This is a genomic window from Lentzea sp. NPDC042327, from assembly GCF_040647275.1.
GTDB lineage: Bacteria > Actinomycetota > Actinomycetes > Mycobacteriales > Pseudonocardiaceae > Lentzea.
Map to the genome: position 1 here is coordinate 111954 of NZ_JBEZBX010000014.1, position 55979 is coordinate 167932.

Annotated in this window: 55 protein-coding genes and 1 tRNA gene (2 of these 56 cut by a window edge); 31 read left to right on the forward strand and 25 right to left on the reverse strand. The window is 70.3% G+C overall.

From position 1 onward, the window contains the following. From AB0A63_RS30560 to AB0A63_RS30570, 3 genes are all read right to left on the reverse strand, one after another. On the reverse strand, window positions 1-1929 hold the 5' portion of the coding sequence (locus tag AB0A63_RS30560; RefSeq protein WP_360397220.1) for a diguanylate cyclase. 42 nt of this gene lie to the left of the window's left edge; only the first 1929 of its 1971 coding nucleotides appear in the window; the start codon lies at window positions 1927-1929; its stop codon lies off the left edge, out of view. Between the two features lie 109 nt (window positions 1930-2038). Continuing rightward, window positions 2039-2842, reverse strand: a complete 804-nt coding sequence (locus AB0A63_RS30565; RefSeq protein WP_360397221.1) for an SAM-dependent methyltransferase — start codon at window positions 2840-2842, stop codon at window positions 2039-2041. Window positions 2843-2926: 84 nt separating this feature from the next. Then, entirely contained in the window at window positions 2927-3964 is a 1038-nt protein-coding gene (locus AB0A63_RS30570; RefSeq protein ID WP_360397222.1) for an MFS transporter, read from the reverse strand. 57 nt (window positions 3965-4021) lie between these two features. On the opposite strand from AB0A63_RS30570, the gene AB0A63_RS30575 reads away from it, so the two are divergent. Genes AB0A63_RS30575 through crcB form a run of 3 tightly spaced genes read left to right on the forward strand, consistent with a single transcriptional unit; the run spans window position 4022 to window position 5101 of the window. Then, window positions 4022-4462: a MarR family transcriptional regulator gene (locus AB0A63_RS30575; protein WP_360397223.1), complete on the forward strand. Its 441-nt coding sequence runs from the start codon at window positions 4022-4024 to the stop codon at window positions 4460-4462. Then, complete coding sequence (locus AB0A63_RS30580; RefSeq protein ID WP_360397224.1) at window positions 4446-4766, forward strand: CrcB family protein; 321 nt, start codon at window positions 4446-4448, stop codon at window positions 4764-4766. Before AB0A63_RS30575 ends, AB0A63_RS30580 begins: the two co-directional genes overlap by 17 nt. After that, on the forward strand, window positions 4763-5101 hold the full coding sequence (gene crcB, locus AB0A63_RS30585) for a fluoride efflux transporter CrcB (protein WP_360397225.1): 339 nt from the start codon (window positions 4763-4765) through the stop codon (window positions 5099-5101). The genes AB0A63_RS30580 and crcB overlap by 4 nt, the downstream gene beginning before the upstream one ends. A 76-nt stretch (window positions 5102-5177) precedes the next feature. On the opposite strand, the gene AB0A63_RS30590 is transcribed toward crcB, so the two are convergent. Further along, window positions 5178-7436: an AAA family ATPase gene (locus tag AB0A63_RS30590; protein WP_360397226.1), complete on the reverse strand. Its 2259-nt coding sequence runs from the start codon at window positions 7434-7436 to the stop codon at window positions 5178-5180. Between the two features lie 89 nt (window positions 7437-7525). After that, a complete protein-coding gene (locus tag AB0A63_RS30595; protein ID WP_360397227.1) occupies window positions 7526-7954 on the reverse strand; it encodes a MarR family transcriptional regulator in 429 nt (142 codons plus the stop codon). Between the two features lie 135 nt (window positions 7955-8089). Between AB0A63_RS30595 and AB0A63_RS30600 the strand changes: the two genes are divergently transcribed. The 3 genes from AB0A63_RS30600 (at window position 8090) to AB0A63_RS30610 (ending at window position 9619) form a co-directional block, all read left to right on the forward strand. Further along, entirely contained in the window at window positions 8090-8692 is a 603-nt protein-coding gene (locus AB0A63_RS30600) for a hypothetical protein (protein WP_360397228.1), read from the forward strand. A gap of 1 nt (window position 8693) precedes the next feature. Then, complete coding sequence (locus tag AB0A63_RS30605; protein WP_360397229.1) at window positions 8694-8912, forward strand: DUF6343 family protein; 219 nt, start codon at window positions 8694-8696, stop codon at window positions 8910-8912. 95 nt (window positions 8913-9007) lie between these two features. Beyond that, the gene (locus AB0A63_RS30610; protein ID WP_360397450.1) at window positions 9008-9619 is read left to right on the forward strand and encodes a TetR/AcrR family transcriptional regulator; all 612 of its coding nucleotides are present in this window, start codon (window positions 9008-9010) and stop codon (window positions 9617-9619) included. Here the strand turns inward: AB0A63_RS30610 and AB0A63_RS30615 are convergent. Genes AB0A63_RS30615 through AB0A63_RS30625 form a run of 3 tightly spaced genes read right to left on the reverse strand, consistent with a single transcriptional unit; the run spans window position 9607 to window position 12572 of the window. After that, window positions 9607-10947 carry an NAD(P)/FAD-dependent oxidoreductase gene (locus AB0A63_RS30615; protein WP_360397230.1) on the reverse strand — a complete coding sequence of 447 codons (1341 nt, stop codon included), beginning with the start codon at window positions 10945-10947 and terminating at the stop codon, window positions 9607-9609. The genes AB0A63_RS30610 and AB0A63_RS30615 overlap by 13 nt on opposite strands. 20 nt (window positions 10948-10967) lie before the next feature. After that, window positions 10968-11330, reverse strand: coding sequence for a VOC family protein (locus AB0A63_RS30620; RefSeq protein ID WP_360397231.1), 363 nt, complete (start codon window positions 11328-11330; stop codon window positions 10968-10970). A gap of 12 nt (window positions 11331-11342) precedes the next feature. Beyond that, window positions 11343-12572: a hypothetical protein gene (locus AB0A63_RS30625; RefSeq protein ID WP_360397232.1), complete on the reverse strand. Its 1230-nt coding sequence runs from the start codon at window positions 12570-12572 to the stop codon at window positions 11343-11345. Window positions 12573-12840: 268 nt separating this feature from the next. On the opposite strand from AB0A63_RS30625, the gene AB0A63_RS30630 reads away from it, so the two are divergent. Both AB0A63_RS30630 and AB0A63_RS30635 read left to right on the forward strand, forming a co-directional pair. Then, window positions 12841-12966, forward strand: coding sequence for a hypothetical protein (locus tag AB0A63_RS30630; protein WP_360397234.1), 126 nt, complete (start codon window positions 12841-12843; stop codon window positions 12964-12966). 157 nt (window positions 12967-13123) lie between these two features. Further along, window positions 13124-13627, forward strand: coding sequence for a DUF3145 domain-containing protein (locus AB0A63_RS30635; RefSeq protein WP_157529558.1), 504 nt, complete (start codon window positions 13124-13126; stop codon window positions 13625-13627). A gap of 28 nt (window positions 13628-13655) precedes the next feature. Here AB0A63_RS30635 and AB0A63_RS30640 read toward each other — a convergent pair whose 3' ends face one another. The 4 genes from AB0A63_RS30640 to lanKC form a co-directional block, all read right to left on the reverse strand. Continuing rightward, window positions 13656-15374: an ABC transporter ATP-binding protein gene (locus AB0A63_RS30640; protein ID WP_360397236.1), complete on the reverse strand. Its 1719-nt coding sequence runs from the start codon at window positions 15372-15374 to the stop codon at window positions 13656-13658. Beyond that, window positions 15374-16993, reverse strand: a complete 1620-nt coding sequence (locus AB0A63_RS30645; protein ID WP_360397238.1) for an ABC transporter ATP-binding protein — start codon at window positions 16991-16993, stop codon at window positions 15374-15376. The genes AB0A63_RS30640 and AB0A63_RS30645 overlap by 1 nt, the downstream gene beginning before the upstream one ends. 142 nt (window positions 16994-17135) lie before the next feature. Continuing rightward, window positions 17136-17300 carry a SapB/AmfS family lanthipeptide gene (locus AB0A63_RS30650; RefSeq protein ID WP_154697009.1) on the reverse strand — a complete coding sequence of 55 codons (165 nt, stop codon included), beginning with the start codon at window positions 17298-17300 and terminating at the stop codon, window positions 17136-17138. A gap of 39 nt (window positions 17301-17339) precedes the next feature. Beyond that, complete coding sequence (lanKC, locus tag AB0A63_RS30655) at window positions 17340-19907, reverse strand: class III lanthionine synthetase LanKC (protein ID WP_360397241.1); 2568 nt, start codon at window positions 19905-19907, stop codon at window positions 17340-17342. 601 nt (window positions 19908-20508) lie between these two features. Between lanKC and AB0A63_RS30660 the strand changes: the two genes are divergently transcribed. After that, window positions 20509-21075: a hypothetical protein gene (locus AB0A63_RS30660; protein ID WP_360397243.1), complete on the forward strand. Its 567-nt coding sequence runs from the start codon at window positions 20509-20511 to the stop codon at window positions 21073-21075. Window positions 21076-21268: 193 nt separating this feature from the next. Here AB0A63_RS30660 and AB0A63_RS30665 read toward each other — a convergent pair whose 3' ends face one another. The 5 genes from AB0A63_RS30665 to AB0A63_RS30685 form a co-directional block, all read right to left on the reverse strand. Further along, entirely contained in the window at window positions 21269-22504 is a 1236-nt protein-coding gene (locus AB0A63_RS30665) for a beta-ketoacyl-ACP synthase II (RefSeq protein WP_360397245.1), read from the reverse strand. Next, window positions 22501-22737 carry an acyl carrier protein gene (locus AB0A63_RS30670; protein WP_360397247.1) on the reverse strand — a complete coding sequence of 79 codons (237 nt, stop codon included), beginning with the start codon at window positions 22735-22737 and terminating at the stop codon, window positions 22501-22503. Before AB0A63_RS30670 ends, AB0A63_RS30665 begins: the two co-directional genes overlap by 4 nt. Window positions 22738-22771: 34 nt before the next feature. Further along, window positions 22772-23749: a beta-ketoacyl-ACP synthase III gene (locus tag AB0A63_RS30675; RefSeq protein WP_360397249.1), complete on the reverse strand. Its 978-nt coding sequence runs from the start codon at window positions 23747-23749 to the stop codon at window positions 22772-22774. Then, entirely contained in the window at window positions 23746-24675 is a 930-nt protein-coding gene (locus AB0A63_RS30680; protein WP_360397251.1) for an ACP S-malonyltransferase, read from the reverse strand. Before AB0A63_RS30680 ends, AB0A63_RS30675 begins: the two co-directional genes overlap by 4 nt. A gap of 194 nt (window positions 24676-24869) precedes the next feature. After that, window positions 24870-26084, reverse strand: coding sequence for a helix-turn-helix domain-containing protein (locus tag AB0A63_RS30685; RefSeq protein ID WP_360397253.1), 1215 nt, complete (start codon window positions 26082-26084; stop codon window positions 24870-24872). A gap of 126 nt (window positions 26085-26210) precedes the next feature. On the opposite strand from AB0A63_RS30685, the gene AB0A63_RS30690 reads away from it, so the two are divergent. The 3 genes from AB0A63_RS30690 to AB0A63_RS30700 all read left to right on the forward strand — a co-directional run bounded on the left by AB0A63_RS30690 (window position 26211) and on the right by AB0A63_RS30700 (window position 29961). Further along, window positions 26211-27773 (forward strand): alpha/beta hydrolase, encoded by a 1563-nt coding sequence (locus AB0A63_RS30690; RefSeq protein ID WP_360397255.1) that lies wholly within the window; start codon window positions 26211-26213, stop codon window positions 27771-27773. A 215-nt stretch (window positions 27774-27988) separates the two neighbouring features. Then, window positions 27989-28759 (forward strand): hypothetical protein, encoded by a 771-nt coding sequence (locus tag AB0A63_RS30695; protein ID WP_360397257.1) that lies wholly within the window; start codon window positions 27989-27991, stop codon window positions 28757-28759. Window positions 28760-28902: 143 nt separating this feature from the next. Next, window positions 28903-29961, forward strand: a complete 1059-nt coding sequence (locus AB0A63_RS30700; protein ID WP_360397259.1) for a glucose-1-phosphate thymidylyltransferase — start codon at window positions 28903-28905, stop codon at window positions 29959-29961. Window positions 29962-30156: 195 nt separating this feature from the next. On the opposite strand, the gene AB0A63_RS30705 is transcribed toward AB0A63_RS30700, so the two are convergent. Together AB0A63_RS30705 and AB0A63_RS30710 are read right to left on the reverse strand one after the other, a co-directional pair. Beyond that, window positions 30157-31194 (reverse strand): winged helix DNA-binding domain-containing protein, encoded by a 1038-nt coding sequence (locus AB0A63_RS30705; protein WP_360397261.1) that lies wholly within the window; start codon window positions 31192-31194, stop codon window positions 30157-30159. Then, on the reverse strand, window positions 31182-32291 hold the full coding sequence (locus AB0A63_RS30710; RefSeq protein ID WP_360397263.1) for a phytase: 1110 nt from the start codon (window positions 32289-32291) through the stop codon (window positions 31182-31184). The genes AB0A63_RS30705 and AB0A63_RS30710 overlap by 13 nt, the downstream gene beginning before the upstream one ends. A 67-nt stretch (window positions 32292-32358) precedes the next feature. Here AB0A63_RS30710 and pnuC point away from each other — a divergent pair, with 67 nt between their 5' ends. The 3 genes from pnuC (at window position 32359) to AB0A63_RS30725 (ending at window position 35391) form a co-directional block, all read left to right on the forward strand. After that, window positions 32359-32970 carry a nicotinamide riboside transporter PnuC gene (pnuC, locus tag AB0A63_RS30715; protein ID WP_360397452.1) on the forward strand — a complete coding sequence of 204 codons (612 nt, stop codon included), beginning with the start codon at window positions 32359-32361 and terminating at the stop codon, window positions 32968-32970. Continuing rightward, window positions 32967-34145: a M14 family zinc carboxypeptidase gene (locus AB0A63_RS30720; RefSeq protein WP_360397265.1), complete on the forward strand. Its 1179-nt coding sequence runs from the start codon at window positions 32967-32969 to the stop codon at window positions 34143-34145. The genes pnuC and AB0A63_RS30720 overlap by 4 nt, the downstream gene beginning before the upstream one ends. A gap of 127 nt (window positions 34146-34272) precedes the next feature. Then, entirely contained in the window at window positions 34273-35391 is a 1119-nt protein-coding gene (locus tag AB0A63_RS30725; protein ID WP_360397267.1) for a GNAT family N-acetyltransferase, read from the forward strand. 135 nt (window positions 35392-35526) lie between these two features. Here the strand turns inward: AB0A63_RS30725 and aceE are convergent, their stop codons facing one another. Continuing rightward, window positions 35527-38286, reverse strand: coding sequence for a pyruvate dehydrogenase (acetyl-transferring), homodimeric type (gene aceE, locus AB0A63_RS30730; protein ID WP_360397269.1), 2760 nt, complete (start codon window positions 38284-38286; stop codon window positions 35527-35529). Window positions 38287-38610: 324 nt separating this feature from the next. On the opposite strand from aceE, the gene AB0A63_RS30735 reads away from it, so the two are divergent. From AB0A63_RS30735 to AB0A63_RS30765, 7 genes are all read left to right on the forward strand, one after another. Further along, window positions 38611-39042, forward strand: a complete 432-nt coding sequence (locus tag AB0A63_RS30735) for a DUF3052 domain-containing protein (protein ID WP_360397271.1) — start codon at window positions 38611-38613, stop codon at window positions 39040-39042. An 89-nt stretch (window positions 39043-39131) separates the two neighbouring features. Beyond that, a complete protein-coding gene (locus AB0A63_RS30740; RefSeq protein WP_360397273.1) occupies window positions 39132-39596 on the forward strand; it encodes a peroxiredoxin in 465 nt (154 codons plus the stop codon). Window positions 39597-39633: 37 nt separating this feature from the next. Next, window positions 39634-39705: transfer RNA gene (locus AB0A63_RS30745), tRNA-Val, on the forward strand. A gap of 158 nt (window positions 39706-39863) precedes the next feature. Beyond that, window positions 39864-40235, forward strand: coding sequence for a hypothetical protein (locus AB0A63_RS30750; RefSeq protein ID WP_360397275.1), 372 nt, complete (start codon window positions 39864-39866; stop codon window positions 40233-40235). A gap of 28 nt (window positions 40236-40263) precedes the next feature. Next, a complete protein-coding gene (locus AB0A63_RS30755; RefSeq protein WP_360397277.1) occupies window positions 40264-41520 on the forward strand; it encodes a cytochrome P450 in 1257 nt (418 codons plus the stop codon). Between the two features lie 107 nt (window positions 41521-41627). After that, window positions 41628-41921: a hypothetical protein gene (locus tag AB0A63_RS30760; protein ID WP_360397279.1), complete on the forward strand. Its 294-nt coding sequence runs from the start codon at window positions 41628-41630 to the stop codon at window positions 41919-41921. Between the two features lie 9 nt (window positions 41922-41930). Next, on the forward strand, window positions 41931-42956 hold the full coding sequence (locus tag AB0A63_RS30765; RefSeq protein ID WP_360397281.1) for a saccharopine dehydrogenase NADP-binding domain-containing protein: 1026 nt from the start codon (window positions 41931-41933) through the stop codon (window positions 42954-42956). Window positions 42957-43131: 175 nt separating this feature from the next. On the opposite strand, the gene lipA is transcribed toward AB0A63_RS30765, so the two are convergent. The 3 genes from lipA to AB0A63_RS30780 form a co-directional block, all read right to left on the reverse strand. Continuing rightward, window positions 43132-44133 (reverse strand): lipoyl synthase, encoded by a 1002-nt coding sequence (gene lipA / locus AB0A63_RS30770; RefSeq protein WP_360397283.1) that lies wholly within the window; start codon window positions 44131-44133, stop codon window positions 43132-43134. Between the two features lie 235 nt (window positions 44134-44368). After that, window positions 44369-45259: an oxidoreductase gene (locus tag AB0A63_RS30775; RefSeq protein WP_360397285.1), complete on the reverse strand. Its 891-nt coding sequence runs from the start codon at window positions 45257-45259 to the stop codon at window positions 44369-44371. Then, complete coding sequence (locus tag AB0A63_RS30780) at window positions 45256-45564, reverse strand: hypothetical protein (RefSeq protein WP_360397287.1); 309 nt, start codon at window positions 45562-45564, stop codon at window positions 45256-45258. Before AB0A63_RS30780 ends, AB0A63_RS30775 begins: the two co-directional genes overlap by 4 nt. A gap of 89 nt (window positions 45565-45653) precedes the next feature. Here AB0A63_RS30780 and AB0A63_RS30785 point away from each other — a divergent pair, with 89 nt between their 5' ends. The 3 genes from AB0A63_RS30785 (at window position 45654) to AB0A63_RS30795 (ending at window position 47837) form a co-directional block, all read left to right on the forward strand. Beyond that, a complete protein-coding gene (locus AB0A63_RS30785; protein ID WP_360397289.1) occupies window positions 45654-46244 on the forward strand; it encodes a TetR/AcrR family transcriptional regulator in 591 nt (196 codons plus the stop codon). A 66-nt stretch (window positions 46245-46310) separates the two neighbouring features. Then, window positions 46311-46991, forward strand: a complete 681-nt coding sequence (locus AB0A63_RS30790; protein ID WP_360397291.1) for an SDR family oxidoreductase — start codon at window positions 46311-46313, stop codon at window positions 46989-46991. Between the two features lie 240 nt (window positions 46992-47231). Next, window positions 47232-47837 carry a response regulator transcription factor gene (locus AB0A63_RS30795; RefSeq protein WP_360397293.1) on the forward strand — a complete coding sequence of 202 codons (606 nt, stop codon included), beginning with the start codon at window positions 47232-47234 and terminating at the stop codon, window positions 47835-47837. A 249-nt stretch (window positions 47838-48086) separates the two neighbouring features. Here AB0A63_RS30795 and AB0A63_RS30800 read toward each other — a convergent pair whose 3' ends face one another. Further along, a complete protein-coding gene (locus tag AB0A63_RS30800; protein WP_360397295.1) occupies window positions 48087-49217 on the reverse strand; it encodes a histidine kinase in 1131 nt (376 codons plus the stop codon). A gap of 373 nt (window positions 49218-49590) precedes the next feature. Between AB0A63_RS30800 and AB0A63_RS30805 the strand changes: the two genes are divergently transcribed. Genes AB0A63_RS30805 through ilvN form a run of 3 tightly spaced genes read left to right on the forward strand, consistent with a single transcriptional unit; the run spans window position 49591 to window position 52399 of the window. Continuing rightward, window positions 49591-50406: an AfsR/SARP family transcriptional regulator gene (locus AB0A63_RS30805; protein WP_360397297.1), complete on the forward strand. Its 816-nt coding sequence runs from the start codon at window positions 49591-49593 to the stop codon at window positions 50404-50406. Continuing rightward, on the forward strand, window positions 50403-52133 hold the full coding sequence (locus AB0A63_RS30810) for an acetolactate synthase large subunit (RefSeq protein WP_360397454.1): 1731 nt from the start codon (window positions 50403-50405) through the stop codon (window positions 52131-52133). Before AB0A63_RS30805 ends, AB0A63_RS30810 begins: the two co-directional genes overlap by 4 nt. Then, on the forward strand, window positions 52133-52399 hold the full coding sequence (ilvN, locus tag AB0A63_RS30815) for an acetolactate synthase small subunit (protein WP_360397299.1): 267 nt from the start codon (window positions 52133-52135) through the stop codon (window positions 52397-52399). The genes AB0A63_RS30810 and ilvN overlap by 1 nt, the downstream gene beginning before the upstream one ends. A gap of 64 nt (window positions 52400-52463) precedes the next feature. On the opposite strand, the gene AB0A63_RS30820 is transcribed toward ilvN, so the two are convergent. Next, window positions 52464-52946 carry an SRPBCC domain-containing protein gene (locus tag AB0A63_RS30820; protein WP_360397301.1) on the reverse strand — a complete coding sequence of 161 codons (483 nt, stop codon included), beginning with the start codon at window positions 52944-52946 and terminating at the stop codon, window positions 52464-52466. A gap of 165 nt (window positions 52947-53111) precedes the next feature. Here AB0A63_RS30820 and AB0A63_RS30825 point away from each other — a divergent pair, with 165 nt between their 5' ends. The 3 genes from AB0A63_RS30825 to AB0A63_RS30835 all read left to right on the forward strand — a co-directional run. After that, a complete protein-coding gene (locus tag AB0A63_RS30825; protein ID WP_360397303.1) occupies window positions 53112-53549 on the forward strand; it encodes a nuclear transport factor 2 family protein in 438 nt (145 codons plus the stop codon). Between the two features lie 24 nt (window positions 53550-53573). Then, window positions 53574-54653 (forward strand): hydrolase, encoded by a 1080-nt coding sequence (locus AB0A63_RS30830; protein ID WP_360397305.1) that lies wholly within the window; start codon window positions 53574-53576, stop codon window positions 54651-54653. A 243-nt stretch (window positions 54654-54896) separates the two neighbouring features. Further along, window positions 54897-55979, forward strand: partial view of an MFS transporter gene (locus tag AB0A63_RS30835; RefSeq protein ID WP_360397309.1) — the 5' portion only. 666 nt of this gene lie beyond the right edge of the window; 1083 of the gene's 1749 nt are visible here — the first part of the coding sequence; it begins with the start codon at window positions 54897-54899; its stop codon lies beyond the right edge, outside the window.

Sequence of the window (55979 nt, forward strand, 5' to 3'; positions counted from 1 at the left end):
GGTCACCTCGTCGGCGGTCAGTGCGGGCAGCAGGCCGATCACCCCGTCGGCGCCCAGTGAACGCCAGAGGTCGGCCTCCTCCGCCGTGTGCACCTCGTCGACGCCGAACCGCACGCCGAGGCCGTGCACGGTGGTCACGAGGTCGCGCATCGGCTGGAGCAGCGGCGAGCCGGGGCCCGGTGCCGGTGCGCGGGTGATCACCGAGCGGACCGGCACCTCGGCGAGCACGGCCAGTTCGTCGTGGCCGCCGCGGAAGCCGTCGAGCGCGACGACGATGCCGCTGTCGTGCAGCACCAGCGCGTTGTCGTCGCCGGCCAGCACGGAGGAGATGTCGAGCGCGATCCGCAGCCGTTCCGGGGGCAGGCCGGTCTCGTCGAGGGCGCGTTTGACGTCGGCGACCAGGTCCTCGTCACGGGACTGCAGGGCACCCAGTGCGACGTGCAGCGTGGGAGCGCGCTCACCGAGCTTCGCCACCCAGGCCGCGGCCTGCCCGCACGCCTCGCGCAGCAGCCACCGGCCCAGCGGCAGGGACAGACCGGTCGAGTCGGCGAGCGCCATGGTGTCGTTGTGGCTCAGGTCGTCCCAGTGCAGGCGGGCGACGGCGCCGAGCAGCTCCCGGGTCTCCAGGTCGTGCACCGGCGCGTAGACGATCTTCAGCTCACCGTGCTCCCAGGCGCCGGGCATCGACGCCGCCAGCGCGTACCGGCCCCGCCTGCGCGCGTCGTCGTGCGGGTCGTGCAACGCCCACTGCCGTTTGCCGCGCGCTTTCGCCTGGCGCAGCGCGGCGTTCGCGCACCGCATCAGCTCACCCGCGGTCGCGAACGCGGGCGGCCGGTCCACCACGCCGATGCTGGCCGACAGCGCGATGCCGTGGTCGTCCACGAAGGTCGGTTCCGCGAGTGCGTCCTGGATCTCCTCGACGGTCGTGGTGACGGTGTCGGAGACCGTCAGCAACGCGAACTCGTCGCCGCCGATCCGGGCCAGCACGGCGTGCTTCTCGCCGGCGAGCTTGCCGAGCCGGTTCGCGACGATCTTGAGCAGCTTGTCGCCGGTGTCGTGGCCGAGACCGTTGTTGACGACCGAGAACGCGTCCAGGCCGAGGTGGTAGAGCGTGACCTGGTCGGTGTCGAGGCGGCGTTCGACCTGCGTCACGAAGTGCTGGCGGTTCGACAGGCCGGTGAGCGAGTCGTGCAGCAGCTGGTGGTCGAGGCTGCGCTGCAACAGGTGCAGCTCGCTGATGTCCTCGACCATCGTCACGTGGTGCGTCGGCTCGCCGTCCGCGTCGCGCAGCACCGACACCGCGAGGTGCACCCACACCGGCTCGCTGTCCACGCGGATCAGCTTGCGCTGGTCGCGGAAGCGGTCGACGTGCCCGTCGCGCACCTGCCGGTACGACGCGCTCAACGCGGCCAGGTCGTCCGGGTGGTAGAAGTCGGTCAGGTCGCGCCCGTGCAGGTCCGCGCCCGACTCCAGTCCGATGATCTCGGCCAGCGCGTCGTTCGCCTCGACGCAGCGGCCGTTGAAGTCCGTGATCACGATGCCCAGCGCGGCGGAGTCGAACACCTCCTGGAACCGCGCCTGGCTGACCTTGAGCGTGCGCTCGACCCGCTGTTTGGCCCGCACGATCGCGACCTTGATCTGCTCCTGCTGGTCGAACGCGTCCATCCGCATGGCCTGCGCGTACGCCGAGCTGAGCTGGGCGAGCACTGGCAGGCCGAAGGTGGGGGAGAGCAGCTCGATCGTGACGCGCAACGACTCCGGGCCGGTTGCGTGCAGTGACACCAGCCGTTTCGCAACCGCTTCGGGGGAGTCGGCCAGCGTGTGCAGCGCGTCGAGCAGGGTCTGCTCGATCTCGGCGTGGGACAGCGGGATGTACGCGGTCGACGTCAGCGCGTGCATCCAGCGGCGGGCGAGCTGCGGAAGTTCCATCCTGTGCACAGAGCGTACGGATTCGCCGCCGCCGGGCCAACATCGACGAGCAGGGGAGCCGGCCCGGCCGGCCCCTCCCGGCCAGGCCCGCCGGTCCGGAACCGCTGGTTCAGACCTTGCGCCCGACCGCCGCGTAGATGCCCGCCTTGTCCGGGTCCTCGGTGTTCGTGCCCTCCGGGCGCCACAGCGGCAACGGCACGATGCCCGGCTCGACCAGTTCGAAGCCGTCGAAGAACGCCTCGACCTCACCGCGGGTGCGCGGGTGCATCGGGTTCTGGCTCTTCTTCATGACCTCGACGATCCCGGCCATCTCCGCGGGCTGGAGGTCTTGCGTGAACTGGGAGAACGCGAGGTAGCTGCCCTCGGGCACGGCGTCGCGGTAGGTGGCCACGACCGCCCTCGGGTCCGCTTCCGGTGGCACGAAGTGGAAGACGCCGACGGCCAGCACGCCGACGGGCCGCGTGAAGTCGATCACGCCGCTCTCCCGCGCGGCCTTGAGCACCGCGACGGGGCTGGTCAGGTCCTCCTGCACGATCGCGGCGCGCGGGTCGCCCTCCAGGATGAGCTGGCTGTGCGCGACCGCGACCTCCTCGAAGTCCACGTACAGGACACGCGAGTCCTGGTCGGCCTTCTGCGCGATCTCGTGCACGTTGCCGACCGTCGGGATGCCGCTGCCCAGGTCGAGGAACTGCCGGATGCCGTTGTCCATCATGAACAACACGGCCCTGCGCAGGAACGCCCTGTTCAGCCGCGCGATCGTGCGCGCGTTCGGCTGCGCCTTCAGGAACTTCTCCGCGAGCGCCCGGTCGGCGGCGAAGTTGTGCCCCCCGCCGAGCAGGTAGTCGTACAGGCGCGCGGCACTCGGCTTCCCGGTGTCGACGTTCTGCGGGACCCAGCTCACCCGTTCAGACATGCGCCCAGGCTACTGAGGCACCACCGGCGAGCGGGAGGGGTAGCGCCCCGAGGCGCCCTTTCGGCCTAGCGGAAACCGGTGCCATTACTGGAACGCGTTGATGAGCAGCGACGCGACGGCGACACCCAGCGCGGTGCCGAGTCCGCGCGCGACGTTGACCATCCCGCTGCCCACACCGGCCTGGTGGTCCGGCAACGCGCCCATCACCCGTCGCGTGCACGACGGCGCGATGATGCCCAGCCCGATGCCCGCCGCGAGCAGCTGCACCACCGGCGGCACCGGCATGAGCACCGCCACGGCGGCGATCAACGCCCCGGTCCTGGCACCCGGCCGGTGGATGAGCGTCGCGGCGACCGCGAACCCCAGCGGCAGCGCGGCGATCGTGAGCCCTATGTGCGCCAACGGTTGTTTCATCGTGAACGGCAGCAACGTCATCGGCGCGAACAACGCCGCGTAGGTCAGCCCGACGCCGAGCAGCCCCGGCAGCACCGCGAGACCGGGCCTGCCGCGCTCTTCCCGCGTGCTCCTGGTGCGGGGCAACAGGTAGTGGCCCGCGATCATGGCGACGACGCCGATGGGCACGTTGATCGCGAACACCGCCTGCCACCCGTGGTGCTCGACGAGGTACCCGCCCAGCAACGGCCCCGCCGCGAGCCCGGCCGCCTGCGCCGCGGCCTGGATGCCGAGCGCCTTGCGCCGCAGTTCCGGCGGCACGTTCGTCGTGACCAGCGCGACGCTGTTGGCCTGCAACATCGCCGCGCCCGCCGCCTGCGCGATCCTGGCACCGACGAGCAGCTCGAAGTTCGGCGCGTACGCGCACGCCACCGACGCGGCCGTGAAGAGCGCGAACCCGTAGATGTAGACGATCTTGCGCCCGGCCCGGTCGGCGATCCTGCCCATTGGGACGAGCAACGCCACCAGCGTGACCAGGTAGCTGATCGAGACGATCTCCGGGTCGTGCCCGAAGTGCTCTGCCATCGCGGGGAACGCGAGCGTGACGATCGAGGCGTCCAACTGCCCCATGAACGCCCCGAAGCACACGGTCGCGATGACCAGCCAACGCGCTTTCGGCCACTGCGCGATCCACGCCGGCCTGGGGGACTCCGTGACGAACCAGTTCATCGTGGTCAGATTATATCTGACACAGAGCTATATCCCCGCGTTCAGTAAGATTTCCGCATGTCAGACGAAGCCCGCACGCTCACCGACGTCGTCACCCGCCTGCGCCGGGCGCTGCGGACGAGCATCCGTGCGGACTGGCCGTGGGAGTCCCTGCCGATGGCGCAGGTAGAGCTGCTGCAAACCCTCGCGGAACGCCCCCCGATGAAGGTCGGCGACCTCGCCGCGTCGCTGCGGCTGGCCCCCAACACGGTCTCCGGCCTGGTGTCCCAGCTGATCGACTCGGGCCTGGTCGTCCGCGGCGCCGACCCCAGGGACAGGCGGGTAGCACGGCTATCCGTCTCACCCCGTGGACACGAACAGCTGCTCGTCTGGCAGCGCGAGCACGAGAAGCGCATCGGCGCCGCACTGGGCAAGCTGGAGTCCTCGGAACGGGAGGACGTCGTGCGCGCGCTGAAGGCCCTGGACCACCTGGTGGAGCACCTTGCCGAACCGTCCTGACCCCCGGTTCGTGGCCCTGGTGTCGCTCGGCGGCGGGCTCGGCGGCGTGGCGCGCTACGGGATGTCGGCGTTCGTGCCCGGCGCACTGGGGCTGTTCGTGATCAACGTGCTGGGGTCGTTCCTGATCGGCGTGCTGATGGGCACCGCGCCGCGGCCGTTGGTCCGCGCGTTCTTCGGCGTCGGGTTCCTGGGCGGGTTCACGACGTTCTCGTCGTACGCGCTGGCGGGACGGCCTTTGTTCCTTCTGCTGACGCCGATTTGTGCTGTGGCTGCGGCTTTCGTCGGGGTGCGGGTGACGCGGTGACGGTGCTCGCCGTGTTCGTGGGGGCGGCTTTGGGTGCGCCGGCCCGGTACCTGGTCGACTGGGCGGTGAAGGAGCGGGCCGGGTCGGCGTTCCCGTACGGCACGTTGGTCGTGAACGTGCTGGGGTGCTTCCTGATCGGGTTCTTCGCGGGGACGGCGTGGATGCCGCTCCTCGGGGTGGGGTTCTGCGGTGGGCTGACGACGTACTCGACGTTCAGCTACGAGACGGTGTCGTTGCTGGAGCAGGAGAAGTACCGGGCGGCGCTGGTGAACGTCGCGGTCAGCGTCGTGCTGGGGGTGGGGGCCGCGACTCTGGGGCTGGCGCTGGCACGCTGAACGTTCCCGGCCTCCTCCGCGCCCACGATGCCGTCGGCGGCACCGCGACCGTTTCGCGCAGGAGGCCGGGCGGAGCTCAGTCCTTCAAGCGGGACAACACGTCCGGCAACGACCCGGAGTGCACGACGCCCAACCGCTGCGTCGCACGCGTCAACGCCACGTACAGGTCGGAGGCCCCGCGCGGCGACTCCTCCAGGATGCCCGAGGGGTCGACCACGACCACCGAGTCGAACTCCAGCCCCTTGGCGTCGGTCACCCCCAGCACCACGACCTGCGCGTCCTCCAGCTCGCCCGTCGACGAGTTCGCGACCTCCGACACCACGGCCGCACCGACCGAGGGCAGCAGTGCCGCGGGAACGATCACCGCCACCTTGCCGTCGCCCACGGCCGCGACCTCGGACGAGATCAGCGCCGGGACCTCGGAGGCGTACGACGACACCGACGCGACCCACGGCGGCACACCGGTGTCGCGCACCGAAGCGGGCGGCACGAGAGAAGGGTCCACCGACGCGAGCACGTCCGCGGCCACCTCCATGATCTCGGCCGGGGTGCGGTAGTTGACGGTGAGCTCGGTGAGGCGCCAGCGGTTCTGCACGTACGGGGACAGCACGGAGTCCCACGACAGCGCGCCGCCGACGTCGCCGGTCTGGGCGATGTCGCCGACCACGGTCATGGACTTGCTGGGGCAGCGGCGCATCAGCGTGCGCCACGCCATCGCGGACAGCTCCTGGGCCTCGTCCACGATGATGTGGCCGAAGGTCCAGGTGCGGTCGGCCGCGGCGCGTTCGGCCGCGGTCTCGTAGCGGTCCACGCCGTGGCGTTCGGCCAGCCGGTAAGCGTCCATCAGGTCCGTGGCCATCAGGATGTCCGGGTCGGCGTCGTCCTCCAGGTCGAGGATGTCGAGGACGCCCTGGGCGTACTCGATGGCCTGGCGGCGCTGGCGTTCGGCGCGGGCCTTGGCCTCCGTGTCGTCCTCGCCGAGCAGTTCCGCGGCCTCGTCGAGCAACGGGACGTCGGCCGGGGTCCAGTCGTCCGAGGTCCGCTGGAGCAGGTCGCGTTCCTCGCGGGTGAACTTCGACATCGCGCGGTTGCGGCGCTTCGGGTTCGCGTACAGCTCGGACAGCAGCGAGAACGGCGTCAGCACCGGCCACAGCGCCGAGATCGCGGCCTGGACCTCCTCGGACTCGCGCAGCTCGCGGCGGATGTCGTCCACGTCCGCCTTGTCCAGCAGGTGCCCGCCGAGCTTGGCCGCCACCATGCCGCCGAGCGTCGAGATGATCTCGCGTGCGAACGTGCGGCGGGCCTCGTTGTGCGGGCGGCGGGTGCGGCGGGCGCGGCCGCGGGCGTCGGAGATGGCGCGGCGGTCCAGGCGCAGCACGTCGTTGTCGAAGCGGATGTCGAAGAACGGCGGGGCCTCCTGGCGGTCGCGGATCGCGGCGGCGATCACGTCGGCCATCTGGACGCGGCCCTTCAGCGTCGCGACCTCCGGCGACTCCCTGCCCACCGCCGTGAGGCCGGGGAACAGCTCGCCGACGGTCGAGAGCAGCACGCCGGTCTCGCCCAGCGAGGGCAGGACCTGGCTGATGTAGCGCAGGAACGTGGTGTTCGGCCCGACCACGAGCACGCCGCGCTTGGCCAGCTGGCGGCGGTGCGTGTAGAGCAGGTAGGCGGCGCGGTGCAGGGCCACCGCGGTCTTGCCGGTGCCGGGACCGCCCTGCACGACGACGACGCCGTTCAGCTCGGACCGGATGATGACGTCCTGCTCGGCCTGGATGGTCGCGACGATGTCGCTCATCTGGCCGGTGCGGGAGGCGTTCAACGCGGCCAGCAGGGTCGCCTCGCCGGTCAGGCCCTCGTTGCGGGACGGCTCGACCGAGTTGATGTCGAGGACCTCGTCGTCGAGGCCGATGACCTTGCGGGAGCGCGTGCGCAGGTGCCGGCGGCGGCGCACGCCGTCGGGGGAGGCGGCGGTCGCGAGGTAGAACGGGCGGGCCGCGGGGGCGCGCCAGTCCATCAGCAGCGGCTCGTATTCCTTGTCCTCGTCGAAGAGACCGATTCGGCCGATGTAGAACCGGTCACCGTTGTGGAAATCGAGCCGGCCGAACGCGAGGCCGTTCTCGACCGCGCTGTACTGCGCCAGCTGATCTGTGTACATCGCGACGGAGGTGTCGCGCTCGGACCGCATCTGGTGCGTGCCGCCGGTTTGTCGCAACGATTGTGCGAGTCGTTTCGACGTCTGTTCGCGGAGGTCGTCGAGCCGGCCGTACAACATGGCCACGTATTCCTGCTCCGGCTCCATTTCGGCCGACCGGAGGTCATCGGAGGGGCTTGACAACGTGCCTCATTTCTCGATACCCTGCGACGTCAGGTTTTATCCTGAATCGCATTCTCCTGCCCGCACTCCGTCGTCTGAGCGCAGACTGGCTAATCTACACGCATGTCCGCGTGGTGCAGGTAGGCCTTCCGCAGCAGTGTGGTCAGTGCGACCCGCTCGGGCTCGGTCAACGACGCCAGCAGCTCCTCCTCGTGCGCCCGCGCCGCCTCCAGCCGTTGCCGCAACGCCTCGCGCCCGGCCGCGGTGATCGACACGGTGAACCGCCGCCGGTCCCGCACGTCACGCCTGCGCTGGGCGAACCCGCGGCCCTCCAGGTCGTCGAGCACCGACACCAGGTCGCTCGGGTCCATCCGCACCTGCTCGCTGATCCGCTTCTGCGCGACCGCCTCCTGCTCGGCCAGGCAGGCCAGCACCGTCACCTGGGGCCCGCGCAGCTCCCCCCGGCCCAGCCGCCGCGCCTCGCGCACCAGCTGCAGCATCAGGTAGCTGGGCAGACGCAGGAGCTGATCGATGCTCATCACTTCAGCATAGGAAAGATCTGTCACACGATCGTGGATTGCGCAGCGTGGTCGACACCCCCGGACGAGGGCCGCACGGGTGAGCATCGGGGTGACGTTTCTCCACGGAGCACCGCGGGACGGCAAGGTGGGGGTATGACGCGCGCGGAGATCGTCCGGCTCGCCCGCTGCGTGGTGCGCCGGCCCCGGTGGCAGCTCGCACTCGCGGTGCTGCTGTCGGCGTGGCTGCTCGCCTGGGTCCTGGGCCAGCTCGCCGCCCACCCGCCGACACCGCTCGGCCTGCTCTCCTGGACCGGCCTGCCCCTGCACGTCGCGACCGCCTGGGCGCAGGACCGCGCCGACGTCCTCGCCTGGCTCGCCACCCTGGGCGGTCTGAGCTGGGCGGCGACCACCGAACAGGGGCAGCTGCCCGCCCTGGCCGGCTGGTTCGCGGTGCTCGTCGCCGGTGAGGCGGCCGGGTACGAGCACGCCGTGCAACGGGCGATGCTCAGCATGCTCGTGTTCCTGGCCGTCCTCGCCGTCGTGTCGCTCACCGGGCGGCGCGCGTTCGTCGTCGACCGGGTCGCCGTCATGCCCAGGGACGTGCTGAGGGCCGCGACCACGGCCGCCGTGCTGACCGCCGTGGTGCCGCTCATCGCGCCTGGTGTGGCGCTCACCCGCCTCGTTCAGCCCTACGTGACGAAACCGCCGCGGCCGCTGAGGTCGGTTGAGGCGCCGCTGCTGCGGGAAACCGGGTGAGGTGAGCGACTACCTCCCTCCGCCCGCCCCGCCGCGCAGCGCGCTGACGCTGCGGCTGTGGCTCGCCGGCTTCGGGCTGGTCTTCAACTCGGTCGCCGGGTGGCTGGCCCTGCGCGCCGACCTCGTCTGGCTCGCCGTCGTGCTGTGGCTGCTCGCCGTCGTGTGCCTCGTCGACCTCGCCTGGGTGGCCCGCCGCAAACGGCGCGGAGATCCCGGCTGAGAACTGCCGGGAACCCGTGCTTGGGCTTCGGCCGTCCGATGGATGAAGATGTCGTTGTGCATGAAGATCCGGCCAGGGGCAGGTTGGCCAGGGTGATGCGTCGGCAGCCGGTGCAACAACGCGGTGCGGCCACCGTCTCCGCGATCCTGGACGCTTGTGCGAGCCTGCTGAACGAATACGACTACGACGACATCACCACGGCGCGCATCGTCGACGTGGCCGGAGTGCCCATCGGTTCTTTCTACCAATACTTCCCGGACAAGCGGTCCGTGGTGCACGCGCTCGCCTTGCGCGGTATGGAGGCATATCTGAGCGAGGTCGAGGAACTGTTCTCCAGCGACCTCATCGCGGACACCTGGCGCGAGGCCATGACCCAGGTCGTCGCCGTCTACATGCGGATGCTGGCGGAGCTGCCGGGCTTCGGCCGGGTGCGGTTCAGCGACATGCTGGACAGCCACCGGCTCGACTCCAGCGTCGACCAGTACGAGCTGATGGCCGAACGGCTCGCCGAGATGTTCGTCAACCGCTTCGGCGCGCACGGCGACGCACCGGTCATGCTGACCTTCCGCATCGCCGTGCAGACCGCGGACGCGTTGTTCAAGCTGGCCGAACGGGTCGACCCCGACGACCGCGCGTACGTGGTCGGCACGGCGAACGAGCTGCTCACGGGCATGCTCGGCGGCGTGCTGGAACCTCAGAGGCCGTAAGCCTCCAGCATCCGCAGCCACACCTCGCTGATCGTCGGGTAGGCGGGCACCGCGTGCCACAGCCGGTCGACGGTCACCTCGCCGACGATCGCGATGGTGGCGGCGTGCAGCAGCTCGGCCACGTCCTGGCCGACGAACGTGACACCGACCAGGGTGCGGGTGCGCTCGTCGACGACCATCCGCGCCTTGCCGCTGTAGCCGTCGGCGTGCAGCGACGACCCGGCGACCGCGATGTCGAGGTCCACGACCTTGACATCGCGTCCGGCCGCACGTGCCTCCTCCGCGGTGTGCCCGACGAAGGCCACCTCGGGGTCGGTGAACACGACCTGCGGCACCGCCACGTGGTCGGCGCTGGCCTGGCCCGCCGACCACGGCTCCGGCTCGGAGCCGCGCGACCGCTCCAGGATCGCCGACCCGACCGCCCGGCCCTGGTACTTGCCCTGGTGGGTGAGCAGCGCACGCCCGGTGACGTCACCGGCCGCGTACAGCCACCGCCCGTCCACGCCGGACACGAGACCGGTGTCGTCGATGCTCATCGGCTTGCCGTCCTTCGTCGCCGGCACCCGCCCGGTCGCGACGAGGATCTCCGCGCCCCGCACGACCCGGCCGTCCCGCAACGTCAGCGCGCCCGGCTCGACGGCCGCGGCCCGCGCGTTCAGCAGCACCTCGACCCCGTCGGCCCGCAGGCCCTCGGCGACCAGCGGCCCGACGAAGTCCTCCATGCGCGGCAACGGGCGGTCGCCCGACACCACGAGCGTCACCTTCGACCCGAGCCGCGCCCACGCCTGCGCCATCTCGACACCGACCACGCCGCCGCCGAGCACCACGAGCGACTCCGGCACCGCGCGCGCCGACGTGGCCTCGCGGGACGTCCACACCGGAGTGTCGTCGATGCCGTCCAGCGGCGGCATCTTCGGCACGCTGCCGGTGCACACCACCACGGCCAGCCGCGCCCGGTGCACCTCGCCGCCGACGGTGACCTCGCGTTCGCCGGTCACCTCGCCGTCACCGCGCAGGACGGTGATGCCGACCGACTCGGCCCACTGCACCTGACCCGCGTCGTCCCAGTCGGACGTGAACGAGGTGCGCCGCTCCAGCACCGCCAGCGGGTCGAGGCTGCCGCCGACCACGCCCTTGACCCGCTGGGCGGCCGCGAGCGCGTGACCGGAGCGCAGCAACGCCTTGGACGGCATGCACGCCCAGTACGAGCACTCGCCGCCGACCAGCTCCTTCTCGACCATGGCGGTGGACAGGCCACCGGCGGCCGTCCGCCAGGCCACGTTCTCACCCACGGGGCCACCACCGATGACGATGACGTCGAAATCCATGGCGCCACACTAGAACGGTTCTAGGTGAGCCACAGGAGGCAGAACGTGTGCCCGACCGGGTCGGTGTAGACGCGGTAGTCGTCGGGGTTGTCGCTCGCGAGCAGCTTGGCCCCGAGCGCGAGCACCTGGGACTCGGCGAGCTCCACGTCCTCGACCAGCACGTCGAGGTGGAACTGCTGCGAGCCGTGCGGGTCGGGGAACACCGGCGGCACGTACTCGGGCGCGCGCTGGAACGCGATCCGCGTGCCGCTCGCGACGACCACCACCCAGTCGGGGTCCTCGCTGCCGGCGAGGCGTTCGCCGCCGAGGAGCTTCTCGTAGAACGACGCCAGCTCGGAGGGGTCGGGGCAGTCGACCACCACGGAACGAAGTTGTCCGATCATGCCCTCCACCCTCTACCGGGAGGTGGGCAGCCGCAACGCCTGCTTGGCGATCGGGTCGAGCGCGGCGTCGCCGGCCCCGCCGGACCACACCACGAACGCCAGCTGGACGTGGCTGCCCTTCACGCCGCTCGCGAACGTCGCGTTCGCCAGCGGGTTGCCGTCCGGCGCGTTCACGCCACCGGAGCCGGGGGCCGCCACGATCGCGTGGAACGCCTTGGCGCTGGGGGCGTCCATCACGTCGAGGTCCGCGACCAGCACGGACGCCTTGCGGCCGTTGACGGTCGTCTCGTAGGTGGCGCGCTGGACCCGGCCGCACTCGTTCGCCACCAGCCAGGCCTTGACGTCGCCGAACGCCTGCGCAGCGCAGTCCTCGTCCTGCTGGGCGTCTCGGGGGACGAACGTCGTGCCGTCCACGACCACCGTCGTCGGGCCGGGCGGCGGCGTCTCCGTGGCACCGACCTGCGGGTCACCGCCGGGCAGCGCCACGACCAGCCACACGAGCAGGACCAGCACGAGCAGACCGGCGCCCGCGAGGTGGGGCCAGCGCAGCTTGACCGGCCCGCGCCTGCCCACCGGCGGTCGCACGCCGATCTTCGGGATCAGCATGGTGCTGGCGGAGGCCAGGTCGGGGGAGACGGCGTCGGAGAAGCCCTCGCCCAGCAGCGACGCGGTGTCCGGCGGCGTGCCGGTGGTCTGCAGGACGGCGAGCAGCTTGGCCGCGTGCTCGGCCGAGCACGGCACCGCCGACGTGGCCAGCTCACGTGCCGCGGTGAGCAAAGTGGACGGTTTGGGGTGCAGCACCCGCACACCGCGGTTGAGGTCCGCGGAGGGTTGCACGACCTGGCTCACGAACGGGCCGACCGCGACGACCGTGCTCACCGGCAGCGGTTCGGCGCGCATGGCCTGCAACCGCTGGGCCACCGCCGTCGCCGCCGCCACGGCCTCGGTCGCCGGGTTCGGCATGCCGTCCTGGCTGACCAGCGGCCAGCCGTCGATCGTCCACGTCCCGCCGAGCGGGGCCTCCAGCTTCACGGCGGGGTCGGGCAGGTCCACGCCCACGATCACCAGCACGCCCTTGGGCAACACCACGACCGCGTCCAGCGGCACCGGGCAGTCGGGGGGCTGCACGCCGGTCAACGCGACCCCGCCGAGCACCTCCGTGCCCGCGCCGCACGCGGTGAGGGCAGCGCGGACGTCCGCCCCGATGGCCGAGGGTTCAGCGCCCAGACGGATCAACCGCACGAGTCCCCACCTTTCCGCACGGGGGCACACCGTAGCGCTCCGGGGTCGTTCACCTGCGGCCAGTCGAGACGTTGCGTGACACCCGTCACCGGAAAGTGGATCACTCGTTGGATGGATTGTCTGCCTATGTTCACGGAGGGTCCATTTGCAGCCGTGCTGCGCTGCTCGCCGTGGTGCCCGTGGCCGCCGCCTCCCCTGTCGCGGCGGCCACGACAGGTCGTCGGCAACTCCTGGGCCGTCCGGTGGCGGGGCGTTCGACCCTGGCCCGGTGACGGTCAAGCCGCAGCACGGTCCCGCCCTGCTCGACCTGGGCACGTCCACCACGATCGTCGCCGCGGTAAACGCGCTGGAGATCACGATCACGCATCGCTCGGCAGGGGAGATCGGGACTTAAGACCTGTATCTGACCCGGTCGGGTGATGATCGAGCTGGTTCTTATGGCGGACATGCCTCAAGTCGAGGCAGAATGCAGCGAACGGGTTCCACGGTGATCACCTCACTCGGCAAAGGCGTAGGGGAAGACGTCCCTCGTCGAGTAGCGGAGGTCAGCAGTGAGCACCCGTGGCAGCACCAGTGGCGTGGTCTACGTCCACTCGTCGCCGTCTGCGGTCTGTCCGCACGTCGAGTGGGCGATCTCGGGCACCCTTGGCGAACGAGTGGACCTCAGGTGGGCAGCGCAACCCGCGGCACCAGGACAGTTGCGCGCTGAATGTGCGTGGGCCGGTGACGCCGGTACCGGCGCGAAACTCGTTGCTGCGCTGCGCGCGTGGCCGATGCTCCGTTTCGAGGTGACCGAGGAACCGTCCCCAGGTCAGGACGGAGAGCGCTTCTGCTTCGCGCCCGTGCTGGGGTTGTGGCACGCGCGCACTTCGGCGAACGGCGACATCGTCGTGAACGAGGACCAGCTGCGTGCGCTGGCCGCACGCTCCCGCGGCGGTGAGTCCTTCGCGCACGGTGTCGACGAGCTCCTCGGCGCGGCGTGGGACGACGCGCTGGAACCGTTCCGCCGTGCCGGCGACGGCGCGCCGGTCACGTGGCTGCACCGCGTCGGGTGAGCGCCCGGCCAGTCCTGAGTGGACCCCGCTACCGGTTGGGCAGCGGGGTTCGCTCGTGGTGGGTGGGGTCCCAGGCGAGCATCAGCCTGCCGTAGGTCGGCGAGGTCTCCAGCAGCTGCTCGTGCGTGCCCAGAAGAGGCGCGCCACCGTCCATGACCAGCACCCGGTCCGCCCGCAACGCCGAGCTCAGCCGGTGTGCGATCACCACGAGGACGCCTTTCCTGGCCGCGAACGCGCGCTCCACCCGCGCCTCCGCCGCCGGGTCCAGGTGCGAGGTCGCCTCGTCGAGGATCACCACCGCCGCCGGCGTCGCGTGGACCCGTGCCAGCGCGAGCAGCTGCGCCTCTCCGGCGGACAGCCCTTCGCCCGCGTGGCCCAGCCGTGCGTCCAGACCGCCCAGCCGGTCAAGAAGTGGTTTGGCCCCAACGCTTTTCACCGCCGCGAGGAGCTCGGCGTCGGTGGCCTGCGGCGCCAGCAGGGCGAGGTTCTCGCGCACGGTCCCGGTGAACAGGTAGGTCTCCTGCGGGATCAGCGCGATCGCCTGGTGCCGGACCGACGGCACCACCCGGTCCACCGGCCGCCCGCCGAACAGCACCTCGCCCCGGTCCGGTGGCATCAGACCGGTGAGCAGACCGGCCACAGTGGACTTGCCGATGCCCGACGGCCCGACGACGGCCAGGTGGTCGCCCGGTCCGATGCACAGGTTCAGGTCCTTCACCACCGGCACGGCGTCCGGGCTCCAGCCGAACGTGACGTCTCTGAGGGTGAACTCGCAGCTGACGGGCACCTCCACGCCGTCGTCGCCGGTCTGCCGCGGCGCCGCCTCCTGAAGTCGTTTGAGTGCGACCATCAGCCGCATCACGACGGTGCTCGTGGTGCGGGCCAGGCCGTGCAGCGCCGGGTTGACGCTGTTGGTCAGGTAGACGACCGCCGCCAGCACCGCGCCGGTGGTGAGCTGACCGGACGCCACCAGCGGCGGTGCGAACGCGACGAGCAGCACGACCGGTGCGAAGCCGCCGAGAGCGATCACGGTGGCCCGCAGGGCGTTCGCCCAGGCCACCGCGACCGTCGCCGCCGCCTGCTCGTCGACCTGCGCCCGGACGTCCGCGAACGCCTCCTGCTCGGCCCGGCACGCGGCGACGTCGCGCAGCCCGGTGAGCACCCCGCCGGTCGCCTCCGCGGTGCGTTCCTCGGCCATGACCGCGTTGCGCTGCCGTTTCGCCAGTGACGGCAGCAGGAACCCGAACAGCACCAGCGCAGCGACGATCGGCAGGACGACGAGCCAGACCAGCGCGGCCGCGGTCGTGGCGAGCCCGACGAGCGCGGCGACCGTGGTGACCAGCAGCGCGCGGGCCTGCACGAGCACGCCGGCGGTGGCGTCGCGGACCACCTCGACGTGACGGGTGATCATCGCGACGGCGCTGGCGTCCGGGGTGCGGCGGTGCGTCCGGTTGTTCAGCACGCCCTTGACGACCTGCGTGACCAGGGCGTCGCGCATGGGCTCGACGACATCGCCGAGCCGGGCGAACACCTGGCGCTGACCGAGCGCGCCGGCGACGGCGAGCGCGGCGAACGCGAGCAGCCACAGCAGCCCGGCCACCGGGCGGCCCGCGGCGAACCCGCTGTCCACGGCGGTGCCGACGAGCTTGCCGCCGAAGAACGCCGGGATGCCCTCCAGTGCGGACCAGGCGAGCAGGACGAGCACGCCGCGGCGGTGCCCGGCCAGCGTGGAGAGGTAGAAGCGCATCACTCGCCCCCGGTGAACACGGCGCGGTACTCCTGGTCGTCCCACAGCTCCTGGTGGGTGCCGGTCGCGCGCACCCGGCCGTTCTCCAGCCACACCACCAGGTCCGCGCGGGCCGCCGTCGCCGGCCGGTGCGTGACGACGACGCGGGTGCGGCCGGGCAGCGCGGTGGTGAGCGCGTCGTCCACCCTGGCCTCGGTGACGGTGTCCAGGCTGGCGGTCGCGTCGTCCAGCACGAGCACCTCGGGATCGCGCACGATCGCACGCGCCAGGCCTATCCGCTGCGCCTCACCGCCGGACAGCGGGGCGTCGGCGACCGGCGTCTCATACCCGTGAGGCAGCCGCACCAGCACGTCGTGCACCTGGGCGGCGACGGCGGCGGCGCGGACCCGCGCCTCGTCCGCGTCCGTTCCGTAGGCGATCGAACGACCGATCGTGGTGCCCAGCAAGGCGGGTCGCTCGAAGGCGTACCCGACGCCACCGGACCGCGCGACCTCACCGGAGTCCACTGGGGACAGTCCGCCGAGCACGGCGGCCAGCGCGGACTTGCCCGCGCCGGAGCTGCCCACGACCGCGCAGAACGCGCCGGCCGGGACGACGAGGTCGACGTCGTGGAGCGCGCCGTCGACGCTGACACCGCGCAGTTCGAGTGCCCCGCCGAGGGGGGCGCGGGCGAAGGGGCGGTGCGGTGGCGGGGTGTCGAGCACCTCGGCGATCCGGCCGGCGGAGGCGCGGGTGCGTTCCAGCACGGTGAGCTGGGTGATCTGGCCGACGATCCCCATGCCCAGCGCGGCGTAGCCGAGGGCGGCGAGCACGTCACCTGCGCTCAGCCTGCCCTGCAGCACCCCGAACCCGGCGGCCGCGAGCACCGCGACCTCCACGGCGGGCAGCAGGAGCCCGGCTCGCCACATCATCCTGGCCTGGGTGCGCCACATCCCGGCGCCCGCCGCGGCGAGCCGGGGGAGCGGCTGCAGCACGCGGCGCGTCTCGCGGTCGGCGAGACCGGCGGCGGAGATCGTGCGCAGGCCGGACACGGAGTCGAGCAGCCGGGCCGAGACCTCGCCGGAGACCTCCTGGTAGGTCAGCACGTCGTCGGCGGTGAGGCGCAGGTGGGTGCGGATCAGCAGGCCCGCCAGCGGGGCGCTGACCAGGAACACCGCGGCGAGCCGCCAGTCCAGCAGCGCCAGCGCGACGACCGAGCCCACCGACGACACGACGCTGACGAGCAGGCCGATGACCGTGACGGCGACACCGCCCGCGTTGCCGCAGTCGCCCGTGACGCGGCTGACGGCGTCGCCGTGGGCGAACGGCGCGGGGTGACCGATCGTGAGCAGCTGCCGGGACAGCCGGTGGCGCAACCACGCGGTGCCGCGGGCGGTGATGCTCGCCGCGAGCACGATCCCGATCGCGTCGCCGACGATCTCGACCGCGGCCAGCACCAGCAGGAACAGGATCGTCGCGAGCACGAACCGCCCGCCCAGCGCCATGTCGACGGCACCGGCCAGCGCGGCCGGCAGCAGCAGACCGGCGGCGGTGGTGACTGCGGCGTTGAGGAGCAGCAGCCACGGCCGGTAGTCGCGCTTGACGGTGGAGAACAGCAGAGCGTCACCGGGTTTGGTCATCGCTGTTCCTCCCGAGGGCGTCAGGGCGCATCATGAGCGAGGGCCCGACAGCTGGCCGGCTGCCGGGCCCTGCAGGTGGCGGATGAGCGGCATACTTCGCCTATGCCGCTCATCGGCCGGGGTAGCTCAGTTGTGGAACAGCTCAGCAGGCCAGCAGGCTGACGGTGCTGTGCGAGCAGGGGAGCAGCAGCGAGGCGTTGGACGCGGTGGTCGAACCGCCGCCACCGCCGCCGGAGCCGCCGCCCGCCAGCACGTTGGCCGGCGCCTCGGGGGTCTCGAGGTCCTGCATGTCGAGGATGAAGCCCATGACGGTCTCCTTGCTAAGAGGGATCTTGCTGGATCACTGCTACCGGTCCGCGAGGACCGGGGTCTGTGCCCTCCCCAGGAAGGGGAGGGGAGCGCGGCCATCCACAGTGGACGCGATGGCGAGCAGGACGCCCGCACCGCCGGTGGTGAGGTCCATCGACATCCGGCGCAGCTGCACACCGGGGAACGCGAGCCCGCCGCCGAAGCGCACGGCGTGCCAGCCCAGTGCCCGCAGGTGCTGCCGGATCGAGCGCTCGTACCGCTCGTCCGGGCGGTGGCGCGTCGCGTGGGCGAGGGTGGCCAGCTGACCGGCCCTGCCCAGCGTCAACGCCGGTTGGATGACGAACTCGCTGGTGCAGGCGTCGAGCAGGCCGGGGAGCTGCTCGACGCACGGGCGTTCCGGTGCGATGGCGGCGAGCTCGGTGAGCACGAGCGCGATGCCCGCACCGCCGATGCCGACGTAGGGCAGCGACCGGAAGTTGCCGTCCCGCACCTGCAGCGAACCGTCGAGCGCGACCATCGTCTCCGCCAGGTCGCGTTCGAGCGCCTGCTCGGCGAGGTCGAGCCAGCGGTGTTCGCCGGTGCGGTCGAACATCCGCAGGAAGAACAGCGCCGGACCGGACCAGCCGTGCAGCAGTCCCGCCCGCGCCTTGCCACCGGGACCCGGTGCGTCGGCGAGCTGCCGCGCGAGCCGTTCGGCCAGCACCTCGGCCTGCTCCGCGAAACCGTGGTCGTGCCGGGAGTCGGCGAAGTGCAGCAGGTTGAGCCCGATGCCGGACAGGCCGGCGCTCAGCCCGTGGTCCTGCGTGGTCGCGACGAGCGGCGCGTAGCTCTCGACCAGCTCGGCCGCGAGGTCGTGGTGGCCGAAGTTCTCCAGCACGTGGGCGATGCCGTGCGCGCCGACGTAGAACCCGGGCTGCTTGGGCGGTTCCCTGCGGACCGACGCGATCAGCCAGTCCTCGTGCTCGGGGTACCGGCCCTCGCCGCTCACGTCGAGCGCGTGCAGCACACCCGCCGCGCCGTAGGCGAACCCGGCTCCGCCGACCTCGAACTGCTCGATGTCGCCGGGGAACAGCCGGTCCTTCCGCTGCGGGGTGGCGCTGTGCAGGATCGCGGTCACGATCTCCTTGCGCACCAGCGTCCAGTCCGGTTCCTCGTCGTCGAACGCGGTGAACGCCGGATCCGCCGGCGGGTCGACCCGCGGCCGGAGGACGTCGACGATGCCCCGGCAGTACTCGTCGTCGAGCCCGAAGCGGTCCCGCACCACCCGCACGTGCTGGTCGAGCTTCGCGGGTGAGAGCTCCAGAACCGCGTTGAGCGGCAGGAAGATCCACAGCTTGAGCGCGGCCAGCGGGTAGGCGTCGATGTCGAAGCCGTCGCGGTCGGCCGGTGCCTGGAAGCCGGGGGCCCCGAGCGTCGGCCGGTGCAGGTCCTCGATCGTCGACGACAGCTCGAAGTCGATCAGCGAGACCTCGTCGTCCTCGTCGACCAGGACGTTCATGGTGTGCAGGTCGCCGAAGACGACGCCGCGTTCGTGCACCCGCGCCACCAGGTCCTCGACCTTGCGCACGAGGGAGAGCGCGCGGTCCCGGTAGGCGGTGACCTTCTCATCGCCGGCTTCCTTGTGCGTCAACGGGTAGTTCATCCCCAGCCACTGGCCGAGCGACCGGCCTGGCATGAACTCCATGGCGACGAACAGGTGCTCCCACTCGGTGAAGCGGTCGTACACCGCGGGAACGCCCCGCACGCCGGCGAGCCGGGTGAGCACCTCGTACTCGCGCTCCAGCCGTGCCACCGCGTCGCGCCCCTCGCGGTCGAGCCCGGCGTGCGGCCGCGCCTCCTTGAGGACGACCTCCCTGCCGTCGCTCTTGCGGGTCGCGAGGTACACGCCGCCACCGTTGGAGAAGTGCAGCGAGCTCTTGATCCGGTAGGGGAACTTCTCCGGGTCACCGGCGTTGCGCTCCGCGAGGTGCGGCGCCAGGAACTCCGGCAGCTCCACCCACTCCGGCAGGCTGAACACCGGCTTGCGCTGGTCGGCCACGAGCTCGCCGTCCGGCCCCTCGATCGCGAGCACCTGCTGCCCGTCGACCTCGAGCCACTGCTCGGAGAACCCGCCGTAGCGCACGTACAGCGGCCCCTTGCCGTAGCGCAGGTCGCTGAGGATGTACGCGCCGTGCTGCCCGTCGAGCACTGCGGCGAGCTCGGTCAGGACCTGCTGCAGCTGCTCCGTGCTCGTCGGGTAGATCGTGATGAGCTTGCCGCTGCCCTCACGGGGCGCGTACTTCGAGTTGCGCGCCAGCACGATCGAGACGGTCTGCAGGTACTTGAACGGGATCCGCCGCTCGACGCAGTAGTCGAAGGTCGCCTTGAGCACCGCGGTCGCGTTGTCCAGGCCGGCCGAGACGTGGATCTTCCACCCCTGCTTCGGCAGCTGCACCCCGTGCGGGTGCAGGTGCCGCCAGACGTTGCGCTCGGCCTGCACCCAGCCATCCGGAAGAGCGGGCAGCTGGTGCGCGAAGTCATCGCCCGGGAGGCCGCTTTCGGTGCTGCTCTGCAGATCGTAGAACCGTCGATCCGCGAAGCAGAACGCCTCGTATCTGAGATCCACCGAATTACCTCCCTCACTGTTTCGCAATTCCGTTGACGCCGCATATTCCCGCACATTTTCGAAGCTATGGCCAATCCGCCATTGGGGGCATATGGGTAACCCGTTCGTGTCCGAAAGACCCGGGGTTACCGGCGCGTATGTTGCTCAGAGTAAAGAGGTTTGGAGCCAGATCACCCGGTTGAGAGGTTTCTGATCGATGAGTCAGCTTCGCTTGCTGGGCACCTCGCTAAACGGCACCAGCGCGTTCTTTTAATTGCGAGGCGCCGACCTGCGGTATTCCACACGGTTCGCGACGTATAGTTAGGGGTGGGCAACGGTCGGACACGGCCCGTGTCCCTTGGGCTGTCCGGGTGAAGCCGAAAATCGCGACATATGCGCGTTTGATACGGCCGAATGGCGGTAGGGTTACCCCCGAAGGAACTCATTCGGAGTATGGGATTGGTCATCAGCTTTTTATGTGCCAATCATTGTCTTGCCACATGCAACCGCTGATCACGACACAATCTCAACTTTTCGAGTGAATCTTTCTTTCCGGTGTAACGGAGCACCGGGTGCGTGCGGCACGGGACCACCCCCGGTGCGCGGGGTCTAGGCTTCCCTGGTGGGGAGCGCAGCGAGTCGCTGGCTGGTGCCGGCCGTCGTGGTGATCACCGGTGCGGCCGTCGCGGCCGGAATGGTGGGCAGGGCCGTGTACCTGCGCCCCGCGGAGGCCTCGGGAGAACCCGCCGTCGCCTCCTCCGCAGGGCAGCTGCCCGGATCGCCGGAGGTGCGGCTCAGCGCGGACTCGTTCACCCACCCCGACCGCCAGCAGGTGCAGTCGGTGCTGCAGCGGTACTTCGACGCCATCAACGCCCGCGACTTCCGGGCCTGGTCGGCCGCGGTGTCCTCCCGCCGCGCGTCCCAGGCGGTCGAGGAGACGTGGCGGGCCGCCTACGAGACCACCCGCGACGGTGGTGTGGTCGTGCAGCGCATCGAGTCCGACGTGGTCGGGCGGCGGGTGCGGGCGCTCATCTCGTTCGTGTCCACGCAGGACGTCGCCAAGGCCCCCGTCGCGTTGCCGGAGGGGTGCATCCGGTGGCGGGTCGTGTACGTGGTGGTGCGGGAGGGCGGGGAATGGCGGGTGGACGAGGCCCCGGAGAACCGGACGCCGCAGATGGAGCGGTGCTAGCGGCTCGTCGCCGACCTCCACCGTTCGAGGGTTCCCGCTGACTCGGCCGCCCGACGGCTCCCGCCGGCCCGGCAACACGTCCGCGAGTGCCACCGGCTCGCGCTTGCCCACCCACCGGCCGCCACTGGCCTAAGCCGAGAAACGGCAGCGCCCCGGTCGCCGAAGCGGACCGGGGCGCTGCGCACAGCGGGAACTAGACCGAGGTGAAGGCCAGTGCCACGTTGTGACCGCCGAAGCCGAACGAGTCGTTCACGGCAGCGTCGAGCTTGATCTTGCGGGGCTCACCGGCCACCACGTCCAGCGTGACCGCGGGGTCCAGGTTCTCCAGGTTCAGCGTCTGGGGAACGATGCCGTCGCGGATCGACAGGACGGTGATGATCGCCTCCACCGCGCCCGCCGCGCCCAGCAGGTGCCCGAGGGCGCCCTTCGGGGCGGTGAGGACCGGGTGGTCGCCGATGGCCTTGCGGACGGCCACGGTCTCCGCCACGTCGCCCACCGGGGTGGAGGTGGCGTGGCAGTTCACGTGACCGACGTCGGACGGGTCGATGCCGCCGGACCGCAGGGATGCGGCGATGGCACGCGACTGACCGACGCCCTCGGGGTCGGGGGCGGTGATGTGGTAGCCGTCGGCGGAGGTGCCGATGCCCGCCAGGCGGCCGTAGATCTTGGCGCCGCGGGCCTCGGCGAACTCGCGCCGTTCCAGGACCATGACGCCCGCGCCCTCGCCGAGGACGAAGCCGTCGCGGGCCGTGTCGAACGGGCGCGAGGCCTTCTCCGGCTCGTCGTTGCGGGTGCTCATGGTGCGGGCCTGGGAGAAGCCGGCCACCGGGATGGCGGTGATGCAGGCTTCCGCGCCGCCCGCCACGACCACGTCGGCTTCGCCGGCCTTGATCATGCGGTAGGCCCAGGCGATGGCTTCCGCCCCGGACGCGCAGGCCGAGACCGGTGCGTGCACGCCCGCCTGCGCCTTGAGCTCCAGGCCCACGTGCGCGGCCGGGCCGTTCGGCATCAGCATCGGGACGGTCAGCGGCGACACCTTGCGCAGGCCGTGCTGCTCCAGGAGGTCGTCCTGGGTCAGGAGGGTGATCGCGCCGCCGATGCCCGTGCCGATGATGACGGCGAGGCGCTCGCGGTCGACGGTGTCGTCGTCGTGGCCCGCGTCGGCCCACGCCTGGCGCGAGGCGACGATGGCCACCTGCTCCGAACGGTCCAGGCGCCGCGCCTCGACGCGGGGCAGGACCTCGGTGGGGTCGACGACGAGCTGCGACGCGATCTTCACCGGCAGGTCGTACTTCTCGACCCAGTCGTGGGTCATGGGGCTGACCCCGGACCTGCCTGCCAGCAACGCGTCCCAGGTGGACGTCACGTCACCACCGAGCGGGGTGGTGGCACCCAGCCCGGTGATGACGACGTCGATGTTCGAACTCATGCGTTCTTGGTGATGTAATCCACCGCATCACCAACGGTCTTGAGGTTCGCCAGCTCGTCGTCCGGGATCTTCACACCGAACTTGTCCTCGGCCTGGACGGCGATCTCGACCATCGACAGCGAGTCGATGTCGAGGTCGTCCACGAAGGACTTGTCAGCGGTGACGTCGTCGGCGGCCACACCGGCGACCTCTTCGACGATCTCGGCAAGACCGGTCAGGACGTTGTCGCTCACTGAAGTTCCCTTTCGATTGACACACTCTGGAAAATCACGGGCACCGGACCACCTGTCCCGCGTAGGACAGTCCTGCGCCGAACCCGACCATCAGCACCACGTCTCCGCTGGAGATCTCGCCCGCCGACCGCATGTGGTCCAGTGCCATGGGGATCGAGGCCGAGGAGGTGTTACCGGATTCGACGATGTCTCGAGCGACCTTCAGGTCCTCGCGCGCACCATTCTTGCGCAGGCGCTTGGCGATCGCTTCGATGATCCTGAGGTTCGCCTGGTGCGGGACGAACACGTCCACGTCGGACAGTTCGACACCCGCCAGTTCGGCTGCGCGGATCGCCACCGGGGCGACCTGCGTCGTCGCCCACCGGAAGACCGCCTGGCCCTCCTGGTGGATGAACGAGTCGCGGTCGTCGATCCTGATGACCTCGGACATGGAACCGTCCGAGCCCCAGGCGACGGGGCCGATCTCGTTCGCGTCACCGGCGCCGACCACGACGGCACCTGCGCCGTCCGCGAAGATGATCGCGGTCGAGCGGTCGTCCTGGTGGGTCCAGTCGGTGAGCTTCTCCGCGCCGATGACGAGGATGTTGCGCACGGTGCCGGCGCGGACGATGTCCGCCGCGGTCGCGACGGCGTAGCAGAAGCCCGCGCACGCGGCGTTGAGGTCGAACGCGGCCGCTGCCTGGATGCCGATCCTCGTGGCGACCTGGGCGGCGGCGTTCGGGATGGTCGACGGCATGGTGCACGTCGCCACGATCACGCCGCCGATGTCCTCCGGCGTCAGGCCCGCGTCCTCGATCGCCTTGGTGCCCGCGATGACGGACATGTCGACGACGCCCTCGTCCTTCGCCGCGACCCGGCGGTTGGCGATGCCGACGCGCTCGCGGATCCACTCGTCGGAGGTGTCCATGCGCTGGGCGAGGTCGTGGTTGCTCACCACGGTCTCCGGCTGGTAGCTGCCGAGACCGAGGATGCGGCTGCCCGCGGCAGCCCGCGGGGCCTCGAAGGTCGTCACTGAGTCTCTCCCGCGGTGACGAAGAGCTCAGCGACCTTCTCCAGCTGGTCGGGCGTCTTCAGGGCGAGGGTGGCGGTGCCCTTCATCGCACGCTTGGCCAGACCCGTGAGCGCGCCGGCCGGCGGCAGCTCGACGGAACCGGTGACGCCCTTCTCGACGAGGGTGGCCTGGCAGACGTCCCAGCGCACCGGGCTGGTGACCTGGGACACCAGGCGGCGCAGCACCTCGGCGCCCTCGGTGACGACGGCGCCGTCCTTGTTGGACAGCAGCGGCAGCGACGGGTCCTGCGTGACGACTTCGGCGGCACGGGCGCGCACGGCCTCTTCGGCGGGCGCCATGTACCGGGTGTGGAACGCGCCCGCGACGGCCAGCTTGCGGACCTTCGACGTGCTCGGCGGGTTCTCCGCGAGCTCGTCCAGCGCGGTCCGCGGACCGGCGGCGACGATCTGGCCCGCGCCGTTGCGGTTGGCGGGCACGAGACCGAGCTCCTCCAGGCGGGCGAGGACCTCCGGCTCGTCGCCGCCGAGCACCGCGGCCATGCCGGTCGGCTCCAGCGCGCACGCCTCGGCCATCGCACGACCGCGCACGGCGGCCAAGGCGACGGCGTCGTCGGCGCTGATCACGCCGGCCATCGACGCGGCGGCCAGCTCGCCGACCGAGTGGCCCGCGACGACGACGTCGGCGGGCAGTTCGAGGCGGCGGCGCAGCTCACCGAACGCGAGCAGCGCGAGCGCCACGACCAGCGGCTGGGTGATGGCGGTGTCGACGATCTCCTCGGCCTCCGCGGTGGTGCCGAGCCGCACCAGGTCGAGACCGGTGAGGTCCGACCACGTCCGCACCTGCTTCTCCGCCCCCTCCAGTTCGAGCCAGGGGGTGAGCATGCCGGGCGTCTGGGACCCTTGGCCGGGCGCGAGGAGTGCGATCACGTCGATTACTAAAGCCGGTCGCCCCGCCGGCGCCCCATGCCGGAAAGGACGAAGTACGGCGATCGTATTTGTAGAGACCCTACAAAAGTGTCCTCGCGATGCGCCGGGCGTGACGTCACCGCAGCTCAGCGGGGTACCAGGTCGTTTGGCCCTCACTCCACCGGATGTGTGCGAACTCCGTCACAGGAGGCGGGCTACCACAGCCCCCGGGAGCGGGCAAGTCGCCCTACAGACAAAGCGACGCGAAGCACAAGTGCGTCTCGAGCGTCATGTGCATTTCTTCCCGTCATTTCCTGAACGCGCCGAAGGCGATATCTGACCGTGTTCGGGTGCACGAACAACCGTTTCGCGCACGTCTCCAGCACGCCGCCGACCTCCAGGAACGCGTCCACGGTCTCCAGCAGCGCACCGCCGGCGTCCTCCAGCGGCCGCGCCACCCGGTCGACCAGCTGCCACTCCGCCTCGGGATCGCCAGCCAGCGCGCGTTCGGGCAGCAGGTCGAGCGACCGCACCGGCCGGGGCGCCGCCGGCCAGCCGACGACCGCGCGCAACCCGCTCAGCGCGTCGCTGGCGCTGCGGTGCGCCTCGGACAGCGACGACACGGTCGGTCCCGCCACCACCGGGCCCTCGCCGAAGCCCTCGGCGATGCGGCCCAGCACGTCCTCACCGGTGTCGGTCGGCCCGCCGAGCACGACCACCAGCCGCGAGCCCTGCACGCTGAGCAGCACCGGCCGGCTCGCCCGCGCCGCCTTGCTGCGCACCGAGTAGACGATCGTCGGCGGGTCCTCCCCGCCGGGGTTGCCGACCAGCACGGTCGCCTCTGCCGCCGGGTCCCAGCCCAGCGCGGCGGCCCGCGACAGCAGCGACTCCTCCGGATCACCGCGCACGATGCCGTCCACGACCAGTGCCTCCAGCCGGGCGTCCCACGCACCGCGCGCCTCGGCCGCCGTCGCGTACGAGGTGGCGGCGGAGAACGCGATCTCCCGGCCGTACCGCAGCACGCCCTCCATCAGCAGCGCGCGCTCGGTCTCGTCTGCGGCCATCGCCGGCATCTGCTCCTCGAACAGCTCCAGCGCTATCCGGACCAGCTCGACGGTCTGGCGCAGGCTCACCCAGCGGGAGATGTCCTTGGGGGCGCTGCGGAACGCGTCCGCGGTCAGCCGGATCGCCTGCTGCCGGTCGTGCAGCCACTCGACGAACCCGGCCACGCCGTTCTGGATCAGCAGCAGCACGCTCGCCCGCTGGTCCGCCGGCATCCGCGCGAACCACGGCAGGCGCCGCTCCATCTCGGCGACGCTCGCGGTGGCGAGGTTGCCGGACGCGCGCTCGATCTTGCGCATCGTGCGCGGCGACAGGACCGGAGGGTGCACCTCCTCCTTCGTGTTCTCGGAAGTCGGGCTGCTGGTCATGTCCGCAGCCTATGCCGTGGCGGCGGACATCACCGGAACAGGTGACACAAACCCGTGGCGGCGCCTGAGCGGCCATACCTTCGGGCACCAGATGGTCTTCAGTTCGTCCGGCGCGGAGGTTTCGTCTTGCACAGGTACCCGGCACTCGCCCTCGGGGTCGTCGCGGTCATGGCCGTGGGCACGGCCGCGTCCGCCGACCCGCCCGACCCACTGGCCGAGCTCGTCGCCCAACCGGTGAAGTGGGCGCCGTGCACGGGAAAGCTGACCGAGCTGGAGTGCGCGACGCTCGTCGCGCCGCTCGACTACACCAAGCCGGGCGGCGACCGGATCAACCTGACGGTCAGCCGCAAGAGGGCCACGGCACCGGAGCGCCGCCGCGGTGTCCTGTTCACCAATCCGGGTGGACCTGGCGGGTCCGGGCTCGGCCTGCCGCAGTTCCTGGCCAAGTCCGACCTCGTGCAGGTCTACGACCTGATCGGCATCGACCCGCGCGGCGTCGGCGGCTCGACCGCGCTGAACTGCCGCACCGCGCCCGCGATCGCCGAGCCCGAGTCCCGGCCCGCGGACTCCGAGTTCGGCAAGTGGGCGGCCGAGGCGCGCGAGGCCGAGGAGGCCTGCCAGCGCTCCGCCGGCGGGATCAGGCAGTTCGTCAGCACCCCGAACACCGCGCGGGACATGGACCTCGTGCGCGCGGTGCTCGGCGAGCCGAAGATCAACTACCTGGGCTACTCCTACGGCACGTACCTGGGCGCGGTGTACGGGACGCTGTTCCCGGACCGGCTCGACCGCAGCGTCCTCGACAGCGCCGTGCACCCGGAGTGGATCTGGCACGAGCAGTTCCGCCAGCAGGCGGTGGCCTATCGGCGCGACGCCGAGGCGTGGGCGGCGTGGGTGGCGGAGCGCAACGAGAAGTTCGCGCTCGGCAAGTCCCCGGCCGAGGTGCTGGCCGCGGTGGAGTCGGTCGCCGCCAAGCTGCACGCCACGCCGGTCGAGGGCCACACGCGGTCGTCGTTCGACGGCGCCATGGGCGTCGGGTCCCGCTACCGTCCTCTGTGGACCGACCTGGCGGACATCGTGGCGAAGCTGAGGTCGGGCGACCAGCCCGCGAACGCCCAGGGTGCCCAGGCCGCCCAGCTGCTGGCCAGGACCGGGCTGCAGGAGCTGCGCTCCGGCGTGTTCGACACGGTGACCTGCGAGTCCGACTGGCCGACGGACCTGGACACCTACTACGAGGACATGCGCACGTTCCGCGAGCGCTACCCGTACGGCTACGGCATCATCCGCGCGGCACCGATGACCTGCACGTTCCGCTCGTTCACCCCGCCGGAGCCGCCGGTGCGGCTCGCGCGTGCGGGCTACCCGGTCGGCATCGTCGTGCAGGCGGAGGGCGACACGCAGACGCAGTACGCCGGCGGCCCGGCGATGGCGAGGCGGCTCGGGCACAACCTGATCACCGTCCTCGACGAGGGCAAGCACGGCCTCTACAACGGCGGCAACACCTGTGTCGACCGGAAGGTCAACCGGTACCTGATCGACGGCGCCCTGCCCGGGAGCAGCTCCGAGTGCCTGGGCGACCCGCGCCCGAACGTGCCGAAGGACGGGTCGGGAACCACGGCGGAGGCACCCGTGCTGTCGGCCGAGCACATCCAGCAGTACCTGGACGGCCGGGGCCTGAGCGCCCTCCCGTAGGAGACCCGGAAATGTGGAAGCGCCCGACACGGAGCGTGTCGGGCGCTTCCCTCTCCCCGGTCCCCACCGGTAGTTCCACTCTGGACTGTATTACGACAAAAATCCACGTCAGCCACCCTTTCGTGTCACAGTGTCGCTGTTGCTGAGTGGTCTGATCCGCGAAACGATCACCTGGTCGGAGCTTCACTCACCGCAACTTCGTTCTAGGAGGGCCCGTGGGCTCGCAAATCACCGAGGGCCTGGGCCAGGCGTGGGCGATGGTGGCCACGTTCGTGCCGAAGCTGCTCGGCTTCCTGCTCGTCCTGGTCATCGGCTGGTTCATCGCCAAGGCGCTCTCGAAGGGCGTGAGCTTCCTGCTGAAGCGCGTCGGCTTCGACAAGCTCGTGCAGCGCTCCGGCCTGACCGGTGCGCTGAAGCAGTCGTCCATGGACGCGACCGGCCTGATCGCCAAGATCGTGTACTACTTCGTGCTGCTGATCGCGCTGCAGCTGGCGTTCGGCGTCTTCGGCGCCTCGAACCCGGTCAGCACGCTGCTGAACGAGGTCATCGCGTACCTGCCGCGCATCGTCGTCGCGCTGGTGCTGGTGATCGTCGCGTCGGCGATCGGCACCGCCCTGCGCGGCCTCGTCACCGGTGCGCTGGGCCAGCGCTCGTACACCCGGCTGCTGGGCAACATCACCTACGGCTTCGTGATCGCGCTGGGCGTCATCGCCGCGCTCAACCAGCTCGGCATCGCCGTCTCGGTGACCATGCCGGTGCTCGTCGCCGTGCTCGCCACCGTGGCCGGTGTGGTCATCATCGGTGTCGGCGGCGGTCTGGTCCGCCCGATGCAGGCGCGCTGGGAGGGCTGGCTGAACCGCGTGCAGGAGGAGGCGCAGACCCGGTCGCCGATGCCGCGCGCGTCGCAGGAGGTGCCGGCGAACGTCAGCGGCCGGATGGGTGACGCCCCCACCCCGCCGTCGGGCACGCCGATGTCCGACCGGTAGTTCCCACCTGCTGGAAAGGGGCCTCGCGCAAACATCACGCGCGGGGCCCCTTCCTCGTGTTCTGACCGTTCTCCAGCTGTCGTCCAGCGCGCGGCCCGACGCTCGTCCCCACCCGAACTACCCGCTGCCGCGGTGGAGGACCCATGAAAGCTCTTGTGCTGTCCGGAGGTGCGGGGACGCGGATGCGCCCGGCCGGGTACCCGCTGCCGAGGCAACTGGTGCCCATCGCGAACAAACCGGTGCTGGAGTACGTGCTGGAGAACCTGCGCGACATCGGCATCACCGAGATCGGTGTCGTCGTCGGCGAGAACGGCAGCGAGATCATCGAGATGTTCGGCGACGGCGCCGTGCTGGGGGTCTCGCTCACCTACCTCGACCAGGACTTCGCGCTGGGCGTCGCGCACTGCGTGAAGATCGCCCGGCCGTTCCTCGGCGACGACGACTTCGTGCTGTACCTGGGGGACTACGTCCTCACCGACGGCATCGGGCAGATCGCCGACGAGTTCGCGCGGCTGCGGCCGTCCGCCCAGGTGCTCGTGGACAAGGTGGAGGACCCGCGCCTGTACGGCGTGGCGGAGGTCGACGAGAACTCGCGCGTGACGCGGCTGATCGAGCACCCGCGGGAGCCGCGCAGCGACCTCGCGATGATCGGCGTCTACTTCTTCACGCCCGCGATCCACGTCGCGATCGACTCGATCGAGCCGTCGTGGCGCGGCCAGTTCGAGATCACCGACGCCCTGCAGTGGCTCGTCACGCACGAGCGCGACGTGCGGGCGCGGATCTACTCCGGGTTCTGGAAGGACACCGGCAAGGTCGAGGACGTGCTGGAGTGCAACCGCGAGCTGCTGATGGGGCTGCGCGGCGACGTCCAGGGCATCGTCGACGACGAGTCGCGGCTCATCGGTGACGTCGTGGTCGAGGAGGGTGCGCGCGTGGTGCGGTCGTGCATCGTCGGGCCCGCGATCATCGGTCCCGGCACGCTGGTCGAGGAGTCGATCATCGGCCCGTACGTGTCGATCGGCGCGGACTGCCGGATCACCGAGTCCGGCGTGGCCGACTCGATCGTGCTCAGCGAGGCGTCGGTGCACAACGTGTCCGGCATCGAGACGTCGCTGATCGGGCGCCGCGCACGGGTCGGTTCGGCGGGCCGCCACCGGCTGGTCGTCGGTGACGGCGCACACGTGGACGTGGCCGCCGCCTGACCAGCTCACCCCTGCCTCTCCCGGCATCTGCAAGTACCACCAACTCAACATCAACCAGCACTTTTCTACTGCCAACAGCGCCGCCGGCCACCCGTGGACACAGGGCTGGTTCGTTAGACGACGAACAGGTTGGTGGTAGTCGGCGGCGATTTGATCATGTGTTGGTGGTACTTGCAGATGCCCTCGTCAAGGGGGTCAGCACAGCCAGTCGCGAAGGCGGTCGGCCTCCTGGTCGACCGCCTTCTGCCGGCTCTTCGGCACCCGGTCGAGGTAGTCGACGGTGACGCCGCGGTCCTTGCCGATCGACCAGGTGGCGACGACGTAGCCGTCGACGAGGACTGTGGGCTTGCCGCCGATGACGACGCCGAGCCGGTCGTCGGCGATGACCCTGCGGCGGTCGGCGTGGGCGAGCAGGATGTTGTCGAACTCGGGCAGGAACCGCACCGGCAGCTCGGTGTCCGCGCCGGGGCGTGGGGCGTCGGGCAGGTCGAAGAGCTCCTTGCCCGCTTCGGTGCGGAACGTCACGAGCTGTGGCCGCAGCTGTTCGAAGACCTCGCCGAGCCGGGTGGTTCCCGACCACTGCTGGGCGTCCATGACGGTCGCCGGACCGAACGCCCGCAGGTAGCGCAGGACCAGCTCGGTGCGCGGCACGGCTCGCTGCGGCTGCCCGAGCCAGTTCTCGACGGTCGTGCAGACCGCCCTCCCGCTGGTGTGCCAGAGGCCGCGGGGCGGGACCTGGACGAGGGCGAGCTTGTTGCGCAGGACGTTGCCCAGGACGGTGTGCTCGCGGTCGGGCCAGCGCGCCTGCAGCAGCTTGCCGGCGTCGGCGGTGCCCATGGCGGTGTCGTCGAGGATCTTACGGCCGGCCTCGGCGATCTCGTCGAAGTCGAGGCCCCGCAGCCGTTTCGCGAACGGGCCGCTCTGCAGCTCGCGGTCGAGCTTGAGCTGGGTGAGCGGGCGCAGTCCGAGCGCGTCCCGTGCGCTGACCAGGTGGATCGTGCCGCGCATGAGCAGCATGCGGACGGCCTGGCGACCGGTGAGCAGGTCTTCGAGCTCGGCGGGCCGGAAATCCTCGACCCTGCTCCACAGGCCGACGTAGGGCGACTTCGGTTCCTGCGCCTGGACGCCGAAGAGGTGCTCGATCGTGGCGAGCGCGCTCGTCTCGGCGCGCTCGCGCAGCAGCTGGCGTTCGATCAGTGCCCTGTTGAGCGCGTCCTGGCTCAAAGTCCCCATCGGGACAGGTTATGCCGGACGAAGGCGAATCCGGTGCCGTTCTCGCGTTCCCCGTCGTGGACGACGAGCAGGTTCAGCTTGCCGAGCACGACGTCGGCGCCGTCGGAGTGCTCGACGTCCTCGACCCGGAAGTCCTTGAGCGGCTTCATGTCGGCTTTGCGGTACACGACGAACCGGGAGTCGCCCTGGCTGGAGGCGAGCAGCACGTCACCGGCGATCGCGAGTCCCTCGGCGTCGGCTTCGAGCCACCTGCCACCGAAGCCGGGGTCCGGGCCGTCGGCCACGCACTCCTCGGTCACCGGGTCGTACTTCTGCGGCGCGCCGAACGCGCGGACCCTGTCGACGAGCTGCGGCGTGCCGAAACCGTTGGCGCGCAACGGGATGCGCCAGATCCCGACGTCCTCCTGGGCTGCGTAGAGGGTGCCGGTGGCCTCGTCGACGACCATGCCCTCGACCTGCGGGCCCTCACCGGGCTCGCCGCAGACCGTCCAGCGCGTGCCGTCGGGCAGGGTGAAGGTGTCCGGCAGCTCCAGGGTGGACACCTTGCGGGTGTCGTACCGCGCGCCCTTGACGACGTGCAGCAGCGCGATGCTCGTCTCGTTGCGGCGGCTGGTGACGACGACGTCCGTGCCGTGCACCCGGCCCGCCGCGAGGCCGTAGGCGGTGTGCTGCTCCTCGACCTCGGCCTCGGTCTTCGCGAACACCGGCCTGGTCGCCGGGTCCGTGACGTCCCTCGCACCGCGTTCGTCCACTTGGAACACCCGGATGCGGTCGCGCCCCCGGTCGCTCACGAACGCGAGGTTCCCGAGCACGTCGACGTTGTTGTACCGGCCGGGCTTGGCCCCCGGTGACGGCGGCAGCGGTGCCGGGCTCACGCCGATCGTGCGGCCGTTCAGGTCGAACGCCGCCAGGCCGCCTTCCTTGAGCGTGCCCAGCACCACACTGCGTTCCGGGTCGCGCGGGTTCACCCAGATGGCCGGGTCGTCCGCGTCGGCGGGTTCCTCGAACGTCCGGGTGACCACCATCGGTGTGATGACCGGCGTCGCGGCCGGAGTGAGGAACAAAGGCACGAGCGCCAGTGCTAAGGAGGATGACATGGTGGCAAGGTAGGAAACACCGGTATACGGCGACTGAACCACGGGGGAACAAGCCGTGTGGTACGAGATGGGACTGACGATCTTCGGGCAGAAGATCGCGTACACCGAGCTGGTCGGGCAGGTGCTGGCACTCGCCGTCGTCTTCCTGGCGCAGCGCCGTTCACTCCTGACCTGGCCGGTTCAGCTCGTCTCGGTGGCGCTGCTGTTCACGGTCTACCTGTCCTCGCACCTGGGCGGGCTGGCCACGCGGCAGGTCGTCGTCGGGCTGATCGCGCTCTACGGCTGGTACGCGTGGGTGCGCCGGCGTGACCCGGTGTTCGGCGTCGTGGTGCGCAAGGGCTCCTGGCTCGAACGCGGTGTCGTCGCCGGCGTCTTCGTCGTGGGCACGGTCGCATTCGCGCTGCTCCTGGACGCGCTGGACGCCTCGTGGGCGCCGTGGCCGGACGCCGCGATCTTCGTCGGCACCGTGCTCGCGTTCGCGCTGCAGGGCCTGGGGCTGGTGGAGTTCTGGCTGGTGTGGCTGGTGGTCGACGCGGTCGGCGTGCCGCTGCAGATCCAGTCGGGCCTGTACTTCAGCGCGTTCGTCTACGTGATCTTCGCGGGCCTGGTGGTCCACGGTTTCATCGACTGGAACCGCACCGCCCGCCGGTTGACACAGGCGGCAAAGTCTCCCCTATGAGGGGACTGATCGCGTTACTCGCCGCACTGTCGTTGCTGGTCACCGTCCCGGCCACCGCCGCGGCGGCTCCTGAGCCGCGCACCGGGTTCGAGCTCACCGGCAGGTGGACCACCGAGTCCGAGGAACAGGCCTACCTGCGCTCGCTGGGCCTGCCGCTCACCCGGATCGGCACCACCCTGCAGGGCCGTCCCGTGCAGCTCGTGCGGGTCGGCCCCGCCTCGGCCCGCACCGTGGTGCTGTTCATCTGCTCCCAGCACGGCGACGAGCCGGCGGGCCGCGAGGCGTGCCTCATCCGCATGCGCTCCCTGCCGCGCACCGGCCCGGTGACCTACCTGTTCGTCCCGAACGCCAACCCCGACGGCCGCGCCCTCGACACGCGGGGCAACTCCTCCGGCATCGACGTCAACCGCGACCACCTGCTGCTGCGCACCGCCGAGGCCCGCGCGATGGCCGCCGTGATCCGCGACTTCCAGCCCGACGTCATCCACGACCTGCACGAGTTCGGCCCGACCGCGCCGTACTACGTGAAGGACGTCCTCTGGCTGTGGCCGCGCAACCTCAACGTCGCCCCCGGCGTGCACGACCTGTCCGAGACGCTGTCCCGCTCGTACGTCCGCCCGTCGGTCGAGGCCGCCGGCCGCACCTCCGGTGTCTACGGCATCTACGTCGACCCGGTGACCGGTGAGCCGATCCGCCAGGTCGCGGGCGACGGCCAGGAACGCATCCTGCGCAACACCGGCGGCCTCAAGCACGGCATGGGCCTGCTCGTCGAGACGAACGCCGACGGCACCCCGGCGTTCCGCGTCGACTCGCACCTGAAGGCCCTCGACGGCACCCGGTCGTTCGTCCGCGAGAACCGCTCGGCCATCGAGTCCGCCAACGCCGCCTCCCGTGCCGTGCGGTCCGGGCCGGTGTACTTCGGCGGCGCCGACAACCAGGCCCCGGGCCCCTCGGACGTGCTGGCCACCCCGCCGTGCGGCTACGTCGTGACCGGCGCCCAGTACTCGGAGCACCGCGACGAGCTTGAACTGCACGGCATCAAGTCGCAGTACCTGCGCGGCGGCGACCGCATCGTGCCGCTGAAGCAGGAGGCCCGCGCGCTCATCCCGTTGCTCCTCGACGCCCGCGCCGACCAGCCCCTGTTCGCCGCCCAGCCCGTCGCCCAGTGCCAGTAGCTCGCTGACCAGCGTTTACTCACCCTGTTGCAAAAGACGTTTGCGGACGTCCGCAAACGTCTTTTGCAACAGGGACGTGCCGGTGAACTGATATATCGGTCGCGAGCTACTGCTGCGTCGTGGTCGGATGCCCGTCGTGCGAGTCGAGCAGTACAGCTACTTCGCCCTCACGAGCGACACCGTGCCCGCCGCCGAGATCACCCGGCGGCTGGGCCTGGAACCGGATGAGGTGCTCGTCCGCGACAGCGAACAACCCGAGCACGACCTCCCGCGGCGCCACGTGTGGAAGCTCGTCCACCGAGGCCCCGAACGCCTCGACGAGCAGGTCCAACTCCTCGTCGACCGCCTGCTCCCGGTCCGTGACGAGCTCGTCGAGCTCACCGCGGTATCCGATATATCAGCGAGCTTCGTCTTGGTGCGGCACGACGGCGACGGCGGGCCGTTGCGCGAGCTCACCACCGACCTGACGGCGAGCGCGGAGCAGAACCTCGCCGAGCACGCCTGCCATCTCCACCGCCACCTGCCGGGCGCGACCGTGACGCGGACCGGCGACCTCCTCGTCGCCGACAGCGGCCTGACCGACGACACGTTCAACATCGTCGCCACCGCCCGCTTCACCCCGGCCACCGCCGCCACCCGCGTCGCGGAGACGGTGGCGGCGCTGAAGGCGACCGGCCGCCCGTTCTCCTGGTGGGTCGGCCCCGCCACCACGCCACCCGATCTCGCCACCCTGCTCACCCAGGCCGGTCTGACCGCGGCCGAGACCGAGGCGGCGATGTGGGCGGAACTGCCGGACGACCTCCCCGACCCCCACGCCGACGGCCTCGACCTCCGCCGCGTCACCACCGAGGCCGAGCTCGCCGACTACGCCACCGTCCTGGCCGCCAACTGGACCCCGCCCGCCGCCACGGTCCGCGAGTTCTACGCCGCCACCGCCGCGCACGCGTTGCGCAGTCAGGCCCGCTACCTGGTCGGCTACGTCGGCGGCCGGGCGGTCTGCACCGCGGAGGTGTTCCTGCACGCGGGCGTCGCCGGCGTCTACAACATCGCCACCCTCGCCACGGACCGCCGCCGCGGCTATGGCGGCGCGATCACGTTGGCCGCCTTGCACACCGCACGCGCCGAGGGGTACCGCATCGCCGTCTTGCAGGCGTCGGAGGAAGGCGAGCCGGTCTACCGCCGACTCGGGTTCACGGTCGCGGGCCGGTTCACCGAGTACGCCGTCGATGGGGGCGGGGGGCGCTGAGCGGCCCGTGGATCTCCAGCCACACCCGTTCGCGGTGATCGTGTGGGCGAGGACGGCTCCGGTCGCCACAGTCGCGCTGAAACGGCCGGAGGGCCGTTCCACGCGAAGTGGAACGGCCCTCCGGAGGACGAAGACCTACGCGAGACCCGCGTCCGACGTGGACGGCCCCGCCGCCTGCACGTCGTCGATCTTGTACTTGCGCGCCGCCTCGACGACCTTCGACTGCTCCACCTCACCGCGCTTGGCCAGCGCGGCCAGCGTCGCGACGACGACCGACTCCGCGTCCACCAGGAAGTGGCGGCGGGCGGCCGGGCGGGTGTCGGAGAAGCCGAAGCCGTCCGTGCCCAGCGTCGTCATGTCGGTCGGCACGTACGGGCGGATCAGGTCAGGGATCGCCGACGCCCAGTCGGACACCGCGATGACCGGGCCCTGCACGTCCTTCAGCACCTGCGTCACGTACGGCACGCGCGGCTCGGCGTCCACGTGCAGCAGGTTGTGGCGGTCGGTCTCCACGGCCTCGCGGCGCAGCTCCGAGTACGACGTGGCGGACCACACGTCCGCGGAGACGCCCCAGTCGTCGGACAGCATCTGCTGGGCCTTGAGCGCCCACGGCAGGCCCACACCGGAGCCGAGGATCTGCGCGCGCGGACCGGGCGTCGCCGGGCCGTCCTGGTACTTGTACAGGCCCCGCAGCAGGCCCTCCACGTCCAGGCCCTCCGGCTCGGCCGGCTGCACGTACGGCTCGTTGTAGACCGTCATGTAGTAGAAGATGTTCTCGGCGTTCTCGCCGTACATCCTGCGCAGACCGTCCTTGACGATGTGCGCCACCTCGAACGACCACGCCGGGTCGTACGCGATCACGGCCGGGTTCGTGTGCGCCAGCAGCAGCGAGTGGCCGTCGGCGTGCTGCAGGCCCTCACCGGTCAGCGTCGTGCGGCCAGCGGTGGCACCGAGCACGAAACCGCGCGCCATCTGGTCCGCCGCCGCCCACAGACCGTCACCGGTGCGCTGGAAGCCGAACATCGAGTAGAAGATGTAGATCGGGATCATCGGCTCGCCCTGCGTGGCGTAGGACGTGCCGACCGCCGTGAACGACGCCGTGGAACCCGCCTCGTTGATGCCCTCGTGCAGGATCTGGCCCTGCTCGGACTCCTTGTAGGCGAGCATCAGGTTGGCGTCCACCGAGGTGTACGCCTGGCCGTTCGGGTTGTAGATCTTCTGCGTCGGGAACATGGAGTCCATGCCGAACGTTCGTGCCTCGTCCGGGATGATCGGCACGATGCGCGGGCCGATCTCCGGGTCCTTCGCGAGGTCGCGGACGAGCCGGACGAACGCCATCGTCGTGGCGACCTCCTGCTTGCCGGAACCGCGGCGCACGCCCTCGTAGACCTTGTCGCCCGGCAGCACCAGCGCCTTGGACTTCGTGCGGCGCTCCGGCACGAACCCGCCCAGCTGACGGCGGCGCTCCTGCATGTACTGGATCTCCGGCGAGTCCTGCCCGGGGTGGTAGTACGGCGGCAGGTACGGGTCGGCCTCGAGCTGCTCGTCCGTGATCGGGATGCGCAGGCTGTCGCGGAAGCCCTTCAGGTCCTGCAGGGTCATCTTCTTCATCTGGTGCGTCGCGTTGCGGGCCGCGAAGTGCGGGCCGAGCGAGTAGCCCTTGATGGTCTTGGCGAGGATCACGGTCGGCTGACCGACGGTCTCGGTCGCCGCCTTGTACGCCGCGTAGACCTTGCGGTAGTCGTGGCCGCCGCGCTTGAGGTTCCACACCTCGTCGTCGCTCATGGCGTCGACGAGGGCCTTCGTGCGCGGGTCGCGGCCGAAGAAGTGCTCCTTGACGTACGCGCCGTCGTTCGCCTTGTAGGTCTGGTAGTCACCGTCGGGCGTGTTGTTCATCAGGTTCACGAGCGCGCCGTCGCGGTCCGCGTGCAGCAGCGCGTCCCACTCGCGGCCCCACACGACCTTGATGACGTTCCAACCGGCACCGCGGAAGAACGACTCCAGCTCCTGGATGATCTTGCCGTTGCCGCGCACCGGGCCGTCGAGGCGCTGCAGGTTGCAGTTGACCACGAACGTCAGGTTGTCGAGCTGCTCGTTCGCCGCCAGCTGCAGCAGGCCGCGCGACTCCGGCTCGTCCATCTCACCGTCGCCGAGGAACGCCCACACGTGCTGGTCGGAGGTGTCCTTGAAGCCGCGGTCGTGCAGGTAGCGGTTGAACCGCGCCTGGTAGATCGCGTTCATCGGGCCGATGCCCATCGAGACCGTGGGGAACTCCCAGAAGTCCGGCATCAGCCGCGGGTGCGGGTACGACGGCAGGCCGCCACCGGGACCGGCGTGCGAGTACTCCTGGCGGAAGCCGTCGAGCTGGTGCTCGGACAGGCGCCCCTCCAGGTACGCGCGGGCGTAGACACCGGGGGAGGCGTGACCCTGGATGAAGATCTGGTCGCCGCCACCGGGGTGGTTCTTGCCGCGGAAGAAGTGGTTGAAGCCGACCTCGTAGAGCGACGCGCTGGACGCGTACGTCGAGATGTGGCCACCGACACCCACGCCGGGTCGCTGCGCGCGGTGCACGGTCATCGCGGCGTTCCAGCGGATCCACGCGCGGTAACGGCGCTCCACCTCCTCGTCACCGGGGAACCACGGCTCCCGCTCGGTGGGGATGGTGTTGACGTAGTCGGTGCTGATCAGCGAGGGCATGCCGACCTGGTTCTCGCCCGCGCGCTCCAGCAGCCGCAGCATCAGGTACCGAGCGCGCTGCTGTCCGCCACCCTTGAGGACCTCGTCGAACGACTCGAGCCACTCGGCCGTCTCTTCGGGGTCGATGTCCGGCAGGTGCGCTGCCAGGCCGTCGCGAATGACACGTACCCGCTCGGGGCCTGTGTTCTGCGGGCTCAAGGTGTCTCCTCGGCTTCGTTGGCGGTACACGCGCTGGCCCGGAAAACCGTGCCACGCGCTCCTATCGTTGTCCTTGCGCGACGACTTCGTCACCGCTACTGATCGGTAGTTCTGGATCGTGTCGCTCACGCGCGCGCGATAAGAGGTATGTAGAGCATGCCTGGTGCCAGTCTAAGCACCTTCACAGGGGTCCCCCACACGGCGTGTCACGTGGTCAACAGTTGCGCCGGGGGTAGCCGACAGTGTTCGCTGTCCCGTGTAGTGGACCATCCGGCGACAGTCTTCACGGGCTGTCGCCCTTGCGTAGTTGGAGGAGTGAAAACCGTGGTCGCCGCGGAAGACGCCGGCAAGATCGGCGTCGCCGAGAAGCTCGGGATCGAATCGGGCATGGTCGTCCAGGAGATCGGCTGGGACGAGGACGTCGACGACGCCCTCCGCGCAGCGGTCGAAGAGCAGATCGGGGCCGACATCCTCGACGAGGAGGCCGACGAGACGGTGAACGTCGTCTTGCTCTGGTTCCGGGAGGACGATGGCGACCTGGTGGACTCCTTGCTCGAAGCCACCAACCTCCTGGCAGAGGACGGCATCATCTGGGTGCTGACCCCGAAGACGGGCCGTACCGGCCACGTCGAGCCGAGTGACATCGCCGACGCCTCCGGGACTGCGGGCCTCTCGCAGACCTCGAACATCAGCGTGGCCGACGACTGGGCCGGCACGAGGCTGGTGTGGCCGAAGTCCGCCAAGGCCAAGCGCTGACTCGAGCACGGCCCGCATAGGCTGTGACCCACGGGCGGTTGTCACCCGTCCGTGGTTCAGTCGTGTGTCAACCGGAGAGGTCTTCCTTCATGGCGGTCGAGGTCGGTTCACAAGCCCCGGACTTCACGCTCAACGACTACAACAAGCAGCCGGTGACGCTGTCGTCGTTCCGCGGCTCGAAGAACGTGCTCCTGGTCTTCTACCCGTTCGCCTTCAGCGGCACCTGCCACGGCGAGCTGTGCCAGGTGCGCGACGAGATCGCGGCCTACGAGGACGAGAACGTCCAGGTGCTCGGCGTGTCGGTCGACAGCGTGTTCGCCCTGAAGGCCTGGGCGACGCAGGAGGGATACTCCTTCCCGCTGCTGTCGGACTTCTGGCCGCACGGCGCCGTCGCGCAGGCCTACGGCGTGTTCAACGACGCGGTCGGCATGGCGCTGCGGGGCACGTTCCTGGTCGACACCGGGGGTGTGGTGCGCTTCGCCGAGGTCAACGGCCCCGGTGAGGCCCGCGATCAGGAAGGCTGGAAGAAGGCCGTAGCCTCCTTGAAGGCATGATGTACCTGTCCGGCGCCGTGGTGGCGGCGGGCGGCACGGGCGTGTAGCTCAGCGGAAGAGCACTCGGTTTACACCCGAGCGGTCGCAGGTTCGAACCCTGTCGCGCCCATTTCACACGGGGCGAGGTGCGTTGACGCACCTCGCCCCGTTCTTCTGCCGGTGGCGCAACTTCGATCGTGATGGCATCTGGAACCGGCCAGGTCGGTGCCGTACTTTTACGGCCTGTCGGGGACGTTTGGGCCCACCACCTCCGAAGGACGACGACTCGTGAAGCGCAGGGGCAAGACGCCGCGGCCCGACCTCGGCACCGTCACGCAGGAGCAGGTGAAGCTGCTCGCGCTGGTCGAGCAGGGCGGGGTGCACCGCGGCGCTACCAGCTGGTACCTGGAGCACCGGCCCGCGAAGCAGTGGGACGCCGAGGCGCTGGAGGTCCTGCGGCTGCGCGGCTGGATCAGCTGGGTGAAGCCCGACCGCGCGATCGACCACGGCATGGCCGCGCCGGTCGACATCACGCCGGAGGGGCGGGTGGCGTTGCGGCACCACCTGCCCGACTGGGTGCTGGGGCGCAGGGCGATCGCCGCCTCGCCGCCGCGGCTGCCCGCGGTGGAGACGATCGGCGTGTTCGACGCACTGCGGTGACCGCGGGTCCGGGGAAGACGGAGAGGCCATGACGAACCTGTTGACCGGCGGCGAGCTGCGGGCTCGTGAGCACCACCGCATCGAGGACGAAGCGCGCGCGTCCGGGCCCGTGCACCCGGTGACGCTGCCGAACGGCGTGCGCCTGCAGGTCGTCACCGTCGGGCTGGAGCTCACCCGCAGGCTGCTGACCGACCGGCGGCTGTCGAAGGACAGCGACGCCTTGCAGCGGGAGATGAAACGCCAACTCGCCGCGCTCGGCAGCACCCAGACCGAGTTCGCGGGGCTGTTCGGGCCGAGCATGCTCAACAGCGACAACCCGAAGCACGCCCGGTTGCGCGGGCTCGCGGCCAAGGCGTTCACCTGGCCGGCGGTGCAGCGGCTCGCCCCGCGCGTGGAGCAGGTCACCGCGGAGCTCGTCGGCGCGCTGCCGGTGGGGGAGGAGGTCGACGTCGTCGCTGCGGTCGCCGTGCCGGTGCCGTTGCACATCATCGGCGAGGTGCTCGGTGTGCCCGAGGGCGACCGTGCGCGCGTGCGGACGTTGATCGAGACGATGATGTCGATGGAGCCGGAGGTGTCGCAGCCGGCCAGCGACGCGCTGGGCGGTTACTTCCACGCTCTGCTGAGCGGCGGCGGCCTGGACGAAAGCTCGCTGTTCGGTGCGTTGGTGGCAGCCGACGACGACGGCGACCGGTTGACCCACGACGAGCTCATGGCGATGGCGTTCCTCCTCGTAGTAGCGGGCCACGAGACGACGGCGGGTCTCATCACCAACGTCATCCACGACGCGGTCGACCACGGCCTGTGGGAACGGGTCGCGGCCGAACCCGAGTTGGCGCCGGTTCTCGTCGAGGAGACGCTGCGGCAGAACTCACCGGTCCGCAGCGCCACGCACCGGATCACCACCGAGCCGGTCGAGATCGGCGGTGTGGTGGTGCCGGAGGGCACGCTGCTGCTCATCAACCTCGGCGCAGCCGGACGCTGCCCGGTCGCGCACGAGGACGCCGCGCGGTACCGGGTCGACCGGGCGGCGACGGGGCACGCGTCGTTCGGTCACGGTCCGCACTTCTGCCTGGGGTCGGGGCTGGCGCGGCTGGAGACCGAGACCGTGCTGCGGCAGCTCACCGCACGGTTCCCGCGCGCCCGGTTCGCCGGCGACGGGCCGCCGGCCGTGACGCACAACGACATCATGGTCAGCGTCCGTGAGCTTCCCGTCGTGTTCGGCGGTCCACACGGGACGGACACCGGTCCGGCCGAGTGGAGCAGCGCAACGGGTTCTCTGTCGTAACGGGCGTGCGAGAGCCGCGACAGCGTTCAGCGGGGGATTAGGGGACCAACCCCCAATGCGGCTGACCAGGGCTATCCCCGAGTCCAACCGGGACGTAGCTTCCCCTCATGTCACTGCGCACGTTCGCCGTCGTGGTCGGTCTTGCGTTCCTCCTGGGGGGGAGCGCGATCTTGTTCGTGGCGCTGGCCGTCGAGTCGCCGAGCGGTGCGCTCGTGCAGTGCGGCAACGGCCTGGGCATCGGCTTCGACGAGTCGGCCGCCGCCGCGATGGGATCGGCCTATGTGGACATCTGCGGTGACCTGCGCCTGCGCCGGCTGTACTGGGCATTGCCCGTCATCGGCGTGGGCGCCGTGCTGCTGATCGGCTCTTTGGTCGCTTCCCGCGACGCTACTCGCCGGTAAGGTCGCGGCATGACGTGGATGGTCTACGGAGCCAACGGGTACACCGGCCGGCTCATCGCCGAGCTCGCCGTCAAGCGCGGCGAACGACCGGTCCTCGCGGGCCGCTCCGCCGAGAAGGTCGAGCCGATCGCCGCCGCCCTCGGCCTGGAGCACCGCGCGTTCGACCTCTCGCAGGCCCGCGCGCACCTGGAGGACGTCGACGCCGTCGTGCACTGCGCGGGCCCGTTCGCCCACACCGCGACCGCCATGGTCGACGCGTGCCTCAAGACCGGCACGCACTACCTCGACATCACCGGTGAGATCGACGTCTTCGAGTCCATCGCCCTACGCGACGCCGACGCGCGCAAGGCCGGCATCGTGCTGCTCCCCGGCGCCGGTTTCGACGTCGTCCCCACCGACTGCGTGGCCGCGATCCTGAAGAACGCCCTGCCGACCGCGACCCACCTCGACCTCGCGTTCGTCGTCGGCGGGGGAGCGAGCGCGGGCACCACGAAGACCTCCGTCGAGGCCGCAGCGGTCGGTGGCCGCATCCGCGAGGACGGTGCGTTGAAGAGCGTCCGCATCGGACACCGCAGGCGCACCGCCTACTTCCGCTCCGGCCCGCGCGAGGTCGGCAGCATCCCGTGGGGCGACGTGAGCACCGCCCACCGCTCGACCGGCATCCCGAACATCACGACGTTCACCCTCGTGCCCGGCGCGCTGGGACAGCTGCAGAAGGTGTTCGCCCCGGTCCTGCAGGCGCCGTTCGTGCAGAACGCCGCCAAGACCGTCGCCGCCAAGGTCAAGGGACCCGACGAACGCAAGCGCGCCACCACCCGCGCCGAGGTGTTCGGCGAGGCCTGGGACGCCTCCACCAAGGTCGACTGCGCCCTCACCACCCCGAACGCCTACAGCCTCACCGCCGACTCCGTGCTGCGCGCCATCGGCAAGGTCGCCGGCGTCGCCCCCGGCGCCCACACCCCGTCGAGCGCGTTCGGCGCCGACTTCATCCGCGAGCTCGACGGCGTCGTCGTCGGTGAGGTCCGCTTCAGCTAGCTCCCCCGGTCTGGCCAGCTCGAAGCTCACCGATATATCAGCTGCACGCAAAATACGTTTGCGGACGTCCGCAAAAGACTCATTGCAAAGGGGTTAGCGAACGACAGCGCCCAACCGGTACATCGGCGTGAGCTGCCGATATATCAGTTGGGCGCTGTCGTCGTGGAGCTGAGGGTCAGCGGGGCGCGAGCAGGCTCGTGATCTCCTGCGAGGCCGACACGGTGAGCAGGTGCTGGAGGTTCTCCGGCAGCTCTTCGCCGCGCTTCTGCTTGGCCTGCGCGTACAGGCGGCCGGCGCGGTAGGAGGAGCGGACCAGCGGTCCGGCCATCACACCGAGGAAGCCGATCTCCTCGGCCGTCTCCTTGTGCTGGACGAACTCCTCGGGCTTCACCCAGCGCTCCACCGGGTGGTGCCGCGGCGACGGGCGCAGGTACTGGGTGATGGTGATGATGTCGCAGCCCGCGTCGTGCAGGTCGGCGAGCGCCTCGGTGACCTCCTCCGGCGTCTCGCCCATGCCGAGGATCAGGTTCGACTTCGTGACCAGGCCGAACTCGCGGGCCTTCGTGATCACCTCGAGGGAGCGCTCGTAGCGGAACGCGGGACGGATGCGCTTGAAGATCCGCGGCACCGTCTCCAGGTTGTGCGCGAGCACCTCGGGACGGGACTCGAAGACCTCGGTCAGCTGCTCCGGGACCGCGTTGAAGTCCGGGATCAGCAGCTCGACGCCCGTGCCGGGGTTCATCTCGTGGATCTGGCGGACGGTCTCGGCGTACAGCCACGCGCCGCCGTCGGCCAGGTCGTCGCGCGCGACGCCGGTGACCGTGGAGTAGCGCAGGCCCATCGCCTGGACCGACTCGGCGACGCGGCGGGGCTCGTCGCGGTCGAGGTCGGCGGGCTTGCCGGTGTCGATCTGGCAGAAGTCGCAGCGCCGCGTGCACTGCTCGCCGCCGATCAGGAACGTGGCCTCGCGGTCTTCCCAGCACTCGTAGATGTTGGGACAGCCGGCCTCTTCGCAGACCGTGTGGAGGCCTTCGCGTTTGACCAGACCCTTGAGCTCCCGGTATTCGGGGCCCATCTTCGCGCGCGTCTTGATCCAAGACGGCTTCTTCTCGATCGGCGTCTGGCTGTTGCGGACCTCGAGCCGCAGCAGCTTCCGACCCTCTGGTACCACAGTCACCACCTCACCCTACGCTGCGCCCCCGCGTGTCCGGCGTCACGCACGTCCGACGGTGGGACGCCGTGCCGGACGCCGGGTGGAGCAGCCTCGTTGTTCACGATCTGTTGTTCATGCGAGTCGTGTCGACCATGAACAACGCGCCGCGCCGAGACTGTTCCTCGCCCGGAGGTGACGACCGGGTAGCCGGTGTCCTCCGACTCCCCCCAAGCGGGGGCACCGGCCCGGCCCTTCCCGCCTACGGCAGGTCGGGGGTGATTCCGGTCAGCTTGACGGTGAGGTCCCAGAGGCGGCTCGCGGCGAGGTCGTCGCGAGCCGCCGGGGTCATCCCGGCGATCGCGGGGTGGCCGCGCAGGCCGTTGAAACCGCCTGGCCCGTAGTAGAGGCCGCCGTGCGCGTCCGGTGAGGTCGCCGCGTAGAGCTGCGGCAGCGCGCCCATCTCCACCGACTGCGAGAACAGGTGGCTGAGGCGGCCGCCGAGGCGCATCACCGACGACCGGTGCGCGCTGGCCATGTTGTTGGTCAGCTCGGTGGCCGTCATGCCGGGGTGCGCGCCGATCGACGCCACGTCCGGGCAGCGGCGGTCCAGCTCGCGTGCGAACAGGATGTTGGCGAGCTTCGACTGGGAGTACGCGGCGGCGGCGTGGTACGAGCGGTGTTCCCAGTTCGGGTCGTCGAAGTTCATGCGGCCGTACTTGTGCATGATCGACGCCACGGTCACCACCCGCGCGCCTGGCCGTTGCCGCAGCACGGGGAGCAGCAGGAACGTCAGGGCCGCGTGGCCGAGGTGGTTGGTGCCGAACTGGCGCTCGAAGCCGTCGGCCGTCCGGCCGAGCGGGACGGCCATGATGCCGGCGTTGTTGACCAGGACGTCGAGCGTGCCGACCCGGTGGGCCGCGGCGCGGACGGAGGCCAGGTCGGCGAGGTCGAGCGGGAGGACCTCGGCGGACCCCCTGACCTGGCGCCGGGCCGCCTCACCGCGTTCGGTGGAGCGGCAGCCCATCAACACGTGGGCGCCTTTGTCCGCCAGCACCTGGGCGGTGCGCAGGCCGAGACCTGAGTTCGCACCGGTCACCAGCACGGTGCGGCCGGTCTGGTCGGGGATGTCCGCGTCGGTCCAACGACTCATGGGGTCATTCCTACCGCCCGGTAACTGCCGAGCGGAAGGTGGGCGTCGAGTACCGCTCGCAACACCGGCTCGTCGGCCGCGAGCTCCGCGGTCACCCGGTCCTCGTCGACGGGGCCGTCGAGCGCGGCGGCCTCCATGCGCGCGGTCAGCTTGTTGTGCCAGCGGTGGTCGAGCGCCAGCAGCAGTTCGTCGAGCGAGGAGAACACGTCCGGATCCACGATGAGCGGCGCGGACGGGTCGCGACGGGCGTCGTGCAGCACGGCGTCGAGCGCGTCGCGGCGTCGGTAGTGATCGGCCCAGGCCATGGTTCGTACCCCCGGTTTCTCGCATACCTTCGGTATGACATGACCATACCACCGGTACGTACCGCCGGTATGTGAGCTACGTTTCGTCCGTGCGAAACCGACGGGCCGAGTACTCGGAGTCGACCAGGCAGGCGCTGGTCGACAGCGCGGTCGACCTGTTCACCAAACGCGGCTACGCCGGCACATCACTCGACGAGGTCGTCAAACGCGCACGTGTGACGAAAGGCGCGCTTTACCACCACTTCAGCGGCAAGCAGGCGTTGTTCGAGGCGGCGTTCGCGCAGGTCGAGACGAAGTCGATCGAGCCGCTGGCGGCTCTGGTGACCGGCGAGGGCGAACCGTGGGACATCGCGGTCGCCGGGTTGCGCGCCTACGTCCGCAAGTGCCTCGACCCCGAATACCAGCGGATCATCGTGCACGAAGCGCCGGTGGTGATGGGCTGGGAACGCTGGCGCGAGGCGGAGGAGCACTTCAGCTTCGGCCTGCTGCGCACCGCCGTGCAGCTGCTCGTGGACGCCGGTGAGATCGAGGAGGCGCCGGTGGAGATCATGGCGCGGCTGCTGTTCGGGGCGCTGTCCGCGGGCGCGAGCACCATCGCCAGCTCGTCCGACCCGAAGCGCACGGGCCGCGAGGTCGAAAGCGCGATCCTGCGGGTACTGGAGGGACTGCGCAAGAAGTAGTCGAGTTCCGCCCTAGCGGCCCGGCGCAACGTCGATCACCACGCGGACAACGAGGTGGTCAGCATCATGATCGAACCGGTCAACACGCGCCTGGGACTCGACGGCAAGCTAGCGCTGGTGACGGCGGGGACCCACGGGCTCGGTCTCGCCATCGCGAGCAAGCTCTGCGACAACGGCGCCCACGTCATCCTCACGACCTCTGCCGACGACGTCGACCTGGAGCGCGCGAAGCTCGTGCTCGCGGGCAAGCCCGGCTCGGTGACGGTCACCCAGCTGGACATCACCGACGAGCACTCGGTGCGCCTGCTCCTCGACCGGGTCAAGGAGGAGCGAGGTCAGCTCGACGTGTTCGTGCACCACGCCGTCTCGCCCGACCTCACGCCGTTGCTCAACGTCGTGGAGCCGCTGGCCAAGGCCTTCGTCGACGGCGGGCGGGTGGTCGTCGCCGGCTACACCGTGACACCGGTGCACGGCGTGATCCGCACACTCGCCCTGGAGATGGCCTGGTACCGGGTGGCCGTCAACGCCGTCGTCACCACCGTCGTCGACAACGGCCCCATGAACATCGACCCCGACCTGGTCGACCGGCTCGCCATCAAGAGCCCGTCCGGGCGGGTGACCCTGCCGGAGGACATCGCGAACGCGGTCGCATTGCTGTGCACCGACGAGGCCTCCTGGATTCAGGGTCAAGTCATCACCGTTGACGGCGGACTCGAACTGCTGGAGCGGTGGGGCGAAACGCGCTGATCTTCGCGAGGCGCATGCTCCACCGGTCCGCTCGGGTGCGACTCGAGCGGACCGGTTCGCGTTTCGGAAACCGAGCGAGGAGTGAGCGCCCGGTGACCCGCGGTCATCTGGCGATCGGCAATATTAATTGCTCATAGCGCATTCGGAGTAACGCTGGCCGCAATGGGTCCCGATGCTTGTCCTGCATGGTCACCGAGTGTAAAACTCGAAATGGTGACCTGGGGGCAACTAGGGGGTCGGATGATCAGAGTGCTGCTCGCCGAGGACGTGCAAATGGTCCGGGGCGCTTTGGTCGCTTTGTTGAATCTCGAACCGGATATTGAGGTCGTCGCGTCCGTCGCGACCGGTGACGAAATCATCGCGGCGGTGGAGAAGAACAAACCGGACGTCGCGGTGCTCGACATCGACCTCCCCGGCATGGACGGCCTTTCCGCCGCCACCGTCATCCACGACACCGCCCCCGACACCCGGACGCTGATTCTCACCAGCCTCGGCCGGCCGGGAACGCTGCGCCGCGCGTTGAACGCCCGCGTCAACGGTTTCATCCTCAAGGACGCTCCCGTCAGCGAGCTCGCGGACGCCATCCGCGGCGTCTCCGTAGGCCGCAGGGTGATCGACTCGCAGCTCGCGCTCTCGGCGTGGGACACTGACGAGTGCCCGCTCACGCCGCGAGAGCTCGAGGTGCTGCGGCTCGCCTCCGACGGCGCCGACGCCATGGAGATAGCCACGACGCTGTTCCTGTCCGTCGGCACCGTGCGCAACTACCTGACGGCCGCGACGGCCAAGCTCGACGCCCGCAACCGGGTCGACGCCGTCCGCATCGCCCGCAAGTCCGGCTGGTTCTGACCGGGCCGCTCTGGCAGCTCACCCTTTGCAATGACTCTTTGGACGACGTCCGCAAAAGACCAGTTGCAAGGGGTGGCTGTCCGAGGCGAGCTACTGAGGCGAGCTGCCAGCGATGAGCTGCCCGGCGTTGAGCTGCCTTTGCAACGAGTCTTTGGACGACGTCCGCAAAAGAGTCGTTGCAAAGGTGCAGGTCGGAGGGGTGTGAGGAGCGTGGCTGGAGGGCTGGGCGCAACTGATATATCGGTGTAGCTACACCTGAGGGTGTGCGTTGGCGCGGGCCGGGACGCACGGGATCGCGGCGTGCACGTGGAACGAGCCGTCGCCGGTGTGGCGGGCGGTGAAGGTGCCGCCGGCGGCCTGGACGCGTTCGGCCTGGTTGCGGACGCCGTTGCAGTCGAGCGAGGTGGAGCGGACGGCGGCGCCGTCGTTGACGACGTCGAGCAGGACCGTGCCGCCGCGCTGGTGGACGCCGATGGTGCAGGTGCTGGCGTCGCTGTGGCGCAGGACGTTCGTCACGGCCTCGCAGAGCACCGCGGACAGCACGGTCTCGATGGCCTCGGGCAGCGGGTCGTGGTCGAGCTCGACGCGGACGTCGATGTCGGAGGCCGCGAGCATCGCCTTGGCGGAGTTCGAGATGTCCGCGAGCGAGAGCGGGCGGTAGGCGCGGGCCAGGGAACGGACGTCGGCCAGGGCGTGGTGGGTGATGGTGAGGATCTCGCTGATGTGCTGCTTGGCGTGGTCGGGGCTGTCGGCGACGATGCGGTGCGCGAGCTCGCTCTTCAGCTTGATCGCGCTGAGGCTGTAGCCGAGCAGGTCGTGCAGGTCGCGGGCCACGCGGAGGCGTTCGGCGGCCACGGCGGCGACGGTGGTGTCGACCGCGTCCAGGGGCAGCGGGTCCGGGGGTGCCGCGACGGGGGCGGCGGGGACCGGGCGGTGCGTCGCGAAACCCGTGGCCAGGCCTGCCAGCAGCAACGCGGTCGCAGCGGTGGCCATCATGGCCTCGCCGTGCGCTGCCTGGGCGAGACCGGTGGCGATCACGGTCAGGACGAACAGCGACCAGCCGAAGAACGGGCGCAGCACGACCAGGGCGTTGCCCGCCACCAGGCCTGCCACGCCCGCCCAGGAATGCCCGAACGCGACGTACGGCAGCACCAGCAGCAGGGCCTGCGCGGCCAGCACCAGGTGCCTGCGGAGTACCGACAGCTGCCCGAAATAGGTCAGTTGCAGTACGACTAGCAGTGAGAAATCAATGGCTGAGACCACCAATTCGGGGGTGTCGCCGGCGAGCAGCAGAGCGCGGGTCAGGTCCGTCAGGCAGACACCGGCGAACAGGGCGACGATGACCGCGCGGTATCTCGGTATCGCAGGCGATGCAATCAACGTGCCCCCCAAGAGCAAACCGCCCAAGAGCAGACGCAGCACTCTCGTGATCACGACGTGCGCTCAGGCCCGAATACTAGACAGACCAGAGCAGTCAGGTCTGACTTACTGTATCGGTGCAGATCGTTGTTTCGCATTGACTCGCAGCTCAATTTCACGCGAAAGGACCAGTATTTTCGGCAACAGTCACCGCATGTGTTCGCGTGCTTACCGGACGGATCTGTTTGGGTTCGTTTGAGCATATGAATTTTTCACGCCGGCCGCAGTAGTTCGCCATCCGAGAGTCGTGGCGGGATACGTGGCGTGCGATAGCCCCGCTCAGGTGAACTTGGTGGCACGACCAAGTCGACCGCCGCTGTCAGGGGAGGATCCAATGGAGATCAAGGTTCTGGGACCGCTGGAGGCACGGGAGAACGGCGTCTCGATCGCGCCGAGCGCGGTGAAGCCCCGTCAGGTGCTCTCGCTGCTGGGCCTGCAGGCCGGGCACGTCGTCACGGTCCCGACGTTGATCGAAGAGCTCTGGGGGATGACACCGCCGCGCAGCGCGCTCACCACGCTGCAGACCTACGTGCTGCAGGTGCGGCGGCGCATCGAGGCGGCCATGCCGGGCGAGGGTCCCGGTGTCGCGAAGAACGTCCTGGTCACCCGGTACGGCGGCTACATGCTGGACGTGCCGCCGGAGGCCGTGGACGTCCGCAGCTACGAGCGGCTCGCCACCGCGGGTCAGCGCGCGTTCGAGATCGGTGACCTGGAGTCCGCCTCCCGGCTGCTGCGCAACGCCGCCGACGTGTGGCGCGGCCCGGTGCTCGTGGACGTGCAGATCGGTGTGCGGCTGGGCATGGAGGTCACCCGCCTGCAGGAGAGCCGCCTGGGCGTGCTGGAGACGCGCATCGAGGCCGACCTGCAGCTGGGCAAGCACCAGTCGCTGCTGAGCGAGCTGTCCGTGCTCACCGCGCAGCACCCCATGCACGAGAACCTGTGCGCGCAGTACATGCTCGCGCTCTACCGGGCCGGCCGGCAGTGGAAGTCGCTGGAGGCCTACCAGGCGCTGCGGGACACGCTCATCGAGGAGCTCGGGCTTGAGCCGTCCGAAAGGCTGCGTCAGTTGCAGCGGGCGATCCTGAGCTCCGAACCGTCGCTCGACAAGCCCCTGTCCCCTCGCCAGCTGGAGCGTCAGCTCGCGGGCTGAACCCCCGTCGGGAGCACATCGTGGAGACCACCGGTGCAGGTGCGTTGATCAAAGCGCTTGAGGACGTGGGCTGCGAGGTGATCTTCGGGATGCCCGGTGGGGCGATCCTGCCCGCGTACGACCCGCTGTTCGACTCGAAGATCCGGCACGTGCTGGTGCGGCACGAGCAGGGCGCCGGGCACGCCGCGCAGGGGTACGCGCAGGCCACCGGGCGGGTCGGGGTGTGCATGGCGACGTCGGGTCCGGGGGCGACGAACCTGGTCACGCCGATCGCGGACGCCTACATGGACTCCGTGCCGATCGTGGCGATCACCGGCCAGGTCAGCCGGTCGGTGATCGGCACGGACGCCTTCCAGGAGGCGGACATCCGCAGCATCACGCTGCCGATCACCAAGCACAGCTTCCAGGTGCACGACCCGGCCGACATCCCGCGGGTGGTGGCCGAGGCGTTCCGGCTCGCCGCCACCGGACGGCCGGGACCAGTGCTGGTGGACCTGCCCAAGGACGTGCTGGCCGCCACCACCACCTACACCCCGCCCAAGCCCGTCGCGCAGTCCCGCCCGGCGCTCTCGCCGATGCAGGTCCGCACCGCCGCCCAGCTCATGGGCACGTCGAAGCGCCCGGTGTTCTACGTGGGCGGGGGAGTGGTCCGCTCCGGTGCCGCGGCGGAGCTGCTCAAGCTCGCGAACTCCACCGGCATCCCGGTCGTCACCACGCTGATGGCGCGCGGCGCGTTCCCCGACTCGCACCGCCAGCACCTGGGGATGCCGGGCATGCACGGCACGGTGCCCGCCGTCGCCGCCCTCCAGCGGGCCGACCTGCTGATCGCGCTCGGGACCCGGTTCGACGACCGGGTCACCGGGTCGCTGCCGCACTTCGCCCCGCACGCCGCGGTGGTGCACGCCGACATCGACCCGGCCGAGATCTCCAAGAACCGCAAGGCCGACGTCGGCATCGTCGGCGACTGCCGCGACGTGCTCGCCGCCCTCAACGCGGTCGTCTCCCACGTCCCCGACCTCACCGAGTGGTGGGCCTACCTCGACGGCCTGCGCACCACCTACCCGCTCGGCTACGACCACCCCGAGGACGGCGCGCTCGCACCGCAGTACGTCATCGAACGGCTCAGCACGCTCGCCGGCCCCGAGGCGATCTACACCTCGGGCGTCGGCCAGCACCAGATGTGGGCCGCCCAGTACGTGCGCTACGAACGCCCCGGCTCGTTCATCAACTCCGGTGGCGCGGGCACGATGGGGTTCGCCGTGCCCGCCGCCATGGGAGCGCAGACCGGCGCGCCCGACCGCACGGTGTGGGCGATCGACGGCGACGGCTGCTTCCAGATGACCAACCAGGAGCTCGCCACCTGCGCCGCCGAGGGCATCCCGATCAAGGTCGCGATCATCAACAACGGCAACCTCGGCATGGTCCGGCAGTGGCAGACCCTGTTCTACGAGGGCCGGTACTCCAACACCCGGCTCGGCACGCACGACCGGCACCCCGACTTCGTCAAGCTGGCGGAGGCGCTGGGCTGCGTCGGGCTCCGCTGCACCACGCAGTCCGAAGTGGACGACGTCATCCTGGAGGCCATGTCCGTGCGGGACCGGCCGGTCGTCATCGACTTCGTGGTGGGGCAGGACGCCCAGGTCTGGCCGATGGTGCCCGCCGGCACCGGCAACGACGAGGTCATGGCCGCACGAGGAATCCGCCCCCTGTTCGACGAGGAAGAGTGATGACCAGACATTCGCTGTCCCTGCTGCTGCGCAACGACCCCGGTGCGCTCGCCCGGATCGTGGTGCTGTTCTCCAGCCGCGGCGTCGAGGTCGAGTCGCTGAGCCTCGGCCCCGCCGAGCGCGGTGAGCTGTCGCGCCTCGACGTCGTGGTCGACCTGCAACCCGGCCGCACGCCCGCCCAGCTCATCAAGCAGCTCGGCCGGATCGTCGACGTCAAGAGCGTCGTCGACCGCACCCACGACGAGGCGCTCGAACTGGGCGCCTGAACAACGGAGAATGGCCGCCCCGAACCTGCGGGGCGGCCATTCTCCGTTCCTGCGCCGGGGTGCCTCAGGCCGCCTTGGGGACGTGGCGGTCGACGACGCCGGCGTACTTCTCCAGCGTCTCGCCGGGGGACGGACCGTCGAGGGCCTTGTGGATGCTCTCGGCGATCTCGCCGTGGCGGTGCAGGTCGGCGTGCGTCAGCGTGACCTTCGTCGTGGCCGGGCCGACGACCTCGAAGTCCACCTTGATGAACGACGCCTTGTCGTCCTCGAAGATCGGCTGCCAGTAGGGGCCGACCCGCCACGTCATGACGAGGCGCTTCGGCGGGTCCCACTCGGTGATGGTGCCCCAGGCGATCTCCTCGCCGTCAGCGCCGCGCTCGAAGTAGCGGCCGCCGACGAACGGCTCGATCGTGATGGCCTGCCGGTCCTTGACGAAGACGTGCGACTCCGGCCACCACTCGATCGGCCGTCCGGCGAAGATCGCGAACGCCTGCTCGATCGTCGCCTCGACCGTCACCGACTTGGCGACATCGGGAGTTGAGGCCATGTGGCCCTCCTCGCGGGGTTGGGTTGCGGGTGATGTCGCTGTTCACCGTGACCGGTTTGTCTCAACCGCCGATCGAACCGAGGTCGAACCAGGACGGCTCGACCGGATGTCCAGTGCCGCCACCCATATTCGCGGTAGCGAAACCCGGCAGACCGAGGAGTTGTCGTGTCCCCAGCCAGTGTTGCCGCCTCCGTTGCGGTCTACATCGAGGTCCAGACGTTCTACGCCCGGCAGATGCGGCTGCTCGACGCGTTGGACGTGGAGGGCTACGCCCAGACGTTCACCGAGGACGGCGTCACCGACCACGCCCACCGCGGCGAGAAGGTCGAGGGCCGTGCCGCCCTGATCGCCGGCGCCAGCGCCGCGCTGCCCCGCTACAAGGGGGTCGCCGTGCGGCACTGGAACGACCACTACCTGGTCGAGGAGGTCGACGAGAACACGCTGAACGTCAGCTACGCCTCGCTCGTCACCCGCACCACGCTGGACGGCCAGGTGTCGTTCGAGCCCACGTTCTCCATCGAGGACGTGCTCGTGCGCATCGACGGACAGCTCTACACCAGGTCCCGCACGATCCACCGCGACCTGCCCGTCCAGGCCGCGTGACCTGCACACCCAGGAGGTGACGAGGTGACTGCTCAACAAACCGGGCTGGCCGCCGCCGCGGAGAAGGTCAAGCTGATCGCCGCGGAGCACGCGGTGCAGGCCGACACCACCCGCGAGCTGGCCCCCGAGGTCGTGGAGGCACTGCGCGACGCCGGGTTCGCGCGGCACTTCGTCGCAGCCGGGCGCGGCGGCTCGCAGGGCACGTTCGCGGAGCTGACCGAGGCCGTCATCACCGTGGGGCAGGGCTGCTCGGCCGCCGCGTGGTGCGCGTCGCTGTCGGCGTACTCCTCCCGGTTCGCCGGGCTGCTGCCCGAAGAGGGCCACGACGAGATCTGGGCGTCCGGCCCGGACACGTTCGTCGTCACCGGCCAGCCGCCCATGGGCAAGGGCACGGTCGTGGACGGCGGCCACCGGCTCAGCGGCCGGTGGACCTACGTCAGCGGCGTGGACTTCGCCGACTGGGCGCTGCTGTGCGGCATGGTCGGTGCCGAGGGCCGCTTCTTCGCGGTGCCGCGCGGCGACCTCACGGTCCTCAGGACGTGGGACAGCGTCGGGATGAAGGCGACCAGCAGCCATTCCGTCGTGGTGGACGACGTCTTCGTGCCGTCCCACCTGTCGCTGAACCGCGCCGACCTGCTCACCGGCACCAGCTGGTCGCCGGTGCCGAGCCACAACGTCCCGTTCCAGGCGGTCGGCGGCCTCACGTTCGTCGCACCGGCCGTCGGAGCGGCGATGGGAGCGCTCGACGCGTGCGTCTCGGTGCTGTCGGGGAAGAAGCAGTCCGTCACGTCCGCGGTCGACCTGGTCCGCGCGTCCGGTCAGGTCGAGTCGGCGAAGCTGCTCGTCGAGCAGAACGCCAGGGTGCTCGACGACCGCGAGTTCACCCCGGCCGCGATGGCGCGCAACGAGCGCAACGTCGCCTACGTGGCCGAGGTCCTGGTCGACGCGACCGGTGGCCTGGTGCGGGCCGCCGGCACCGGTGGCCTCGCGGAAGGTGGTGCGCTGCAACGGTTCTGGCGCGACGTCGTCAGCTGCTCCAGCCACGTCGCGCTGCGGTACGAGACCGCGTCCGTGCGCACCTACCCGGCGTCGCTCTTCGGCTGACGCCGGGAGAACCGGCCCCGGCGCCACTGCGCGGCGCCGGGGCCGCAGGCGTGCCGTCGTTCCGCTCCGCCGCGACCTGACCGGAACTCAAGCGGAGGGGATCACCCTGGTAGCTCGACCGGCAGTCGTCGTTTGGAGGCAGGAGGTGGGACCTCGTTCAACAAGACCGGCTCTCCAGCCACGACGAGTCCTGACCCACCCCCTGCCGTGCGCAGCGGAACATCAGTCATCTGAGGAGAAATCGTGACCTCCACCAACACCAACCCCGACCTGGAGTCGCCACCGGCGGCTGCCGCTGCGCAGGCGGCTGCGGTCGTCGACGCGCCGGCGGCCGACCCGCGCCGCTGGATCGCGTTCATCATCATGACCGTCGCGACGTTCATGGACATGCTGGACGGCAGCATCGTCAACGTCGCACTCCCCGCGATCCAGCACGGCATGGGCGCGAGCTTCGTGCAGCTGCAGTGGATCACCGCGGGCTACGTCTTCGCGTTCGCCCTCACACTGATCACCGGCGGTCGCCTCGGTGACATCTACGGCCGCCGCCGGATGTTCCAGCTCGGCGTCCTCGGCTTCGTCCTCACGTCGTTCCTGTGCGGCATCTCGATCAACCCGGAGATGCTCGTGGCCTCCCGCCTCGCGCAGGGCCTCGCGGCCGGCCTGATGGTGCCGCAGGTCATGTCGATCATCCACGTCACCTTCCCCGACAAGGAGAAGGGCGCGGTCTTCGCCATCCAGGGCACCATCGGTGGTCTCGCGGCCACGATCGCGCCGCTCGTCGGTGGCCTCCTGGTCGCCTGGAACGTCTTCGGCTGGGACTGGCGGACGATCTTCCTGGTCAACGTCCCGATCGGCATCCTCGGCTACGTGCTGGGCTGGAAGTACATCAACGAGTCGAAGGCCCCGAGCCGCATCCGCCTCGACCTCGTCGGCGTCGTCCTCGCGACCGTCAGCCTCACGGCCCTGCTGTTCCCGCTGACCTTCGGCCGCGAGCTGCACTGGCCGGCCTGGGGCTTCGTGCTGATGGCCGCCTCCGTCGTCGGCTTCATCGGCTTCGTCGCCTACGAGAAGGCCAAGCAGCGCAAGGACGGCATGCCGCTCGTGCCGCTGAACCTGTTCAAGTCCCGCAGCTTCTCCGCGGCCCTCGCGCTGATGCTGGGCATGTTCAGCTTCACCGGCATGTTCATGCTGGCGCTCTACCTGTACCTGCAGGAGGGTCTCGGCTTCTCGCCGCTGCGGACCGGTGTCACGCTGCTGGCGTTCTGCATCGGTGCGTTCATCACCGCGTCGGCCTCGGTCATCGCGCTGGTGCCGAAGTTCGGCCGC

Bases quoted from the DNA above. Each gene is read 5' to 3' on its own strand.
- AB0A63_RS30565 (WP_360397221.1), bottom strand. From the start codon at position 2,842: ATGTCTGAACGGGTGAGCTGGGTCCCGCAGAACGTCGACACCGGGAAG.
- AB0A63_RS30570 (WP_360397222.1), bottom strand. From the start codon at position 3,964: ATGAACTGGTTCGTCACGGAGTCCCCCAGGCCGGCGTGGATCGCGCAG.
- AB0A63_RS30575 (WP_360397223.1), top strand. From the start codon at position 4,022: ATGTCAGACGAAGCCCGCACGCTCACCGACGTCGTCACCCGCCTGCGC.
- AB0A63_RS30595 (WP_360397227.1), bottom strand. From the start codon at position 7,954: ATGAGCATCGATCAGCTCCTGCGTCTGCCCAGCTACCTGATGCTGCAG.
- AB0A63_RS30600 (WP_360397228.1), top strand. From the start codon at position 8,090: ATGACGCGCGCGGAGATCGTCCGGCTCGCCCGCTGCGTGGTGCGCCGG.
- AB0A63_RS30610 (WP_360397450.1), top strand. From the start codon at position 9,008: ATGCGTCGGCAGCCGGTGCAACAACGCGGTGCGGCCACCGTCTCCGCG.
- AB0A63_RS30615 (WP_360397230.1), bottom strand. From the start codon at position 10,947: ATGGATTTCGACGTCATCGTCATCGGTGGTGGCCCCGTGGGTGAGAAC.
- AB0A63_RS30620 (WP_360397231.1), bottom strand. From the start codon at position 11,330: ATGATCGGACAACTTCGTTCCGTGGTGGTCGACTGCCCCGACCCCTCC.
- AB0A63_RS30640 (WP_360397236.1), bottom strand. From the start codon at position 15,374: ATGCGCTTCTACCTCTCCACGCTGGCCGGGCACCGCCGCGGCGTGCTC.
- AB0A63_RS30645 (WP_360397238.1), bottom strand. From the start codon at position 16,993: ATGACCAAACCCGGTGACGCTCTGCTGTTCTCCACCGTCAAGCGCGAC.
- AB0A63_RS30650 (WP_154697009.1), bottom strand. From the start codon at position 17,300: ATGGGCTTCATCCTCGACATGCAGGACCTCGAGACCCCCGAGGCGCCG.
- AB0A63_RS30665 (WP_360397245.1), bottom strand. From the start codon at position 22,504: ATGAGTTCGAACATCGACGTCGTCATCACCGGGCTGGGTGCCACCACC.
- AB0A63_RS30685 (WP_360397253.1), bottom strand. From the start codon at position 26,084: ATGACCAGCAGCCCGACTTCCGAGAACACGAAGGAGGAGGTGCACCCT.
- AB0A63_RS30700 (WP_360397259.1), top strand. From the start codon at position 28,903: ATGAAAGCTCTTGTGCTGTCCGGAGGTGCGGGGACGCGGATGCGCCCG.
- AB0A63_RS30705 (WP_360397261.1), bottom strand. From the start codon at position 31,194: ATGGGGACTTTGAGCCAGGACGCGCTCAACAGGGCACTGATCGAACGC.
- AB0A63_RS30710 (WP_360397263.1), bottom strand. From the start codon at position 32,291: ATGTCATCCTCCTTAGCACTGGCGCTCGTGCCTTTGTTCCTCACTCCG.
- pnuC (WP_360397452.1), top strand. From the start codon at position 32,359: ATGGGACTGACGATCTTCGGGCAGAAGATCGCGTACACCGAGCTGGTC.
- AB0A63_RS30720 (WP_360397265.1), top strand. From the start codon at position 32,967: ATGAGGGGACTGATCGCGTTACTCGCCGCACTGTCGTTGCTGGTCACC.
- AB0A63_RS30725 (WP_360397267.1), top strand. From the start codon at position 34,273: ATGCCCGTCGTGCGAGTCGAGCAGTACAGCTACTTCGCCCTCACGAGC.
- AB0A63_RS30740 (WP_360397273.1), top strand. From the start codon at position 39,132: ATGGCGGTCGAGGTCGGTTCACAAGCCCCGGACTTCACGCTCAACGAC.
- AB0A63_RS30755 (WP_360397277.1), top strand. From the start codon at position 40,264: ATGACGAACCTGTTGACCGGCGGCGAGCTGCGGGCTCGTGAGCACCAC.
- AB0A63_RS30760 (WP_360397279.1), top strand. From the start codon at position 41,628: ATGTCACTGCGCACGTTCGCCGTCGTGGTCGGTCTTGCGTTCCTCCTG.
- AB0A63_RS30765 (WP_360397281.1), top strand. From the start codon at position 41,931: ATGACGTGGATGGTCTACGGAGCCAACGGGTACACCGGCCGGCTCATC.
- AB0A63_RS30775 (WP_360397285.1), bottom strand. From the start codon at position 45,259: ATGAGTCGTTGGACCGACGCGGACATCCCCGACCAGACCGGCCGCACC.
- AB0A63_RS30780 (WP_360397287.1), bottom strand. From the start codon at position 45,564: ATGGCCTGGGCCGATCACTACCGACGCCGCGACGCGCTCGACGCCGTG.
- AB0A63_RS30790 (WP_360397291.1), top strand. From the start codon at position 46,311: ATGATCGAACCGGTCAACACGCGCCTGGGACTCGACGGCAAGCTAGCG.
- AB0A63_RS30795 (WP_360397293.1), top strand. From the start codon at position 47,232: ATGATCAGAGTGCTGCTCGCCGAGGACGTGCAAATGGTCCGGGGCGCT.
- AB0A63_RS30805 (WP_360397297.1), top strand. From the start codon at position 49,591: ATGGAGATCAAGGTTCTGGGACCGCTGGAGGCACGGGAGAACGGCGTC.
- ilvN (WP_360397299.1), top strand. From the start codon at position 52,133: ATGACCAGACATTCGCTGTCCCTGCTGCTGCGCAACGACCCCGGTGCG.
- AB0A63_RS30820 (WP_360397301.1), bottom strand. From the start codon at position 52,946: ATGGCCTCAACTCCCGATGTCGCCAAGTCGGTGACGGTCGAGGCGACG.